The sequence below is a fragment of the Nonomuraea sp. NPDC046570 genome, assembly GCF_040645915.1.
Lineage (GTDB): Bacteria > Actinomycetota > Actinomycetes > Streptosporangiales > Streptosporangiaceae > Nonomuraea.
Genome location: NZ_JBEYZF010000007.1, coordinates 1 through 56167 on the forward strand (window position 1 = coordinate 1; position 56167 = coordinate 56167).

Sequence of the window (56167 nt, forward strand, 5' to 3'; positions counted from 1 at the left end):
TCCAACCAAAGGAATCCGTCAATTAAGACGGGGTTGTGCATCATGCACTGGCTTTTAACACACTGTTGAGTTCTCAAGAAACGGACGCGTACACCCTAGAACCACCAGGCGGCGCTCGCTTCGTTATGTCTTAATTCTTTCAGCCGTTCCGATCTCTGTCAAATTCAGTGATTTGACTTTCTTCGGTTCGAGCCGGTCCCAAACTTACCAGCCCATTCACAGTGAATGGACCAGATCGGTGTGGGATTTGCCGGGCGATCGTGACCGCCCCGCAGACAGAGACTCTAGCAGCACTCCCGGGGCACTCGGTGCCACTCAGGTAACCAGATAGTCGTTCCCGCTCCACGAGGCTGCCAAACCTTGCCGCGTGCGCAAGTGGACGGCAAGTCATCCGCAATCGGACCGGGATACGAAGTAGACACGAGCTCAGTGCACCCTGGAGGTGTCCGCAATGACCCGCTCGGAGTTCGATGACATCCGCGCCCACCTCGCCGACGCGACCACCCATGCAGGCGACCTGCTGCGGATCGCCCGTACGCTGCTCGACGACCTGGAGCAGGCGCGGATGCGTGAGGCGGCCCTGCGGACCTACTACCTGCGCCTGCTGACCGCCGCGCGCGCGACGACGGCGGCCGAGTGCGCCGGAGCGCCCGACCCCCTGGTGTTCCTCCGGCACGAGCTGGCCGAGCGCGGGCAGTTGCCCGCCGACGGCGAGGCCGTCCAGCGCATCCTGTCCGACGCCAGGACGGCGGCCGCGCTGCTGGCCTGCCTGGAGCAGCAGCAGGTGACGCCGCCCAGGCGGACCAGCCTGCGGATGCGCCGCTGCGTGGGGACCAGCCGCACCCTGCCTCGATGATGCGATGAGGATGCGGCGTATACCCCGTCTTGAAATGAAGGCTGGAACACTGCTGCTATGTGGCAGAGGTGGGGTAACTGGGCGGCAATCGCCCTGGTCGGGGGATTCGGCCTTGTATGGGTGGGCGTGGTGATCTTCGCGGTCGAGGCGACGCCCACCTGGGTACGGCTCGCCCAGACGGCCTTCGGGGTGATGCTCACCGGCTGGGCCGGCCACAAGGCCGTCGGGCTGGTCAGGGACGCCCTACGACCTCGCCGAGCTTGACCCGCGCGCCCGTACGCAGCACCGCTCGCTCGTAGATCCGCGCGCCCACGACCAGCACCCCGGCCGCCGCGGCCACCATGAGCACCCCGGCCAGACCGATCTCCCACAGCGGCACCTCGGTGGCGGCCGAGCGGACCGGCATCACCATCGACGAGAACGGCGGCACCAGCGACAGGATCCGCGCCGGGACGCCGGTGGGCTGCGCCGCCGCCAGGAACGCGACGAGATAGGTGACCATCAGCGTCATCGTCATCGGCGTCAGCACCGAGTTCAGCTCCTCCTGCCGGGAGACCAGCGAGCCGAACGCGGCGGCCATCGCGGCGAAGAACGCGTAGCCGAGCAGGAACCAGACCACCGTGCCGACCGCGATGCCCGCCATCCCCGGCGGCAGGTCGCCGGCCAGGCCCGCGGCGTACGAGGTGCCGAGTCCGGCCACGATCACCACGACCAGGTTGATCAGGCCCAGCAGGCCGAGCCCCACGATCTTGCCGCCGAGCAGCTGCCAGGGGCGTACCGAGGTGAGCAGCAGTTCGACGATTCTGCTGCCCTTCTCCTCGACCACTCCCATCGCGACGTACATCGTGGAGTAGATGAGCAGGAAGAACAGCGTCATCACCAGCAGTGAGGCGATGCCGGCCCGGACGCCCTGGTAGCGGGCGTCGGCTCCGACGGACTCCACCTGGAGCGGCTGCAGCGTGACGCCGGCGGCCTTGAGCTGCTCGGAGCGGTGCAGGTTGTCGAGGACGAGCCCGAGCTTCTGGTTCAGCTCGCCGTTGGCGATCACCTTACCGGGGCCGACCAGCGCCGCGTCGACCTTCTCGTCGAGCACCGCCTGGCGGGCCGCCGCCTCGTCGGGGTACGGGGTGACCTCCAGTTCGGCCGACTGCGGAGCCGTACCGACGACGCCGACGCTGTAGGTGTCGGGTCCGGAGAACAGCTTGGGCAGGAACGCCAGGCCGGCCACCAGGACGGCGCTCACGGCGAGGCTGATCAGGAACCCGCGGGTCCTGATCCTGACGTTGATCTCGCGCTGGGCCACCAGCCACAGGTCGCTCATGCCACGGCCTCCCTGAAGATCTCGGTGAGCGTCGGCTGCTCCCAGCCGAAGTGCTCGACCTGCCCGGCCTGTACGGCGGCGCGCAGGATGGCCTGTTCGTCGCCCTCGGACGTGATCAGCACCTGGCGGTCCCCCTCGACGGTGACCGGCAGCCCCGCCGCCCAGTCGGAGACGGCTCCCCTGACCACGACCCTGAGCGTGCGCCTGCCCTCCCGGGACCGCAGTTCGTCGACGGGCCCGCTGGCCACCATCCGGCCCGCGGAGATGATGCCGACCGAGTCGCACATCCGCTCCACGAGCTCAAGCTGGTGGCTGGAGAAGATGACCGGCACCCCGGCGTTCGAGCGTTCCTCCAGCACCTCGGCCAAGGCGTCGACGGCGAGCGGGTCCAGCCCGGAGAACGGCTCGTCGAGCACCAGCGCCGTGGGCGCGTGCACGAGCGCGACGGCGAGCTGGACGCGCTGCTGGTTGCCCAGCGACAGCGCCTCGACCGCGTCGCCCGCGCGCTCGGTCAGGCCGAGCCGCTCCACGAGATCGCCGGCGGCGCGCGCGGCGGCGGTGGCGGACAGGCCGTGCAGGCGGCCGAAGTAGACGATCTGCTCCTGGACCTTCATCTTCTGGTAGAGGCCGCGTTCCTCCGGCATGTAGCCGAACGTGCGCCGCTCCGGGAAGCCGAGCGGGGTGCCGTCCCAGGTGACGGAGCCGGAGTCGGCCTGCAGCACCCCCATGACGATCCGCATCGTGGTCGTCTTGCCCGCGCCGTTGGCGCCGACGAAACCGAACATCTCGCCCGGCCGTACGGCGAAGCTCACGCCGTCGAGGGCGGTCTTGTCGCCGTAGGTCTTGCGCAGGTCGTGTATCTCAAGCACCAGTGATCCTTCGTAGTACCTCGGTGTAGTGGTCGAAGGCGGCCCTGCCCTGGGGGGTCAGGGACAGCCAGGTCCTGGGGCGTTTGCCGGAGAATGCCTTGCGCACGTGCACGTAGCCCGCCTCCTCCAGGGTGAGCAGGTGCTTGGACAGCAGGGAGTCGCTCACCTCGATCGTCTCCTTGAGGAACTTGAAGTCGGCCTGCTCGGACGCCGCGAGCGCGGCCATGATGGACAGCCGCACGGGCGCGTGTATGACGTCGTCGAGCTCGTGTCTCGGGTGGGTCGTCATCAGCCGGCCGCGGCGATCGCGTCGGCGGCGGACAGTTCGCCTTCCGCGGTCATCGCTCCTCCTCTGCTCATGTACTCAAAAAGGTAACAAGTACTTAACTGTCATTCAAGTTAGTATTGTGGGCATATGAGCGATCAGCCGTACGAAATCAGCCGTGACATGGGTGATGACGTGCAGGAATCCTCTATCGCCATGTATCTGGACAGGCTCCCTGAGCGGCACCACATCGACGAGATCGACGACCATGTGGAGCGGGGCATCTCTCACTGGGTACGCGAAGAGGACCCGCGCGAAAGTGACACCCACGCCGACCCGCTGGAGGAACCGACCTCCTTCAACGACGAGCAGGCGTAAGGGTCAGGGCTGGAAGCGATACCCCATGCCGGGTTCGGTCAGCAGGTGGACCGGGTGTGCCGGGTCGGGTTCGAGCTTGCGGCGGAGCTGGGCCATGTACTGGCGCAGGTAGTGGGTCTCCTTCAGGTAGCCGGAGCCCCACACCTCGGTCAGCAACTGCCGCTGGCTGATCAGCTTGCCGGGGTTGCGGAGCAGGAGCTCCAGGAAGTGCCACTCGGTTGGCGTCAGCCGTACCCCGCCTGAGATGGTCTTGCTCGTCAGGTCCACCAGGTGCTCGCCCAGCCGTACCGACGCCTGCTCGGGCTCGTGTGCGGAGGCGCGGCGGGTGACCGCGCGGATGCGGGCGAGCAGTTCGTCGATGCCGAACGGCTTGGTCACGTAGTCGTCGGCGCCCGCGTCCAGCGCCTCGACCTTGTCGCCGCTGCCCGCCCGGCCGGACAGCACGATGATCGGCACCTTGGTCCAGCCGCGCAGCCCGTGGATGACGTCCACACCGTCCAGGTCGGGCAGGCCGAGGTCGAGGACGATCAGGTCGGGGTGCCAGTCGGCGGCCTGGCGCAGCGCGGAACCGCCGTCGGCGGCGGTCTCCACCTCGAACTGCCGGGCGACCAGGTTGATCCGCAGGGCGCGCAGGATCTGGGGCTCGTCGTCGACGACCAGCACGCGGGTCATGTGGCGATCCGCAGCGAGACGATCATGGTGAGTCCTCCTCCTGGGGTCTCCTCGGGAGTGAGTGTGCCGCCCATCGCCTCGGTCAGTCCTCGCGACAGCGCGAGGCCGAGGCCGACTCCGGTGTGGTTGTCGCGGTCCCCGAGTCGCTGGAACGGCATGAAGACCCGCTCGTAGTCCTCGGGCCTGATGCCGGGGCCGCGGTCGATGACGCGCACCTCGACGCGGCCGGCGTACCAGCTCGCGGTGACCAGCACGTCGCTGTACCGCACGGCGTTGCTCATCAGGTTGGCCAGCACCCGCTCCAGCAGCGCGGGGTCGGCCTCGACCTCGGGCAGGTCGACCGGGATGTCCCCGTCGACCTTGTCGCGCAGCGCGCCCAGCTCGTCGATCGCGCGCGGCACGACCTCGTCCAGCGCCACCGCCCGCATCGACAGGCCGAGCGCCCCGGCCTGCAGGCGGCTCATGTCGAGCAGGTTCACCACCAGGCGTTCCAGTGTGGTCAGCGACTCCGAAGCCGTGTCCAGCAGTTCCCGCCGGTCCTCCGCGCTCCACTCGATCTCGGTGCTGCCCAGGCTGTCGACCGCGGCCTTCGCCGAGGCGAGCGGCGAGCGGAGATCGTGGCTGACGGCGGCGAGCAGGGCCGTCCGCATCCGGTCCGCCTCGGCCAGCGGGCGGGCCCGCTCGGCCGCCTCGCGCAGCCGCTCCTGGCGCAGCGCCACCGCCGCCTCGGCGGCGAACGCCTCCAGCACCCGCCGGTCGGCGGCGTCCAGCGGCTTTCCGCGTACGGCGAGCACCAGATCCTCCTCGATCCGCACGTCGGTGTCGGCCGTGCCCGGACTCGTGCAGGGCGGCCCGCCCGCCGTGGCGGCGATCCGCCACTCGCCGTCCCTCCGCTCCAGCAGCGTCACCGAGGCCACCCCGAAGGTCTCCTTGAGCCTGGCCAGCAACGACGGCAGCGCCGACTCGCCGCGCAGCACATGCCCGGCGAGCGTGGACAGCACCTCGGCGTCCGCACTGGACCGCGCCGCCTCCCGGGTACGGCGGGCCGCCAGGTCCACCACCGCGCTCACCATCGCCGCCACCAGCACGAAGATCATCAGAGCGAGCAGGCTCTGCGGCTCGTCGATCGTCCAGGTGTGCAGCGGCGGCGTGAAGAACCAGTTGAGCAGCCCGAACGAGAGCACCGCCGCGGTGACCGCCGGCCACATCCCGCCGACCAGCGCCACCCCCACGACCAGCAGCAGGAACAGCAGGATCTCGCTGGGCAGCCTGAGCGTGCCCCGGAACGGCAGCAGGCCGAGCGCGAGCAGCGGGACCGCGAGCAGCGCCATCGCCCACCCGGCCGCCCTGCGCCGCAGGGTCAGCGCCGCCCTCGAAGCCGGTCGGCGCAGCCCCTTGCTGACGTGCTCGTGGGTGATCATGTGCACGTCGATGGAGCCCGCGTGCACGGTGGTGGTGAGGCTGACCCCACGGGAGAAGATCCGCGCGAACCGCCCGCGCCGGGAGGCGCCGAGGACGAGCTGGGTGGCGTTGACGCCGCCGGCGAAGTCGAGCAGCGCCCTGGACACGTCGTCGCCGACCACCTGGTGGTAGGTGCCGCCGAGGCTCTCCACCAGCGTGCGCTGGCGGATCAGGGCGGCGGGGTCGGCGCCGGTGGTCAGGCCGTCGGCGCTGGTGACGTGGACGGCGAGCAGGTCGGCGCCCTTGGACCTGGCGGCGATGCGGGCGGCGCGCCGTACCAGGGTGTCTCCTTCGGGGCCGCCGGTCAGGGCCACGACCACGCGTTCGCGCGCCTCCCAGGTGCCGGCGATGCCGTGCTCGGCGCGGTAGCGGTCGAGCTGCTCGTCGACCTTGCCCGCCAGCCACAGCAGCGCGAGCTCGCGCAGCGCGGTCAGATTGCCGACCCTGAAGTAGTTGGACAGCGCGGCGTCGATCTTCTCCGGCTGGTAGACGTTGCCGTGGGCCATCCGGCGGCGCAGGGCCTCGGGCGACATGTCGACGAGCTCGATCTGGTCGGCGCGCCGTACCACCTCGTCGGGGACGGTCTCGCGCTGCGGCACGCCGGTGATCTGCTCGACGACGTCGTTCAGCGACTCCAGGTGCTGGATGTTGACCGTGGACAGCACGTCGATGCCGGCGTCGAGGATCTCCTCGATGTCCTGCCATCGCTTGGCGTTGCGCGAGCCCGGCACGTTGGTGTGGGCGAGTTCGTCCACGATGGCGACCTTGGGCCGTCTGGCGATCAGCGCGTCGGTGTCGAGCTCGGTGAAGCCCACCCCCCGGTGGACCATGGTCTTGCGGGGGATGAGCTCCAGGCCCTCCAGGAGCTCGGCGGTGCGGGGACGGTCATGGGTCTCGACCAGGCCCGCGACGACGTCCGTGCCGCGTTCGAGCCTGCGCCTGCCCTCGCCGAGCATCGCGTAGGTCTTGCCCACTCCGGGCGCGGCGCCCAGGTAGACGCGCAACCTGCCCCTGCCCATGCGTCCTGTCCCTTGGAGATGTCCCGATTTACGGGTCCATCAGATCACAGCACCTCAGGGCTGGTACGGCGGGGCGACCCCCCATCCCCAGCGCGGCACCGGCGCCTTGGGCGGCGGCGTGGCGCCGGGCTGCGAGTTGGCCAGCGCCAGGCGGGTGCCCCATTCGATGTAGCCGACGAAGGCGGCCCTGAACTCGGGGTCGTCCGGCAGGCCCACCTCGTCGGCGGCGTCCAGCAGCAGGCTCACCCAGCGGCGGCGCTGCGGCTCGGTGATGCCCTTGCCGAGGTGCTGGGAGAGCATGTGCGGGTAGCCGCCGCGCTCCCTGGTGTAGCGGTCGGGCCCGCCGAAGACCTCGCCCAGCCACATCGCGACGTACGCGGGGTGGCTGGGGTCCATGTGCGCGAACAGCGGGCCGATCAGGTCGTCCTTCTTGACATGGCCGTAGAAGGTCTCGGTGAGCCGTTCCAGCGCCTCCGCGCCGCCCGCCCACTCGAACAGGGTGGGCTCCGCCTTCTCGGTCATCTGGTCGACTCCGTCCGGTATCGCATGCATTTCACAATCATGTAATGATGTAATCAGTTCTCCGGCGTCTGGCCAAGGGGCGATCGAGCGGTTACATTCCGGGAGTCCCTGGCCATCGGGAGGCTCCGTGTTACCAGATGTTGCCGAGCTGACCACCATCCCGCACCTCGACGAGGTGAACCGGTCGCTGCGCGGCCTGCACGCGGCGCACCCCGGCAGGTCCGCGTTCCGGCGGATCGGCACCTCACGCGACGGGGAGCCACTGTGGATGCTGTCCGTCGGCGCGGGCGCGGACCAGGCGCTGGTGATCGGCGGGCCGCACGCCAACGAGCCGATCGGCCTGCTGACCGTGCTGCAGCTGGCCCGCCACCTGGTCGAGACGGGCGACCTGGGTTTCACCTGGAACCTCATCCCGTGCATCGACCCCGACGGCGCCCGGCTGAACGAGGGCTGGTTCGAGGGCCCGTTCACCATCGCCCACCACTACCGCCACCTCTACCGGCCCGCGCTGCACGACCAGCCCGAATGGGCGTTCCCGACCAGCCGCTTCGACCGGCCGCTACCCGAGACGCTGGCGCTCAAGGAGACCATCGACGAGCTGCGTCCCCGGTTCCTGTACTCCCTGCACAACGCCGACTTCGGCGGCACCCACTTCCAGATCGGCGCCAACCTGCCCGGACTCGCCCCGGCGCTGGCCGGGGTGGCCACCGAGCACGGGATGCCGCTCGACCTCGCCCCCATCGACACCCTCGGCTACGAGGTGGCCGGCCCCGGCGTCTTCGTGATCCCGCCGTACGGCGAGACCTCCCACGACGTGGCCGCCCCCGCCATCCGCGCCGCGACGAGCTGGCAGTACGCCCAGCGGTACGGCACGCTCAGCCTCCTCACCGAGGTCCCACTGTGGAACATCCAGGGCAGCGACGACCCCGGCGAGACCGACACCACCCGCGCCGACCTGCTGCGCTGGGCCGCCGACCGGCTCCGCGACGACATCGGCGCGCTGGCCGGGCTGCGCGCCCGCGCCCTGCCCGCCACCACCCGGGTGACGCCGAGGTTCGCGGCCGTGGACGACACGATCCAGATCGCCTCCACGCTCATCGGGGTGATGGACGCCGCCCGCGCCGAGGCGTCGGCGACGTCGGACCGGGTGAGCGTCGCGGAGGCGATCGGGGTGCGGGGGACGGTGTGGCGGATGCCGCTGAGGCTCGCGGGCATGCTGCTCGGCCTGCTGTCGAACGAGGCTTCGGCGGGGAACCGCGATCCGGCGCTGGTGGCGACCCTGGCCGACCTGGAGGTGCTGTTCGGCGGCCTGTGCGCATCCGCGGAGCGCGAGGTCCCGCAACCGGCCACCCCGCTACGCCGCCTGGTGACGGTCCAGACCGAGGCCGCCCTGACCGCGGCCCGCCTGCTCCGATCCCGCCTTCAGTGATCTTGACAGCGGTCCGTGAATGTCACGAGTCTTGGTGACATGAAGGTGAGCGCGACAGAACCCGACTTCGTAGCATTCGCCTGGATTCTTATCGCGATGAGCGCGGTTCTGGCCGTTATGCCGGTTCGGCGGGTGGCATTTGAGGTTCAGCAGTACGGCCTCGTCGAATCGGCGATCCCTGTTCTCATCCTCTTCGGCACTCCCCTTCTCGGGGTCGCCCTCGGCAGGATCGCCATTCGCGCGCAGGGACGCGGCAACCGTCTTTTCGGGGCCGCGCTGGGCCTATTCTTCTCGGCGCTCGCCCTGATGGGGCTGCAGGCCGTGTGGGCCTACCAAGTCATCTCCAACCTTTAGCGAGCAGCGTCCGAGGGCTGGTCATCGTCGAGTTCTCCGGCGATGGACGATGCCAGAGATCTTCACCTCGGCCGAAATACGCATGAAATGCGTAAACGAGAAAGTCCCTGATCTCCGGTTACCCGGTGATCAGGGACTTCTTCAAGTAGCGGGGGCAGGATTTGAACCTGCGACCTCTGGGTTATGAGCCCAGCGAGCTACCGAACTGCTCCACCCCGCGTCGGTGTGTATCCAAAGATTATCGGAGACGCGGGGGTCTTGCAAATCAAACGGCTAAGGCCCTCCGGTGGGCGAGGTGGTCGGGGTCGGTGACGCGGGTGCGGTGGGGGCCGGTGTGGCGGTCCCCGTGGGGGTCGCGGTGGGGGCCGACGTGGGCGTGACCTGGGGCGGGGCCACCGCGGCCTTGTCCAGGACGCCCAGCGCGTCCTGCAGGCGCTTCTGCGCCTCGCCGTACTTCACCCAGTCCGGCGGGGTGGCCTTGAGCGCATCCTGGGCGTCGGTGTACGCCTTCTGAGCGTTCTTGATCGCGGTGGCCAGCTCGGAGGTCTGCTGGTTCGGCTGGGTCTTGCCCGGCTCGGTCACCGTGGTGTCCTTGCCGCTGAAGACCTGTTCGAGGGCGGCCTCCAGGGTGTTCGCCGATCCGATCTTGCTGCCGAAGGAGACGAGCACCCGCTGCAGGATCGGGTACGGCTCCTGGCCGGTGCCGGCCGCCACCTGGATGTAGACGGGCTCGATGTAGACGAGCCCTCCGGCGTACGGCAGGGTCAGCAGGTTGCCGTAGCGCACCGCGGACGCGCCCACGCCGAGCAGGTTGAGCTCACCGGCGAACTTGCTCTGGAAGGCGTTCTGCGCCTGTCCGGGGCCCGGGATCGGGGTGTTGGACGGCATGCGCAGGATGCGCAACTTGCCGTAGTCGGGGCCGGCCGTGGCGTCGACCGCCATGAAGGCCGCCAGGTTGGGGCCCTGGCGCGGGACGAACGTCGTGGTCAGCGAGAACGACGGCGTGTCACCCGGCATGGTGGTGGTCAGGTAGTACGGCGGCTGCTTGATGTCCTTGTCGCCCTGGGAGGGGTCGTTGGGGACGTTCCAGAAGTCCTGGCCGCCGTAGAAGGAGTCGGCGTCCTTGATGTGGTACTGCGACAGGACGTCACGCTGCACCTTGAACAGGTCCTCGGGGTAGCGCACGTGGTCGAGCAGGCCCTGGCTCATCGCGCTGGCCGGCTTGATGATCGTGGGGAACGCCTTCATCCACGTCTGCAGCAGCGGGTCCTTGTCGTCCCAGGCGTACAGGGTGACGGTGCCGTCGTAGGCGTCGACCGTGGCCTTGACCGAGTTGCGGATGTAGTTGATCTTGTCCCGCGGCTGCTGCGCGACCGCGCCGCGGACCGTCGCGAGATCCCTGGTCATCTCGTCGAGGCTCTTGCTCTGCGAGTACGGGTAGCCGTTCGACGTGGTGTAGCCGTCGACGATCCAGGTGACGCGGCCGTCGACGATGGCCGGGTAGGGGTTGCCGTCCATGGTGAGGAACGGCGCGACCTTCTCGATCCGGTCACGCGGGTTGCGCTCGTAGAGGATCTTCGACTTGTCGTTGATGTCACCCGAGAGCAGCAGGTTCTTCTCGCCGTACTTCGCCGAGTAGATCAGCCGGTTGAAGAACGAGCCGATGGGCACGCCGCCCTTGCCCTCGTAGGTGGTGTTCTTCTGGCCGGTGCCGCCGCTCTCCGGGTAGTCGAGCTCCTGGGTGGCCTTGTTCGGGTCGCCTCCGGCGATGACGTACTCGGCCGCGGCCGGGTGCTCACCGAAGTAGATCCGCGCCTCCTTCAGGCTTGTCGCCGTCGCCAGGGGGCCGGTGACCGGCATGTCCTTGGCGTCGAAGTTCGGCAGGCCCTCGGAGTCGACCTCGTTGCCGGGGGCGGCGACGAAGCCGTACCCGTGGGTGTAGATGAGGTGGCGGTTGATCCAGTTGTCCTGCTGGGCGGGCGGGCCGGTCAGCTCGCGCACCGCCACGACGTGGTCGCGCGGGGTGGCGCCGGTGCCGTCCTTGTAGCGGTCGACGTCGAGCTGGTCGGGGAAGTCGTAGAAGCCTCGGATGCGCTGCTTCTGCTGGTAGGTCTTGGCCACCAGGTTGGGGTCGAGCAGCCGCACGCCGGAGACGGAGGTGTCGCCGTCGGCCTTGACCTTGGTCGGGTCGGCCTCGGCGGAGTACGGGATGACCTCGCTGTCGGACACGTCGAAGGCGTCTCTGGTCGCCTCGATGTTCCGCTTGATGTACTCCTCCTCCTTGCCCTGCTGGTTGGGCTTGACCTGGAACTGCTCGACCAGCGCCGGGTAGACGCCGCCGATCAGCACGGCCGACAGGACCAGCAGGCCGAAGGCGACGCCCGGGAGCATGCCGCCCGGCCGTACGACGCCCGCGAAGAACAGCACCGCGCAGATCAGCGCGATGATGGCGAGGATGGTCTTGGCCGGGAGCACCGCGTTCACGTCGGTGTAGGACGCGCCGTCGACGAACCCTCGGTCGGAGAAGACCAGGCCGAATCGGTCGAAGTAGTAGGCGATGGCCTTGAGCAGCACGAACACGCCGAGCAGCACCGACAGGTGGGCCCGTGCGGCGCGGGAGGCGTGCACGCCGGGCGACTGCAGCCGGAATCCGCCGTACAGATAGTGCGTGATCGCGGCCATGATGATCGCCACGATCACCGCGATGAACAGGAAGTTCAGCACCATCCGGATGAACGGGTAGTCGAACATGAAGAAGGAGATGTCCAGGCCGAACTCGGCGTCCTTCTTGTTGAACGGCGTGCCGTTGACGAACTGCATCCAGGTCTTCCACTGCCCGGCGAAGGACGAGCCCGCGAACAGCGCGAGCATGCCCATGCCGACCAGGAAGATCAGTTTGCGGTGCGGGTCGAGCGCCATCCGGTAGCGGTCGGCGCCGCTGCCGCCGCCGAACATCGCCGGCCCGAACATCGGGCGCATGCGGAACGCCAGCAGCATGTTGCCGCCGACGACGCCGACCATCACCACCGCTCCCACCAGGAACAGCACGATCTCGGTCAGCAGCACGCCGGAGAAGACAGGGGTGTAGTCGACGGAGTCGAACCACAAGTAATCAGTGAATATCCCGGCGAACAGGAAGAAGAACGCCACGATCGCCACGAGGACGATCGCGACAGGGAGAAGCAGTCGCGGGCGACGAGGCAAGCGCATCGCCCGACCGGCTCCTGGGGTCCGGAAGCTCAAGGCCAACCCCTCGTCGTGAAGAACAAACGGTCCGTGTTTGAAAACCTACACCGGTGGCCCGGCGGTCGTGAGACGCCGCTCGGGCACGGTCCGGCTACGAAGGCTGCGGTACGGCTAACGGACGAGCGTGCGCGGAAGTTTCAACTCGCCGAGCAGGAAGCCAGCGAACCCTTTCCCGTACGGATGACGTCCACCGCCTTGGCGGCCTCGTGCAGGGTACCCACCTTGACCAGCCGCAGCCCGTCCGGAACCGCGCCGAGCGCCTCCGGGCAGTTCTCGGCGGGGGACAGGAAGAAGGTCGCGCCCGACTTCTGCGCCCCCACCATCTTCTGCGCGATGCCGCCGATCGGCCCCACCTTGCCCTCGGGGGTGATGGTGCCGGTCCCGGCGACCGCCTTGCCACCCGTCATCGCCCCAGGGGTGAGCTTGTCCATGATGCCGAGCGAGAACATCATGCCCGCGCTGGGCCCGCCCACGTCCCCGACATTGATCTTGACGGTGAACGGGAACTTGTACTTGGCCTGCATGGTCACCCCGACCATGGGCTTGCCGTGCGGCGAGGCGATGGTCTTCAGCGAGACGTCGATCCGCTCCTCGCCCCTGGTGATCCCGAAGTCGACGAGGTCGCCCGGCTTGTGCGCCTTGACCGTGTTGGAGACCATGTCGACGTCCGTGGCGAGCCTGCCGTCCACCGAGTTGATCTCGTCGCCCGGCTTCAGCTTGCCGTCGGCGGGCATGCCCTTCTCGGTCGCGATGACCGAGACGACGGTGCTGTAGGGGATCTTGAGCTCGGTCAGCGCCGCCGCGGTCGCGCTGTCCTGGGAGTTGGTCATCTCCGCGGTGTTCTCCTGCTCGACCTCCTCCGCGGTGCTGGTACGCGGGAAGATGGTCTCCTCCGGCACCACCGCGACGGTCGGGTCGACCCAGCCGCGCAGCGCCGTCATGAGGTCGATCCTGCTGCTCGGCCCGCCCTGGTAGGCGACCGTGACCAGGCTCAGCTTGCCGTCGGTGGGGTAGGTCTTGTGCCCGACGATGGTGATCACGGGCTTGTCGTCGACGGTGCCGATGGTGTTCTCGGTGGGCCCAGGACTCAGCACGACGTACGGCACGGGCAGCCACGCCCCCGTGACGCCGAGGGCGAGCACGAGGAAGCCCGAAACCATCAAGGTCAGTGCGCGTCGCGACATGGTCATGAGCCTAATCGCAGGCGCCGACCCACTCCGTGGACCCGTCGGCGAACTCCTGGTGTTTCCAGATGGGCACCTCGGCCTTGAGCGTGTCGATCAGCTTTCGGGAGGCCTCGAAGGCCTCTCCCCGATGTGGGCCGGCCACGGCCACGATGACCGCGATCTCCCCTAGGGCCAGCTCTCCCACCCGGTGCACGGCGGCGAGCGCGGTGATCGGGTACTCGGCGGCCACCTTCTCGGCCACCGCGCGCAGCTCGTCGGCCGCGCTCGGATGCGCCGAGTAGGCCAGACGGGTCACCGCCTTGCCCTGGTCCTGCTCGCGGACGGTGCCGACGAACAGCGTCGTGCCGCCCGCCGCATGGTCGCCCACGGCGGCGAGCACCTCCTCGACGGAGAGCGAAGTGTCGCGAATCCCCAGCAACCGGATGACGTCCACGAACAAAGCCTACAACCGGCGCTTCTTGCGGACCTGCCGCACGATGGCGGCGGTGCCGATCACCGCGACGGTGGCGCCGGCCGCGGTGAGCGTGGCGTCCTTGCCGGACAGCCGCCTGCCGACCACCGCGTGCCTGCCCTCACGCAGCTCCAGGAGCTGCTCGAAGGCCGCTTCGTTGGTCCACGCCGGCTTCCAGCCCGCCTCGCGCAGCGCCGTGCAGTCGACCACCCACGGATAGACGACGTAGTGCAGGTCGGTGGCGGGGGCGGGGGTGATGCCGAGCCGGTGCAGGCGCTGTGCCGTACCGAAGGTGAGGCCGGCGGGCAGCTCGAAGCGGCGGATGCCGGACAGCTCCTCGACCTGGTCCTGCTCCAGCCAGCCGTCGCTGCCGACGGCCGCGACGCCGGTGATCGCGCCGCGGGCGGCCAGCTCGAGGGCCGAGACCAGGTCGTCGATGTGGCAGAACTGCCAGCGCGGCGAGCAGCCTTTGACGGTGAGCAGGCGGGGGGCCTCGAAGTGCCTGGTGACCACGGTGTCCATGCCGGGACCCACCAGGGCGGCCGGGCGCAGCACGGTCACGTCCAGGCCGGGGTGGCTGCGGGCGGCTCTGCGGACCAGGGCCTCGATCTCCAGGTAGTCGCCGACCACCCCGGTGTCGGGTTCGGCGGCCACGTCGGAGTTCTCCGGGAGCGGGACCTCGTTCTCGGCGACCGCGCCGTACACCATGGCGCTGGTGACGAGCACCACGCGCCGGACGCGCGCGGCGGCGCTCGCGGTGAGGACGGTCTGGGCGGCGCGCAGGTTGTAGGCGCGGCGTTCGGCCGGATCGGAGTCGAGGGCGTAGTCACCGGCCAGGTGGACCAGCACGTCGATGTCGGAGATCCGGTTCGCCAAGAGCGGATCCCGGACGTCGATCACCCGCCAGGTGACGTCCTGGACGTCGCCGCGCTGCTCGTCGATGGCCACCACCCTGCGGAAATCCGCCGACGTGGCCAGCCTTGCGAGTAGTTCGCGGCCGATGCCCGAGGAGGCGCCGGTCACGGCGACGACTGGTTGGCGCGGTCGTTTCGAGGTAGGCACCGGGTCCTCACTTTGCACTGATCCGCCGTAGGACGACTAACGTGGCGGATGTGGACTCCTCCATCCTGCACGAGGTAGAGCGGTGACTGACCTGCCAGGTCGCGAAAACGACCCTAACGAAAACCCGTTCGCCATGTTCGGCGACCCTGAGCAGATGGCTCAGGCGATGCGCCAGTTCGCCGACATGCTGTCGGCGCCGCAGGGTTCAGGCCCTGTCAACTGGGACATGGCGAAGAACATCGCCCGGCACGCGGTGGTCGCCGAGGGCGATCCGAGCGTGATGGAGGGCGAGCGCCGACAGATAGTCGACGCGCTGCAACTGGCCGACCTCTGGCTGAACGAGGCGACCTCGCTGCCCAGCGGCGTGAACAATCCGCAGGCCTGGAGCAGGTCCGAGTGGATCGAGAACACGGTTCCGGTCTGGCGGAAACTTTGCGAGCCGATTGCCGCGCGCATGGTCGAGACCATGGGCGGCACGCTCGGCGGCGCGGGACTGCCGCCGGAGGCCCAGCAGATGGCCGGGCCGCTGATGGGCATGCTGCGGCAGATGGGCGGCATGATGGTCGGCCAGCAGATCGGCCAGGCCCTCGGTTCGCTGGCCCGTGAGGTGATGGGCACGACCGACATCGGCCTGCCGCTGTCCGACACGGCGGCGCTGCTGCCCGGCGGCATCGCCTCCTTCAGCGACGGCCTGGAGCTGCCCGCCGAGGAGATCAGGCTCTACCTGGCGCTGCGCGAGGCCGCCCATCACCGGCTGTTCCAGCACGTCCCGTGGCTGCGGGCGAACCTGCTGGGCGCGGTCGAGGAGTACGCCAAGGGCATCACGGTGGACACCTCGGCGCTCGAGGAGCAGCTGCGCGGCCTCGACATCAACAACCCGGAGGCGCTCCAGGAGGCGCTGAGCGGCGGCGCGCTGCTCAAGCCCGAGGAGACCGAGCGGCAGAAGGCCGCCCTGGCCCGCCTGGAGACCATGCTCGCGCTGGTCGAAGGCTGGGTGGCCACGGTGGTCGGAGACGCGGCCGAGGGCAAGCTGCCGTCGGCGGGCGCCCTGTCGGAGACGGTACGGCGCCGCCGCGCCACCGGCGGTCCCGCCGAGCTGACCTTCGGCACGCTCGTCGGCCTGGAGCTGCGCCCGCGCCGGCTCAGGGAGGCCGCGACGCTGTGGCAGGCCCTGAAGGCCGACCGCGGGATCGACGGGCGGGACGCGGTGTGGTCGCACCCCGACCTGATGCCGACGGCCGATGACCTGGACGCGCCCGACGCCTTCGTCAAGGGCGACACCTCGTGGGACATCTCCAAGCTCGACGCCGAGGGTCCGCAGGATTCGGAGGATGAGTGACGCTGCACGGTGACGCGGTAGCCGTACTCAAGGGGTGGGTGGCGCCGAGCGCCGAGGAAGAGGTTCTGCGCGAGGAGTTCCTGGCGCATCTGGACGGGCACGAGGACGCGATGCTGCGCGAGTGCGTGCCCGGCCACCTCACGGCCACGACCGCGGTGCTGTCGCACGACGGCGCCATGGTCCTGCTGACTTTGCATCCCAAGGCGGGGAAGTGGCTGCCGATGGGCGGGCACTGCGAGGCGTCGGACATCTCGCTCGCCGAGGTGGCGCTGCGCGAGGCCACCGAAGAGTCCGGCATCTCAGGACTTCGGCTACTGCCGGGGCCGCTGGCGCTCGACCGTCACGAGGTCTGGTGCCACCCGCCCCGATGCTGGCACTTCGACGTCGAGTACGCCGCGGTGGCGCCCGAAGGGGCGCAGGCGGTGATCAGTGACGAGTCGCTCGACCTGCGCTGGTTCCCCATCGGGGAGATCCCGCAGCCGACCGACGAGGCCACCCGCCGGCTCGCCAGGCGCGGCCATTTCGCGATGGATTCACCCGTGCTTGGCTAGCTTGGGGGGTACGTGGAGGAGAACCCGGTCGGCGGCACGATCGTGACGCCTCCGCGCCGACGCGGCCGATTCACCAAGGCGCTGCCGTGGCTGGCCGTGACACCGTTCGCGGCCTGGGCCGCCGCCCGAGTCGCGGGCCTCGAACGGGGCTCGCTGCCCACCCAGATCATGACCGTCACGCCGTACGCGGCTGCCGGTTCGCTGCTCCCCCTGCTGCTCGCCGCGCTGACGCGCAACCGCGCGGCCACCGCGCTGGCCGTGGTCACGACCGCGGCCCTCGGCCTCAGCGTCCTCCCCCGAGCCTTCGGTACGGCGGAAGCCGGCACCGGCCGGCCGCTCAAAGTGCTCACCATCAACATGCTGTTCGGCAGGGCGGACGTGTCGGCCATCATGGAACTGGTCAGGAGGTTCGATCCGGATGTGCTGAGCACCCAGGAGCTGACCCCCGGCGCGGTGATCGACCTGGACGAGGCGGGGCTGAAGGATCTGATGCCCCACCGGGTGCTGCAGGACGAGTGGAGCGCGGGTGGCAGTGGGCTGTTCGCCAAGTATCCGCTGACCGCTCTGTGGGATCTGATCCCGCCGGTCGGGCACAAGATGCCCGCGGGGGTGCTGGCGCTGCCCGGCGGCAGGCCGGTCGAGGTGGTGGACGTGCACCCGTACCCGCCGCTGGGCGCGCAGGTGCACAACTGGAACGCGGCCCTGGAGTCCTTTCCCTCCGCCTCCGGCGACACCATCCGGATCCTGGCCGGGGACTTCAACGCCAGCCTCGACCACGCCGCGATGCGCCGCCTGCTCCGCCGCGGCTACAAGGACGCCGCCGACCAGGTCGGGCAGGGGCTGACGCCGACCTGGCCGGCGAACAAGCGCATTCCGCCGATCATCACGATCGACCACGTGGTGGTCGACTCCCGGGTGGGCGTCCGGGCGGTCAGCGTGCACGACGTGCCCGGCACCGACCATCGGGCGGTCTTCGCCGAGCTCATCGTGCCGAGGTGAGGACCCTGGTGTTGTCCCAGCCTTCGAGGCCGGGGTCGAGCCTGGCCAGGTCACCGGGGGTGCGCAGCCGGTGCCAGCCGGGGCTGGTGGCGACCATGCGGCGGCCCGGCGCCTGAGCGCGCAGGGTGGCCACGAGGTCGGGGTCGTCGAGGTCGGGGTCGGCCCACTCCGGCAGGGGGAGGGCGGTGGCGAGGGCCACGGCTCCGCCGTACTCGGCGGGGCAGACCACGACCCGGGCGCGGCCGAGTTCGCGGAACATCTTGCCGATCAGCAGCGGTGGCAGGTCGGGGGCGTCGGCACCGACCACCGCGGCCTGGTCGCCGCCGAGGCGGGCGAGTATCTCTCTCAGCGTCGCCTTCTCGTCGATCTCCACGATCTCGGTGCCGGGCCAGACGAGGTCGTCCAGGCCGGGCACGCTGGTCACCAGGACCGGGGTGACGAGTTCGAGGCCCGCGACCATCTCGTAGGTGTCCTCGGCGATCGCTTCCAGGAACTCGCGCGGGTCGACGCCCTCGGGTGCCGCCGCCGACATGCTTTCGCGCACCAGGACCGCTACGATCCTGTTCAACACTCCTCCGGGGGGCTCTGCGCCGCGGAGGAGAATCCTTCGAGGAACCCGCGCGCCCGCTCCGCCTTGGGATACTGTTCGACCAGGGTCCAGAAGTCCGGGCCGTGGCTCGGCACCAGCAGGTGCACGAGCTCATGGATGATCACATAGCTGATCACCCACTCGGGCAGGCCCTTGAGACGGGTGGAGATTCGGATCGTGCCTGTGTCGGGGGTGCATGACCCCCAGCGATGCTGTTGGTTGTCGACCCAGCGGACGCTCGCGGGGCGGGCCTTGCCGTCGAGGTAGCGGGCGGAGAGCTCGTTGGCCCGGGTGAGCAGGCCCTCGTCGGTTGGTCGCCGTCGTTGTTCCTTGGCTGCCAGCCGATCGAGCATCCGGCTCACCCATTCATCCGCGTCTTCACCGCTCAACCAGGCGGGCAGGAGCACGATCGTCTTGTCACCGTCGCGGTAGGCGGAGACCGTACGCCGGCGACGAGAACTTCGACGGACCTCGACTGTCTCGGGGGGCACATATGCACGTTAGCCGAGACTGACGGAAATCCACAGGGGGTGGCCGCTGTTTTCCCTGGTCAGGATGATTAAGACCCGGTGAATCTGGGCACCCGCCTTTCCCGATGGGCGGCGAGTCCTTCCCGCATGTCAGCCGAGGCCATCGTCACCGGCTGGGCCAGTGCCTCCCAGCGGAGCGCGGCTTCGAGGTCCGTGTGATGCTGGTTCAGCGCCACTTTGGCGAGCCTGGTGGCGACCGGGGCGTTGCCCGCGACGCCTCTGGCGATCTCCATGGCCTCGTCCAGCAGCACCTGCCTGGGGAACGAGCGGGTGACCAGGCCCTGTCGTGCCGCCTCTTCGCCCAGGATCGTCCTGCCTGTGAGAATCATCTCTCTTGCCACGTTGACGCCCGCTCTGATCGGGAGCAGGTAGGTGGCGGCCATGCCGGGGTGCAGGCCCAGGGACGTGAACGGGACCAGCAGTTTGGCGTCGTCGGCGGCGTAGACGAGGTCGCAGGCCAGTGCCAGGCAGAGGCCCGCGCCCACGGCCGGGCCGTTCACGGCGGCGATCGTGGGGACCTCCAGGTCGGTGATCGCCAGCCAGGTGCGGTAGAAGGCGAGCATCCGGTCGCGGAGGGCGGGGACGGACTCCACACCTCGCTCGGCGAGCCAGGACAGGTCGCCGCCCGAGCAGAACGCGCTGCCCGCTCCGGTGACCACCACGCAGCGGACATCCTGGTCGGCCTTGAGATCGGCGATGGCCTGGCGCCATTCGGCGGTCATGGTGTCGGACATCGAGTTACGCCGGTCCGGGTTGTCGAGGGTGAGCACTACTACGCCGTCTGCTTGGTGGTCGACCAGGAGCTCGTTCATGCGGAGAGGGTAGTCCACAGGGCAGGGGCGGGGATTCGCGGTTATCCACAGCCCCGCGGGAAGCCGCTGCGGATCTTGGGTTCGCATGGAAATCTGCCCGCCATGAGACCCCGTCTGAAGCCGGCCCTGCGGCGGATCACCCGTGATGAACGGACACTGCAGTTCGGCGTGCATCCTCGGCGTGCCGTCCTGCTCACCGACCTCGCTCCCCCGGTGCGGGAGTGGGTCGGCAGCCTGGACGGGACTCGGGATCTGCGGGAGGTGATGGAGCGGGCGCGCCGGGTCGGGCTCTCCGAGCGGGCGGCGTTGTCGCTGCTCGGCGAGCTCACCGGGAGGGGGTTGCTCGACGACGCCTCCGTGCCCGCGCCCGCGTTACGAGGTCTCAGCCTGGCCGAGAGCGATCGCCTTCGGCCTGAGCTGGAGGCGCTGGAGTGCCGGGTGGCGGACCAAGGGGCCGTGCCGTCCAGCCGTGCTCTCGCGCAGCCGCTCGCCTCGGCCTTTCCCCGAAGGCAGGCGGCGCGGGTGCGGGTCTACGGCGCGGGACGGGTCGGCGCGCCGATCGTCGCGATGCTCGCCGCCTGCGGAGTCGGGGAGATCCGGGTGATCGATCCCGGCCTCGCCAGGGCGGAGGACCTCATGCCCGGCGGCCTGGGCTGGAGCGAGGTGGGCATGCCGCGCCAGGACGGTGCGGCCGTCGTGGCCCGCCGCCTGATCGGTCCGCCTCACCCGGCCACCCCGCCTCATCCGGCCGTGCCTCCCAGTCGCGCGGCCGGGTCGTCTCGGCGTCCTCGGGCCGCGGCTCTTCCCGGGCCTCGGCCGTCCTCGGTCGCCGTGGGCGGCGGAGCTCAACTGGGCGACGGTTCGCAACGCCCGGACCTCGTGATCCTCGCCCCAGTCGGCCCGCTCGACAACCTGCTGGTGAACGAACTGGTCTCGCTGCGCATCCCGCATCTGCTGGTGAGCGCGTTCGAGGGGTACGGCTCGGTGGGGCCGCTGGTCGTGCCGGGGGAGACGGCGTGCCTGCACTGCCTGGATCTCACCAGGCGCGACCGCGACCCCGACTGGCCGATCGTCACCGCGCGGCTCGGCGGCTACCCTGCGGGAGAAATAGCCTGCGACACCACTCTCGCGACACTGGTCGCGTCTCTGTCCGTCGGTCACGCGCTCGCTCATTTGGAAGGCCAGGGCACTCCTGTGACAAACGGCACAATTGACGTCATGCCTGATTGGCAGTGGAGACGCCGGTCGTGGGCGGTACATCCGCATTGTCGTTGCTTCCGAAACTTGTTTGGTGCGATAACAATGGTCACGTCAGGTTCGTGCAGCTAACGGGCTTGGAGCCCATGGGTCCGACCGCGAAGGGGGGAAAGCGGTGTCTCGGCGAGACTCCGCGTAATCATGGTGAGTGATCTTCCACGCCGTGCCGTCACGCGGTCCGCCAAACTGGCCACGCTTCCCCTCAGTTTCGCCGGGCGTACCGCTCTCGGCCTGGGCAAGCGCATCGGTGGCAAGTCCGCCGAACTCGTCGCGCAGGAGATCCAGCAGCGCACCGCCGAGCAGATCTTCAAGGTGCTCGGCGAGCTCAAGGGCGGGGCGATGAAGGTCGGCCAGGCGCTGTCCATCTTCGAGGCCGCGCTGCCCCCGGAGATCGCCGGGCCCTACCGCGCCACACTCACCAAGTTGCAGGACTCCGCTCCCCCGCTGCCCTCGGCCACCGTGCACCGTGTGCTGACCGAGCAACTGGGCGACGACTGGCGGGAAAACTTCCTGTCCTTCGAGGATCGGCCGACCGCCGCCGCCTCCATCGGCCAGGTGCACAAGGCCGTCTGGCACGACGGCAGGACCGTGGCGGTGAAGATCCAGTATCCGGGCGCGGGCAAGGCCCTGCTCGGCGACTTCAACCAGCTCTCCCGCCTGAGCAAGCTGTTCGGGGCGCTGCTGCCGGGCCTCGACATGAAGGCAGTGCTCGCCGAGCTGCGCGAGCGCATCGCCGAAGAGCTCGACTACCTCCGGGAGGCCGAGGCGCAGCACGCCTTCGCCCTGGAGTTCCAGGACGACCCCGACTTCCACATCCCCGGCGTCATCGCGGCCAACGAGCAGGTGCTGGTCACCGAGTGGATGGACGGCACCCCGCTGTCCCGCATCATCACCGAGGGCTCCCAGGAGGAGCGTGACCGGGCCGGGCTGCTGCTCGTCCGCTTCTTGTTCTGCTCCCCCGCCCGGGTGGCCATGCTGCACGCCGACCCACACCCCGGCAACTTCCGCATGCTGGCGGACGGGCGGCTCGGGGTGCTCGACTTCGGCGCGGTCAACCGGCTGCCGGACGGGTACCCGAAGGCCTTCGGCATCCTGACCAGGATCTTCAACCAGGGTGACATGGGGACCGTGGTCGAGGGGCTGCGGAAGGAAGGGTTCATCCAGCCGCACATCGAGATCGATCCTGACGCGCTGCGTGGATTCCTGGCGCCCTATGTGGAGCCGACCGCCGTGGAGGAGTTCACCTTCACCCGCGAATGGCTCCAGGCCCAGGCCGCCAGCGTCGCCGACCTCCGCCCCACGAACGTGGTGCGCCAGCTCAATCTTCCGGTCACCTACGTGCTCATCCACCGGGTGCACGCGGCAGGCGTAGGCGTCCTGTGCCAGCTCGGGGCCACGGCTCGTTTTCGCGACGAGGTCATCCGCTGGGTCCCCGGCTTCGCCGACGACGAGCCCCTCCCCGTTCCCTGACGCAGCTCTGGCCTGAGGGTGGGCGGCTTGCACCCACAGGGCCGGCCTGGCGGTGAGGTCAGGAGGCGGTTTGAGCCGCCGGTGGGGCGGCGAGGGTGGACCGGGTGCCCCAGGAGGTGAAGCGGATGTCGCTGGTCTTCTTGCTGGGGCCGAGGGCGCCGTCGTCGGTCCAGGCGGTGACCAGGCGGGTGGGCAGACCGTTCTTGGCGGTCCACAGCTTCCACGACACCTTGACCGCCGCGGTTTTGGCGCTCAGGGCCTTGAAGTTGGCGGCCCGGTAGGCGGGTGAGACCTTGAACAGGGCGCCGAGGGTGATGGCTCCCTTGCGTACGCCGGCGGCCGTACCGCTCGTGGTGGAGAGGACGGCCTTGAGGGTCGCGGGCTCCAGGATGAAGACGGGGGTGAAGAACGGGCTTCTGGCGCCGGGCTTGCTCGGGAGCCTGAGCCACTTCATGCCCTTGGGCAGGGCTTCGGCGATCGCGCCGCCGGACTGGTAGGTGTACGGGCCGATGGAGAGGGTGCGGATGGGTTTGTCCATGAGGTTCGTGCTCATGGAGTAGTCGAAGCCGGTGACGCCGTCTGGGGCGAACTGGACGACTCCTCTGCGCTTGCCCTTGTTGAACTGCTCGCCGCCGGTGGGCTGGGATCTGGCGTGCCTGCGCAGGACCAGCCGACTTGATGGGCGGCAGGCGCTGAGGGAGTACGGCGTGGACCCGGACGATCCCGGTCTCAAGGTCATGGCGGAGGCGCGGGATCTGCAGGCCACGTTGTGGATGATGGCGAAGGCGATCCGATTCCCCGATCACCTGGCCCGGGCGGAAGCCGTACTGGATGACTGGCTTGGGGGCGCGTGAGGTCGGGGCGGGGTGGGTAAGCGGAAGGCCGGGTGCGCGTGGGGCACCCGGCCTTGGGGGTTCACCCGGGGGTGAGGTCCTGCGCCGGCGGCAGGACCTCACCAGGCGGGTGGTGGCGCTCCGCTCATGCCTGGGCTAGCAGGGCGCGGCGCAGGCGGTCGGTCGCCTTCTGGACGTCGCGGCGGGCGCGCTCGAGGCGCAGCACGCGGGACGCCAGGCGATACTCCTCCGCCTCGCGGTGAAGGGTATGTATTCGGTCGTTGATCAGTTCTTGGTGCAGATACGACATTTCAAAGCTCCTACCAGCGATGCTGTTCATGTGAGGGGTTCCGTTCTTGCTCTCGAAGGGGCGGGTGGATCAGGCGGCTACGGGGGTCTTGCGAGGACGGCCGCGGGGCCTCTTGCGGGGAACGACGGTCCCGCGCAGGATGAGCTCGCCGCCCCAGACGCCCCACGGCTCCTCGCGCTCGAGCGCGCGGGCCAGGCAGGCCTGCTGGATCGGACAGCCACCGCAGAGCGTCTTGGCGAACTCGACGTCTTCCGGCGATTCGGCGAACCACAGGTCGGGGTCGGTACGGCAGGGGATCTTGGCTTCGTCGATCAGGTCCATGATCGTCTTGGCCCCCATCTGCTTCTCCTTCTTGTTGATCTTGTTCGTTTACCTCAAGTGGTGGTAGGGGGATCACGGACAAACAAAGAGGCCGCGGATCCTGTCTGCGGATCCGCGGCCTGGAGGCTGATGTTGCCGGTCAGGTTATGACCGGTTCATCCCTCCAGGGATGCGGACCGCGCAGTCCACCGTTGGTGATCTGCTGGGTCGGCGCTGCTGCAGCGCTTGCGTGGAAGCCAAAGGCGCCGAAGTAGGCGGACTTCTGGCTCGGGGCAAACTGCTCCTGGCGGAGCTTGGCCGGGCCATCGGCGAGCCTGATGACGACGGCGACGTCAGGGCATGCGAAGGCGACCCGCGTGGTCGACAGGTTCATGCTGATCACAATGGTCACCTCCACTCTCTGGATCGTCGGACAGGACCGTCCGACTCGCTTGTCCATGACCCTAAACCGGGAAGCCGGGAAGGGGCAACATATTTTCTACCTGCAGATTTACGGGTTCGTCACGCGGATCATGCACTCCTGCACCACGGACACCGCGAGGTCTCCGGAGGGCGTGAACATCTGTCCGCGCGCGAGCCCGCGCGCTCCCCCTGCCCAGGGGGACTCCTGAGCATAGAGCAACCACTCGTCGGCCCTGAACGGGCGGTGGAACCACATCGCGTGATCCAGCGAGGCGCCCATGATGTTGGAGGCTCCCCAGGCCAGCCCGTTGGCCAGCAGAACCGTGTCGACCAGCGTGTAGTCGGAGGCGTAGGCGGCCAGCACCACGTGCAGCAGCCGGTCGTCGGGCAGCTCGCCCGCGCAGCGGAACCACACGTTGGTCTCGGCGCTGCGCAGCGCCGGGTCCCGCTCCGCCTCCCAGGTGAGCGGCGAGACGTAGCGCAGGTCGACCGGCCTGGGCTTGGCCAGCCAGTCCTGCCACGCCGGGTCCTCGCCGAGGAGCGGCTGCATGCGCTCGGCATACGTCGGCACGGAGTCGGGGCCGGGGACCTCGGGCATCGCCGCCGCCTGGTGGTGCACCCCCTCCTCGTGGATGTGGAAGGAGGCCGACATGGTGAAGATGGCCTTGCCGTGCTGCACCGCCACGACTCTGCGGGTGGTGAAGGAGCGCCCGTCCCGCAGCCGCTCGACGTTGTACACGATCGGGATCGACGGGTCGCCGGGGCGGATGAAGTAGGCGTGCAGCGAGTGCACGTCACGATCGGACGGCACGGTACGGCCGGCCGCCACGAGTGCCTGGGCCGCCACCTGGCCGCCGAACACCCGCTGGTGGCGCTCCTCGGGGCTGCGTCCCCGGAAGATGTCCAGCTCGATCTGCTCCAGGTCGAGCAGGTCGAGCAACTCCTTGAGCGCTTCGTTCACGCCGGTTCTCCTCCGCGGCAGATGGTCAGCACGGCGTCGCCGTACTTGTCCAGTTTGACGCGGCCGATGCCGGTGATGGACAGCAGGTCCTGCTCGGTCGTGGGCGCTCGTTCGGCGATGGCCTGGAGGGTGACGTCGGTGAAGATCACGTACGGCGGGACCTTGGCCTCCTTGGCGGTGGCGGTGCGCCAGGCCTTGAGGCTCTCCAGCATGGACTCGTCGTAGTCGGCGGGGCAGGTCGAGCAGCGGCCGAGCTTCTGCTCGGCGGCGATCACCAGCGTCCTGCCGCACACCCGGCAGTGCACGGGGGCGGCCACGGCCCGGCGCTCCCGGGGCGCGGCGGAGCGGATGGCGGCCGCCGGGCGGCCGGTGAGGCCGTCGAGGAAGCGGGAGGGGCGCCTGCCCTTGCGCCCGCCGGGAGCGCGGGCCAGCGCCCACGACAGGCCGAGGTGCGCGCGGGCGCGGGTGATGCCGACGTAGAGCAGCCGGCGCTCCTCCTCGATCTGCTCGGGCGTCTCGGCGTAGACGATCGGCATCATCCCGTCGGTGAGCCCGACCAGGAAGACGGCGTCCCACTCCAGGCCCTTGGCGGCGTGCAGCGAGGCCAGGGTCACGCCCTCGACGGGCGGCGCGTGCTGCTCGGCGGCGCGGCGCTCCAGTTCGACGATGAAGTCGGGCAGCGCGGCGCCCTCGGCGGCCATGTCCTCGGCCAGGTCGGCGAGCGCCTTCAGCGACTCCCACTTCTCGCGGGCCTTGCCCCCGCCGGGCGGCTGCGGGGTGAGGCCGACGCCGGCCAGGATGTGGTGGACCTCGGAGGCCATCGGCTCGCCGGAGGCGGAGCGGGCGGCGCCGCGCAGCAGCACCACCGCCTGCCGTACCTCGGGGCGTTCGAAGAAGCGCTCGGCGCCGCGCAGGACGTAGGGGATCTCGGCCTTGGTGAAGGCCTCCTCGTACGCCTCCGACTGGGCGTTGACGCGGAACAGCACGGCGATCTCGCGGCTGGACACGCCCTGGTCGATGAGCTTGCGGATGGCGCGGGCGACGCCGGCCGCCTCGGCGGGCTCGTCGTCGTACTCGGTGAAGGCGGGGGCGGGCCCGTCGGGGCGCTGGGCGATCAGCTCCAGGCGGTGCGGGCTGCGGCCCTTGGCCAGCGTCATGTTGGCCAGGTTCACCACCTGGGGGGTCGAGCGGTAGTCGCGGACCAGCTTGATCACCGCGGCCTTGGGGTACTCGACGGCGAAGCCGGTCAGGTAGCGCGGGGTGGCGCCGGTGAAGGAGTAGATGGTCTGGTTGGGGTCGCCGACCACGCACAGGTCGTCCCGGCCGCCGAGCCAGGTGTCGAGCAGCAGCTTCTGCAGCGGGTTGACGTCCTGGAACTCGTCGACGACGAAGTAGCGGTACTGCTGGCGGATCTGCGCGGCCACCTCGCGGTGCTCGGTCATCACCGCGGCGGTCAGCTCCAGGATGGTCTCGAAGTCGACCAGGTGCCGCTCACGGCGGATCCGCTCGTACGCGTCGTAGAGCCTGGCCACCTCCTCGGCGGGCACCGGGGGCGTGCGGTGCGCCTTGGCCGCGGCGGCGACGTAGTCCTCGGGGCCGACCTGGGTGACCTTGGCCCATTCGACCTCGGCGGCGATGTCCCTCAGCTCCGACCGCTCCGGGTTGCGCCTGATCGACCGGCAGGCTTCGACGATCAGCGGCAGCTTGGACTCGATGACGGCCGGCGCCGAGCCACCGATCACCCTCGGCCAGAAGTAGGTGAGCTGGCGCAGCGCCGCCGCGTGGAAGGTGCGCGCCTGCACGCCGGGCGCGCCGAGAGCGCGTAGCCGCTGCCGCAGCTCTCCGGCGGCGCGGGTGGTGAACGTCACGGCCAGCACGCCGGAGGGCTCGACGACTCCGCTGCGCACGGCGTGCGCGATGCGGTGGGTGATCGCTCTGGTCTTGCCCGTGCCCGCCCCGGCCAGCACGCAGACCGGGCCGCGTACGGCCTCAGCCACCTCGCGCTGTTCGGGATCGAGCCCGGCCAGAACATCGTCGACCTCCACGCGGCCCTCCTCTCGTAGGCGAACATCTTCGCAGCAGGTGGCGGGGACCGCTCCATTCTGGCAACATGCCGCCGTCACCTTGTTTCATCCTCGCCGAGATGCGAGAAGTAGGTCATTTCCCCCACAATGGGGCCCGACCGTACTCCGGGGGAAGGGAAGGCCTGTGCGACCAGCGGTAATCGTGAGTGCTCTCGCGCTCGCTGCCGTAGCGCTCACACCTGTGACGGCGCACGCGACCAAGGACCCGACCCCGTCCCCCACCCCCACGCACATGTTCAACGAGAACGGCGTCGGCGGCATCCCGGTCGAGACCGTCTCCTACGGCCCGCACAACCGCCAGACCATGGACGTGTGGTGGACCGCCGACGGCATGGAACGCCCCGGTGTCTTCCTCGTCCACGGCGGCTGGTGGTCCAGCGGCGACAAGAAGTACATGGCCGAGATCACCCGCGGCTACGCCGAACTCGGCTACACGGTCTTCAACCTCAACTACCGCCTGTCCACCGACGCGGCCTGGCCGGCGCAGCGCACCGACGTGCTCGACGCCATCGCCACCGCGCGCAGGCACGCCGCCCGCTGGTCCTTCGACCCGAAGAACTACGTCGTCGTCGGCTTCTCCGCCGGAGGCCACCTGGCCGCGTCGGTCGGCACGTACGGCAACGGCCTGCAGGGCCTCAAGGGCGTCGTGGGCGTCTCCCCCGTGACCTCGCCGCTGCGCGCCTACCACGACGGCGCGAACACGACCGACGTGGCCAAGCGCAGGCTGCGCGAGTCGGCGATCACGCTGGCCGGCGGCTGCGAGCCCAAGGGCAAGTGCTCGCGGATCTGGGCGAGCATGGAGGTGTCCTGGCACGCCAGCCGCAAGGACGCGCCGATGCTGGCGGTCCACTCGAAGGACGAGTTCGTGCCGCCCGCGCAGAGCCAGGTGCTGAAAGAGATGCTGGGCCAGGTCGGCGTCCCGGTGACGATCTTCACCTCGCCCGGCATCCAGCACAGCTCGGCCCTGTACCGCGAGCCCGGCGTGGCCGAGCGCGTCCAGAACTGGGTCGCCGACCGGACCCAGTGACGCGGGCGCCGATCGTCGCCTCGCCATCACCGTCCCTTCACCCAGGGATTACGAACGCCTCTCACGTTGTTGCACCGAGCGCCTGTTCCTGATCCCGGAGGGAAGACTCATATGGCGCTCACGATCTACACCACCACCTGGTGTGGTCCTTGCAAGCGGCTCAAGAGCCAGCTCAGCCGCGAAGGCATCACCTACAAGGAGATCGACATCAACGCGAACCCCGGTGCGGCGGAGTTCGTGATGAGCGTCAACAACGGTAACCAGACGGTGCCCACGGTCGTCGTGGAATCCCCGAACGGCCGTGTCGTCCGCACGAACCCCTCCGTGATCGAGGTCAAGGCCCTGCTCGCCCGAGTCAGCGCCTAGACGGCGAACACAGGAGCCCCGGCACCACGAGGTGGCCGGGGCTCCCGTTCGCCTGGGTTCACCAGTCGCCGGTCAGGTGGTCGCCGTACCACGTCTCGATGAGGCGGCGGGCGATCGAGACCGGGGGCGGGAGTCGCACCTCGCCGGTTTCGAGGGCGTTCAGGAGCTCGGCGCGGGAGAACCAGCGGGCCTCGGCGATCTCGTCGAGGTCGAGGGTGAGCTCGGTGGTCAGGGAGCGGGCGAAGAAGCCCAGCATCAGACTGCGCGGGAACGGCCAGGGCTGGCTGCCGAGATAGCGGGGGCTGACCACATGCAGACCCACCTCCTCGGCCACCTCGCGCACCACGGCGTGCTCCAGCGACTCCCCCGGCTCTACGAACCCGGCAAGGATGGACAGCCGCCCCTCGGGCCACTGGGGGCCGCGGGCGAGCAGACAGCGGTCGTCCTCGTCGCGGACGAGCATGATGACCGCGGGGTCGACGCGCGGGAAGTGCTGGCTGGCGTCCCGCGGGCAGACCCGGATGTGCCCCCCGGCCCGCACGTCGGTACGGCTGCCGCAGCGCGGGCAGAACTCGTGCGTGCTGTGCCAGGCCTCCAGGGCCACCGCGTACACCAGGAGCCCCGCGTCGCGATCGCCCAGCAGTGCGCCCACCTGGCGCAGCCCGGCGGAGAACTCCTCGCCCTCGGCGGTCTCGTCGAGCCGCATCGGCGCCACGGTCCGGCCGTTGAGGTCGGCCAGGGCGGTGCCGGGCAGCGGGGCGGCGACGGCGAAGTAGGGGACGTCGTCCTCCACGCCGAGCAGGTAGCGCTCGCCCTTGGGGGCGTCGCGGGTGGCGAAGAGCACCACCTCGACCTCGTCACCCACCCGTCTGACCAGGGTGCGGCCCTCGTCGATGAGCAGGACCCTGGCGGCCGGGTCGGCCCAGGAGCGCTCCAGCCACGCGTTGTTGCCGCGCAGCATCGACGAGCGGTCGATCGTGCCACGTGCGAGAAGCAGGGGGCCCAGCAGTTGTTCTTCGGCCGTTGTCTCCACGCGCCATGTCCTCCCCGGATTTCCTGTGACATCCTATGCCCGCTGCGTGACGGCGGAGAGCCGTCTCCACCGTCACGCAGCGCGCTGGTGTCAGCGGGCGAAGACCACGATGTTGTCCCGGTAGCTGCGCCGCCGGGTGTCGAAGGTGCCGCCGCAGGTGATCAGCCGCAGCTCGGCGTCGGGGGTCGGGCCGTACACCTGCCTGTCCGGGAGCTGTCGCTTCGGGTAGCGGGCGATCTTGGAGACCCGGAAGGCGATCGTGCTGCCGTCGGCCCTGTCCACCAGGATCCGGGCGCCCTCGCCGAGGCGGCGCAGGTCTGGCGGGTCATGACTCCCACTTTAGAATCGCTTGCGGGAGACCCCGGTGAGAGCAGGATGAGAAGGCTCTCATTTATCGGTCGATTACTCCGTCCCGGCAACGTGATGATCTCTATCAAGCTAGGATCCGGTGAGTTAGGTTAGCCTTACCTGATTCGGGGGTGTCCACGCGTTGCGGCTCTACCTGACCGCGCTCAAACCGACTGACTCGGTGACCGACGGGTTCCTTCCCGCCGCCCGCGCCCTGGGCTGCGAGGTGACCGTCCTCACCGACCGGCCCGAGCGGCATCCCGGCGCGGTCGGCTGCGACGTGCGCGACCCCCGGGCGCTGATCGACGCCATCGCCTCCCTGGGCCGCCCGGACGCGATCTTCTCCAACTCCGACCACCTGCAGGCCGAGACCGCGCTGGCCGCCGACTACTTCGGGCTGCCCGGCAAGGACTGGCGGGCCTGCCTGGCGGCCAAGAACAAGTACCTGATGCGCGAGCGGCTGGCCGAGGCGGGAGTGGAGCGGGTCGCCTCGGTCCGGCTCGCGCCGGGTGACCCGGTGCCGGAGGGCCTGCCGTACCCGCTGGTCGTGAAGCCCCGGGAGGGGGTGGCCAGTGAGGATGTGGTGCTGGTCGAGAAGGATCTGGCGGGGGCTGTCGCGGCGGTGCGGAGGCGGCGGCCGGGGGCGGCGCTGGTGGTGGAGGAGTACCTCGAAGGGCCGTTGCGCACGCTGGAGACGCTCGGCGACGGGGAGACGACGCGGGTGCTCGGCGGGTTCAGCACGACGCTCGGGCCGCTGCCGTACTTCGTCGAGGAGCGGCTCGACTGGGCGCCCGACGGGCCGCACGAGCATGTGCTGGCCGCGCTCGGCGCGCTCGGCGCCGGGTTCGGCGCCTGCCACACGGAGTACGTGGTGACGCCTTCGGGGCCGAGGATCGTCGAGGTCAACTACCGGGTGATCGGCGACCACTGCGACTTCCTGCTGGCCGACGTGCTCGGGGTGCCGCTGTTCGAGCTGATCCTCCGGGTCCACCTGGGCGAGCGGCTGCCCGACCTGCCCTCGCCCACCCGGTACGGCAGCGCCGTCAGCATCGTCGCCGACCGGTCCGGGACGATCACCGCCGGGCCCGGGGTGAGCGAGGTGTCGCACGGGGATCTCACGCTGTGGCATCGCCCCCTGCGCGCGGTGGGCGACCGGGTCGAGCGGACGCACACCAACCGCGACTACCTGGGCGTGGTGCGCGCGGTCGGGCCCGACCGGAGGAGCGTCGACGCGGTCATCGCCACGTTCCGCGCCGAGCGGCCGTGGGTGATCGCGTGAGCGGGTCCCCGGTGTGGCGTACGGCCGGCTCGCGCGAGCCGTACCTCGCCGCCAGGGTGCTGGACGCGCTGCTGCGCGAGAACTACGGCGGCCTGGCCGCCCAGGTGAGCCGGAGCCGCCAGGGGGTGGCGCTGGAGCTGGCCGACGGGCGGTCGGTGCGTCTGGTGCCCGGCACGCTGTTCCAGGACTTCGTCGTCGCCCCCGAGGAGCGGCTGGGCCTGGAACAGGTCCTCGGCACGCTGGCGGAGATCGCCGACCCGGCCGACACCGACGGGGTGCGCGCCTTCTTCGAGGAGTGCGTGCAGGCGCTGCACGCGCTGGAGCTGCACGACGCCCACCGGGAGGCGGTGCTGGCCAGGCTGGCGGGCGAGCGGACGCTGATCGCCTACGAGTCGCTGGCGGCCTTCGGCGACCATCCCGTGTACCCGACCGCCCGCGCCAGGGCGGGGCTGACGGAGGCCGAGCTGCTCGCCTACGCGCCCGAGTTCGCCCCCTCCTTCGAGCTGCGCTGGGCGCTGGTGCCCGGCACGTTCGAGACGCCGCCGTGGTGGCCGTCCTTCGAGCGGGTGGGGCTGGAGGAGCGGCCGGGGGTGACGCTGTTCCCGGTGCATCCGCTGACCGTGGGACGGCTGGAGGTGCCGGTCGCGCCCCTGCCGTACCTGACGGTCCGGCCCACGCTGTCGATGCGGACCGTCGAGGTCGCCCCGCGCACCCATCTCAAGCTGCCGCTGCCGACCAGCACGCTGGGACGGCTCAACCGGCGCTCGATCAAGCCCTCGACGCTGGAGGACGGCGCCAGGGCCGAGCTGCTGCTGCGCCGCCTGGCCGGGCCCCGGGTGCTGGTCGCCGGGGAGCAGCTCTTCGGGCACGCCGGGGACGAGTACCTCGGCTGGCTGGTCCGCGAGCTGCCCGAGGGCGAGATCGTGCCGGTGGCCGCGCTGCCGATGCTCCTGGACCGGCTGCCCCCGGGAACGCTGGAGGACTACCTCCGGCTGCTGCTGGAATGGAACGTCACCCTCTTCGTCCGCTACGGCGTCGCGCTGGAGGCCCACCAGCAGAACCTCTCCGTCGTCCTCTCCGACGACGGCCTCAAGCTGCTGGTCAAGGACAACGACGGCCTGCTCGCCTCCCCCGTGAGGCTGGCGGCGGCCGGGATCGAGGCGCCCGCGTTCGCCGACGCGCGGATGCTCACCGACGACCCGCACGCGCTGGCCGACCTGTTCGTCACGGTCACCCTGCACCTGGCCGCCGCCGCGATCGTCTTCGGCGCGCTGCCCAGAGCCGAGGCGGCCGAGCTGCTGCGCGACACCCTCGCGACCGCGCTGGCCGAGCACGGCGACGACCCGATGGCCAGGCTGCTGCGCGCGCGCACGCTCGACGCGGCCCGGCTGACCGGCAAGTCGATGATCACCGCGGGGACGCTCATGGCCAAGGAACGGTCCGGCGCGCGCGACGTCAACAAGTTCTACGGCACCAGCGGCCCCAACTACCTGCGACGTTGAGGAGAACTCGATCATGGAAAGCCTGGTCCTCGACTCGCCCGCGGCGATCGCCGAGGAAGCCACCCTGGCGGCGCTGCTGCGGTGCTGCGTGCGCGAGGTGGCGGGGCCGCGCGGCCATGTGTGGCCGGCCTCGCCGTACCTGCTGCTGCGGGTGGCCGGCACCCTGATCAGGGTGCGCACGGGCGGCGGCGCCGCGCTGCGCTTCGAGGGCGCGCCCGAGCGGCTGGAGCAGGGCGCGTGGCGCCCGCTGACCAGCGCCGAACTGGTACGGCTGGCCGAGACCGAGCTCACCTACGGCACCGACCTGGATCGCGCCAACCCCGAGTTCGCCGGGCAGGTCGCCGCCAGCCGGGACGCGATCGAGCTGATCGTCAAGGCCCGGACCGAGGCCGAACCGCCCGCCGACCCGTGGCTGGCCTCGGAACAGGCGCTGGTCTTCGGCCACCCCTTCCACCCGAGCCCCAAGGCGCGCGGCGGGGCGGGCTGGCTGCGCTACGCCCCGGAGGCGCACGCCGCCTTCCCGCTGCGCCTGCTGGCCGTCCGGGAGGACGCGCTGGCGCAGGAGGGCGACACCTCGGCGCTCGACCACCTCGGCCAGGCCCCGCCCGGCTACACACTGCTGCCCGCCCACCCATGGCAGCTCGACCTGCTACGCCCCGCGCTGGACGACCGCCTGATCGACCTCGGCGACAGCGCCTGGCCGGTCGCGCCCACCTCGTCGGTGCGCACGGTGTACGACCCGGTCGGCGGGATCTGCCTGAAGTTCAGCCTGGACGTCCGGATCACCAACTGCGTCCGCAAGAACGCCTGGTACGAGCTGTCCGGCGCGGTCGCGCTGAACTCCAGGCTGGCCCCGGTCTTCGCGGACCTGGCGAGCCGCTTCCCCGGCACCCGCTGGCTGCCCGAGCCCGGCTACCGCTCGGCCGCCCTCGGCGGACGCCTGCTCGAAGGGCTGGGCGTGATCGTCCGGTCGGGGCCGTGGTCGGTCGTCTCCCCGGGGGTGACCCCGGTGCTGGCGGGCGCGCTCGCCACCTCGGCGCGGGCCGCCGACCCGCACGCCTGGTGGGCGGCGTACGTCTCGGCGGTCGCGCCCCCGGTCCTGGACGCCTACCTGCGGCACGGCGTCGTGCTGGAGGCGCACCTGCAGAACGTGCTCGTCGGCCTCGACGCCGCGGGCATGCCGGTGGAGGCGGTCTTCCGCGACCTGGAGGGCACCAAGCTGATCGCCGGGCGGCACGACCTGTCCGAGCTGCCGGCCAAGGTGGGCGAGGCGCTGACCTACGACGCCGAACGCGGCTGGGCGCGGGTCGTGTACTGCCTGATGGTCAACCACCTCACCGAGATCGCCGCCACGCTCGCGCCGGGCGAGCCGGAGCAGCGGGCGCTGTGGGCGGTCGCCAGGCAGGTGCTGGCCGGGTACGCCGAGCGGGCGGGCTCGCCGCTGCCGCTGTCGGACCTGCTGGCCGGCGCGCCGCTGCCGGCCAAGGCGAACCTGGGCGTGCGCTGGTCCAGGAGCGCCGACCGGCACGCCGGGTACGTCCCGATCGGCAACCCGTTCGCCTGATCAGGGCGCCTCGGGCACCGACTCCACCAGCGCGACCAGGCCGTCGGCGTCGAGCAGGTCCACCGGCCTGACGGTCTGGTTGCCGCGCACGTAGTGGAAGGCCGCGGTCACCCGCTCGACCGGCACGCCCGCCAGGTGCGCCCAGGCCAGCCGGTAGGCGGCGAGCTGCACCGAGGCGGCCCGCGCCGCCTTGCCGGTGGGCGGCAGGCCGGTCTTCCAGTCGACGACCTCGTAGGAGCCGTCGGGCAGCTCGAAGACGGCGTCCATCCGGCCGCGCACCAGCCGGTCGGCGATCATCGTCTCGAACGGCACCTCCAGGTCGAGCGGCTCGCGGGCGGCCCACTCGCTCTCCTCGAACCGCTCCTGCAGCTCGGCCAGCCGTACGTCGGCCTCCTCCGGCTCGTCGTAGGCGCCGGGCAGCTCGAAGTCGTCGATCAGCCGCTGCTGGCCCCAGCGCGACTCCAGCCACCGGTGGAAGGACGTGCCGCGGCGGGCCAGCGGCGCGGGCTTGACCGGGACCGGGCGGCGGATCCTGCGGGCCAGGTCCTTGGCGTCGGCGGCCAGCGTGACCAGCGACGAGACGGTCAGCTTGGACGGCAGGTCGACAGTGCGCGCGTTCGGCCCGCGCTGCGTGGCCCGCTCGCGCAGCAGCAGGTCGGTGTCGCGCTCCCAGGCCCGCATGCGCTCCTCCTCGAACGGGCGGACCGCCCCCTCGGCCGGTTCGAGCAGACCGGCCAGCGCCTCCTTGACCAGGCGGGAGCCCTCCTCCACCGACTCCTGGCGCAGCCCCTCGGGCGTCACCGGCCAGACGGCAGCGGCGGGCTCGGCCAGCAGCGGGTTGGTCGCCCCCTCCTCCGGTTCCGGCGCCCAGGTCGCGACCCGCCCGCAGGTGTCGCGGATCTCCAGCAGGAAGTCGGACGGCTCCAGCGGCTTGGCCGCGGTGCCCCAGCGGTAGCCGGAGGCGATGAGCTGGTAGTGGGCGCGGGTGACGGCCACATAGGCCAGGCGCCGCTCCTCCATCAGGTCGCGCTCGCGGCAACGATCGTCGAAGTCGGCCAGCTCGTCCTTCGCCAGCCCGGCCAGCCTGGGCAGGTCGGCGACGTCGCCGCGCAGCGGGTACGGCAGCTTGCGCGGGTTGTCGGTCCACCGGCTGTTGGCCACCGGCGTGGCCGGGAAGACGCTGCCCTTGGCCAGCCCGCTCCTGCCGACGACCTGCGACAGCCCCGGCACGACCACGATCGGCCACTCCAGCCCCTTGGAGGCGTGCACGGTCATCAGCTTCACGCTGTTGCTCTCGCCCACCCGCCCGGCCTCCAGGCCGAACTCCTCGCTCTCGGCGGCCTTCAGGTACGCCAGGAACGCGCCCAGCGTCGGGTCCTCGGCGTCGCCCGCGAACCGGGAGGCCGCGTCGATGAACGCGTCGAGGTCGGCGCGGGCGGCGAACGCGCTCACCGTGCCGCCCCGCGCGGCCACCTCGATGTCGAGCCCCAGCCGGCGCTCCACCTCGGTGATCAGGTCGGGCAGAGGCTGCCCGGTGTGCGCCCGCAGCAGCCGCAGCTCCTGCGCCAGCGCCACCAGCCTGGTCCTGGCCAGCGGCGAGAACGACTCCAGCCACTCCTCGCGGTCGGGCAGCTCGTCCAGCGCGTCCACCAGGCTGCCGCGCTCCTCGGCCAGGTCGGCCACCACCTGGTCGAGCGGGTCGGGCGCCCGCCTGGCCCCCTGGCGGGCCTCGCGGGTCAGCTCCCTGGCGTACTCTCCCAGCACCCGCAGGTCGGCGGCCCCGAGCCGCCAGCGCGGCCCGCCCAGCAGCCTGGCCAGCGCGTCACCGGCGGTCGGGTCGTACAGGACTCTGAGCGTGGCCACGATGTCGCTGACCTCGGGCACGGTCAGCAGCCCGCCCAGGCCGACCACCTCGACGGGGATGTCGCGCTCTTCGAGCGCCCTGCGCAACGCCGGGAACTGCGACCGCTTCCGCGCCAGGATCGCGACATCCTGCGGCTGTACGGCCAGCGTCTTCTTCCGCTCCCGCTCCCCCCACGGCATCCCGTCCGGGGCCTCCTCCCGGCCCAGCACCTTGCTCAGGCCGTCGGCGATCCAGCGGGCCTCGTCCTCGGCGGTCTCGTGCCAGGCGCAGGTGACCCGCCCCCGGTCGACCCGGTTGGGGCCGGGGACCAGGACGGGCACCTCGCGGGCCTCCATGCGGAGCGGGAGCTGGATGCGGGCGGCCACGTCGAGGACCCGGTCGCCGTTGCGGAAGCTGACCGAGAGCTGACGCACGGGGGCCGGGTCGCCCTTGGCCGTGGGGAAGTCGGTGACGAACCTGCGCAGGTTGCCGGAGGAGGCGCCGCGCCAGCCGTAGATGGACTGGCAGGGGTCGCCGACGGCGGTGACGGGGTGGCCGCCGCCGTACAGGCTGCGCAGCAGGACGAGCTGGGCGTGGCTGGTGTCCTGGTACTCGTCGAGGAGGACCACCGAGAAGCGGGAGCGTTCGATCTCGCCGACCTCGGGGTGGCGGGAGGCGATGCGCGCGGCCAGCGACATCTGGTCGCCGTAGTCGATCACTTCGCGGCCGCGTTTGAGTCGTTCGTAGGCTTCGACGAGGGGGAGGAGCTGTTCGCGTGCCTCCTGGACGGACAGCGGCCTCTTCTGGGCGAGCGTGGTCCTGCCGGTCAGCTCGCCGTACTCGCGGCGCAGCCATTCGCCCGTCCGCCGGACGTCGCCGGCCGAGCGCAGGTGCTCGGACAGCTCTCCGGCCAGGTCCAGCACGGCCGCGGTCACCGAGGGCGGGCCCAGCTCGATCCGGTCCATCGGCCCGTCGTACATGCCGACCACCCGCGAGGCGAGCTGCCAGGACACCGCGGGGGTGACCAGCCGCATGGTCGGCTCCAGCGCCTCGCGTACGGCGTGGTCGGTGACCAGGCGGGCGGCGTAGGCGTGGTAGGTGGACACGGTCGGCTCGTTGTCGAGCACCTCGGGCTCCACCAGGCCGGCCTCGGCCAGGCCCGCCAGCCGCTCGCGCACGCGTACGGCCAGCTCGGCGGCGGCCTTGCGGGTGAAGGTCAGGCCCAGCACCCGTTCCGGCCTGACGAAGCCGTTGGCCACCAGCCAGACCACCCGCCCGGCCATCGTCTCGCTCTTGCCCGAGCCCGCTCCGGCCATGACCACCATCGGTTCGAGAGGCGCCTCGATCACCGTGGCCTGTTCGGAGGTGGGCGGCAGGATGCCGAGCTTCTCGGCCAGCTCGACCGGGTTCAGCACACCTGCCCCCCGCCGTCGTTGACCGGGCAGCTGCCCTTGGCCGCGCAGGTGCGGCAGCCGTCGTTCACCCTGGCCTGGAAGGTCGCCTGGGACATGCCGGTCGCCACGGTGCCGACCAGGTCGTGCGCCCACGCCGGGTCGGGGTCGTCCGCCAGCGCCCGCTGGCCCTGCTCCTTGGCCTCCTTCCCGGCCGCCTTGCCCACCTGGACCAGCGCGGCGCCGCCGGGCTCGGCCATGCCGTGCCGGGCGAAGGCGCCGAGCAGCACGGCGAGCTGGTAGACGCCGAGCTGCGGGTGCCGGTCGAGGTCGCCGGGTGACGGCTTGGTGCCGCCGGTCTTGAGGTCGATGATCACCGCTCGGCCCTGTTCGTCTCGTTCGACCCGGTCGACCTGGCCCTTGATCTGCACCTCGGCGGAGAAGTTCGCCACGAACGCCTCCTCCAGGCTGACCAGTTCGCGCGGGTTGTCCTGCTGCCAGCGCAGGAATCTGCCGATCATCTGCTCGGCGACCTTGCGCTGCTTGCGGTTGAACCACACGCCGCCGAAGTCGAGCTCGCCCCAGATCTCGTCCAGGCGCTTGCTCAGCGTCTCCTCCGACGGCAGGTCCTGGGCGGCGAGGACGGCGAGCGCGTGGATGACCGTGCCCAGACCCTGCGCCGAGCTGGTGCCCGCGGCCCCGACGGCCGTCTCCAGCAGCCAGCGCAGGCCGCACTTGGTGAAGCTCTCCACCGCGCTCGGGGAGATCCGGACGACGCCGTCGGGCCAGCTCAGGGGGCGGTCGTCGGAGATGGGGGTGAGGGCGTACCAGTCGTTGGGGTGCGCCCCTTGAACGCCCGCGGCGGCCAGCCTGGCCAACTGCTCCGCCGCCTTTTGCCGCATTTTTCCCGATTTAGTGGGATCGGTGACTGCGCTTCTGAGGTCGGCGACCAGGGCGGACATGTTCAGCCAGCGGGCCCGGTCGTCCCCGCCCGCCTCCTCGACCGCGCCGGGCAGCAGCTCGGTGAGGAACCTGGAGGGGCGCTCGTCGGTGTCCTCGCCGCCCACCGCCGTGACGACCAGCCGCTTCCTCGCCCTGGTGGCCGCCACGTAGAACAGGCGGCGCTCCTCGGCCAGCAGTTTGGCGGCCAGGGTCGCGGCGGTCGCCGCCGTGGAGTCCAGCGGCGTCCCGTGGGCCAGCTCGACCAGGTCCTCGACGCCGAGCATGGACCCGCGCAGCCGCAGATCCGGCCAGACGCCCTCCTGCACGCCCGCGACGACCACGACGTCCCACTCCAGGCCCTTGGCCCGATGGGCGGTCAGCAGCCTGACCGCGTCGCCGTCGGGGGCCCGCTCGGCCAGCGTGTCGCCGGGGATCTCCTGGGAGGCCAGATCGTCGAGGAACACCTCGGGCCCCGCCTTCGGCATCCGGTCCACGAACCTGGCCGCGTAGTCGAACAGCGCCACCACGGCGTCGAGATCCCGGTCGGCCTGCGCCCCCCGGGCCCCGCCCGCCAGGCTCACCTCGGTCCACCGCTCGGCCAGCCCCGCGGCATGCCACACGGCCCAGATGACCTCCTCGGCGGTGCCTCCCTCGCGCACCGCCTCCCGCGCGATGGCCAGCAGCCTGGCCACCCGCTCAGCGGGCACGGCCACATGCGGCTCGATCCGCACCAACTCCCGCGCGTCCCCGAGCGCCGCCACCAGCAACTCCCCCGAGGTCCGGGGCGCGGACAACTCCCGCTCCCCCTCGTCGAGCAGGGCGTCGTCACGTTCGAGGCCATCCGCAGGCCCGCGTGGCCCGGAGGTGAGGGTCTCGTCTCCGATGGCCTGGACGGCCTCGTTCTCGGCGATCTTGAGGGCTCGGCGGAGGCGGCGGACGCCGATCATGTCGGTGCCGCCGAACGGGCCGGTCAGCAGTTCCTCGGCGACGCCCTCGTCCAGCGCGCCGGGATCCAGGGCCACCCCCAGGACCGTGAGCAGCGGCCTGACCCCGGGCTCCTGGGCCAGGGGCACCTCGTCGCCCGCCACCATGATCGGCACGCCCGCGCTTACCAGCGCCCGGCGCAGCAACGGCACCTGCCGGGCGGCCGAGCGCACCAGCACCGCCATCCGGTGCCAGGGCACCCCGTCCACGAGGTGCGCCCTGCGCAGCGTGTCGGCGACCACCGCCGCCTCCTGGCTGGTGCTGTCGGCCAGCAGCACCCGGACCTCGCCGGACTCCGCGTCGGCCACGGGCAGCAGCTCGCGATGCCCCTTGGCCCGGCCCGAGGGCGCGGCGGGCAGGCGGGCGGCCAGCCGCCGGGACGCACCCAGCAGCTCCGGCCCGCTCCTGCGGCACACCCGCAGCGCCACCACGGGGGCCTCCCGGCCCTCACGGTCGCGGAAGCGCTCCGGGAACTTCATGATCCCGTCCACGTCGGCGCCGCGGAAGCCGTAGATCGACTGGTCGGGGTCGCCCACCGCGATCAGGTCCCGGCCGTCTCCGGCGAGCTGCTGGAGCAGCAGTTCCTGGGCCGGGTCGGTGTCCTGGTACTCGTCGACGAACACGACGTCGTAGGCGGCCCGTTCGCGCCGCCTGACCTCCGGGTCGCCCAGCAGCGCCGCCGCCGCCCTGATCAGCTCGGCGTAGTCGAGGGAGGGCTCGGGGTCGAGGTCGAAGCGGGCCTGGTAGCGGTCGGAGAAGCGGCCCGCGGCGGCCCAGTCGGCTCTGCCGTACTGGCGGCCGAGGGCGACCAGTCGCTCCCCGTCCAGCCCGCGCTCGCCCGCGCGGGACAGGAAGTCGCGCAGCTCCTCGGCGAACCCTCGCGTCTTGAGCGCCTCGCGCAGCGCCAACGGCCAGTCGAGCGCGCCGTCCTGCAGCTCGCCGTGCAGCAGCCGCCGGATCTCCAGCAGTTGCTCGGGCCCGGTGAGCAGGCGCGGCGGCACCCGCCCCGCCAGCACGGCCTCACGGCGCAGCAGGGCGTAGGCATAACTGTGGAAGGTGAGCGCCAGCGGCGTCCGGGTGGTACGGCGCAGCCGCCCGGTGATCCGCTCGCGCAACTCGCCCGCGGCCTTGCGGCTGAACGTCAGCACCAGGACGCGTTCGGGATCCACCCCGCGCCGCTGGATCCGGTCCACGACGGTCTCGACGATCGTCGTGGTCTTGCCGGTGCCGGGTCCCGCCAGGACGAGTAGCGGGCCGCCTGGATGCTCCACCACGGCACGCTGGTGCTCGTCGAGCACAGGGGCCGCACCCGGTCCCCCGATCCCACGTCGTACCAACCGCCAGGTCTGAGCACTCACAACCCTTGATTCCACCAGATCACACGGGTAGATCGTGCCGGGTTGACCCGTCTCCCCGGCAATCCGCCCACGCTAGCGGGAGAAATCCCCCCAATCCCGGCGACACACCGCAGAACAGCGGGCTCCCGCCCGCCGCGCCTTCGAGGCAGCGGGGGGCGGGAAACGGCTACGAGAAGACGTGGTCCACGACGCGGGCCGTGGCCTTGCCGTCGTCGCGGGGGGCGAAGGTGGCGCGGAAGGCCTCGTAGCGGTCGGCGTGCTCGGCGGCGACCGCGTCGATCGAGCGGAGCGCCTTCACGACCTCCTTCGACGTGGACAGGACCGGCCCGGGGGCCTGCTCCCGCAGGTCGAGGTAGAGGCCGCGCTTGGCGGTGTACTTGTCGAGGTCGTGGGCGAAGAAGACGATCGGCCGCCCGGTGGCCACGAAGTCGAACATCGACGACGAGTAGTCGGTGACCAGCACATCCGCAACCAGCAACAAATCCGCCATATCCGGATAAGTCGTGACGTCGTGTGCCAGGTCGGGGACCAGCGGCATCGACTGCATCGGATGCGCCCGCACCAGCAGCTCGTGGTCGGCGCCCAGCTCGGCACGGGCCAGCCCGAGGTCGAGCTTCACGGCGCTGTTCTTACGGTCGTAGTCCCGCCACGTCGGCGCGTACAGCACCACCCGCTTGCCCTCGACCAGGCCGAGCCTGCGCCTGATCTCGGCGGCGAGCTCCTCCCGGTCCGGCGAGCTGAGCACGTCGTTGCGCGGCAGCCCGCTCTCCAGGATCTCCCCCTGGTAGCCGAACGCCTTGCGCAGGACCGGCGTCGCCCACGGGCTCTGCGACAGCAGCACGTCCCAACCGCGCACCTCGGCCGCCTGGCGGTGGTACACCGGCGGTCGCGGGTCGCGCGACATGTGCGGCAGGTCGTTGCCGATCCGCTTGGCGGGCGTGCCGTGCCAGGCCTGCACGACGACCTGGTCCTCACGGGCGCGGAACCAGGCGGGCAGGAAGGAGTTGGTCACGATGTAGCGGGACCTGGCCAGGGCGGCGTGGTGCTCGCGGCTGCCCGCGCGCACGGCGGTGGCCCCGTCGGGCGGCGTGAACGCGCCGTCCTTGACGATCCAGATGTGCTCGCGCTCGTCGCCCCGCCGCACCCGCTCCTGGTAGACGGCGCGGACGCTGTCGGAGAACTGGCGGCCGTCGTTGACCACGTACACGGTCGCGTCGGTGAGCGGCTCCGAACGCTGGGCGGGGTAGAAGACCCGGCGCAGCACGTGCGTGCCCGCCACGCCCTTCTCGTCGGCGGGCCGTACCTCTTCGACCATCAGCACGGGCACGTCGTACCTGGTCGAGACCAGGCGGTAGTCGCGGCCCGCCGCGGTGCGGACATCCTCGTCGAGGCCGGGCAGCGCGGCGTGGTCCACCCGCACGGGCACGATCTCGCCCGTGGTGTGCCGGACCGTCAGGTTCCAGCTTCCGGCGGCCAGCGGTACGGCCTCGCCGAACCGGTCCATCCGCGAGGGCACCAGCCTGGCGGTGAAGTCGTCCCCGGACCGCTCCATGGCGACGGAGTACATGAGGCCGGTGCGGTGCCGCAGCGACAGCGTGCGCGCCCCCGCGGTGTCGGGGTAGCGCCCGCGCAGGACCAGCTCGTCGCCCTCCCAGGCGACCGAGGTGATCACCGGGCGGATCCGGTGCGCGGAGACGACGACGCGGTCCCGCCGGTCGGCGAGCACGGTGATCTCCCGGTCGCCCACCGGCGTCCGGGTCTCCTCGGCGGAGCCGAGCATGACGGAGGCCGCCGGGTCGCCCTTCGGCTCCACCCAGAGCCGCCGCCCGTCCTTCTCCTGCAGCAACGCCGGTACGGCCAGGCCCACGGTGACACTGCTGCCACCCTCGACCGGCACGAAGTCGGCCGCCATCCGATGCCCGCCGAGCCGCGCGTGCCCCTTGGTCACGCTCCGCCCCGGCAGGAAGACCGTCAGCTCCAGCCGTTCCCCGTCGAGGCGCACCCCGGTCAGCTCGGCCCGGTTGGGCTGCAGCACGACCTGCAGCGCCCGGTCGGAGGTCCAGACCGGACGCACCCACCACCCGGGACGGATCTTCAACCCCACCGGCCGCTCGGTGCGCCCGACGGCCGCGCCGCGCAGCAGCCCGGTGGCCCTGGCGCCGCGGCTCCAGAACACGATCTCGGCGCGCCACGTGGTGGTGTCGCGCACGGCGGGCCTGCGGCGCAGCAGCCGGCGCCCGCCCCTGGCCAGCGCCCGCACGGCGGAACGCCAGCGCAGCGCCCACGGGCTCAGCTCGGCGCTGAAGCCCGACCAGTCGTAGTTGCACCCGGGCTCGCGCGCGCCGTGCGTCGCCTCGGGGGCCAGCACCCTGCGGGTGCGCATGCGCACCGGCGGCAGCCAGCGCGGCCCGCGCAGCACCACGGTCGCCGTGTTGAAGCGGCGGCTGCGCACCGAGAGCCCGGCCAGGTAGGCGTGGCCGCTGATCCGCAGCCGCCCGCCGGTCCAGGAGATGTCGTCGATCTGGGTGACCGGCACCAGGTCGGACCTGCGCAGGCGGTAGAGGTCGTGAGGCAGCTCGTCGGCGAAGGGCAGGTCGGCGTACCAGCGCAGGCCCTTGCGCAGGCGCTTGGACGGCTCGGCCGCGGCGGTGACGACCTTGGTCAGGGCGTCGCCTTCGACGAGTTCCCCGACGTCGCGGTGCTCGATGAGGTGGTAGGCCAGCCGCCTGGCGACCGGCAGGTCACGCTTGACCGCCGGATCGACGGTGGCGAGGTAGGGGCGGAACTCGGCGACGAGCTCGCGTCTGCGGGCGACGCCGCGTTTGACCGCCTGGTCCATGCGCAGGCCCAGGGGGCCCGCCAGCGCTTCGGCGTCGAGCGTTCGACGCTGCTGCGGGGTGAGACCGTCCGACCGGACGGTCCGCATGATCGAGTCGAGCGGTTCCCCCCGATCGCAGAGGTCCTGAACAGCCCTCAGTCGTTCGGCGACGGGGTCGCCGGTCAAGCTCGGGGCTGTGGTGCCGGTGGCCATGGAGGAGGCACCGCCTTTCGGACCCGGATCGCGCATCCACTGTCCCTCGCTATGGTAATGCGAATCACATGGCCCGAATTCGCATGAAGCGGGTCATGCCTGCTCAGCCTGATTCCTGAAAGTTCGCTGAAGGAGATCCTCCGTCCCAGCGGGCGAGCCGCATGTCGACGCGCTCTCCGCGCAGCGGCGTGCCCTCGTCGTGCCAGTGCGCCAGGCTGCGCCGCTCGTGGCCCGGAGCCGGGGTGCCGTCGGCGTGCACCACCCGCCACCACGGCACGCCACCGCCCCAGGTGGACATGACCCGGCCGACCTGCCGGGGGCCGCCCTCGCCGAGATAGTCGGCGATGTCGCCGTAGGCCATCACCCGGCCCGGCGGAATCCGCTCGACCAGGTCGAGAACCCGTTCGGCGTACGGGCTCACCGGCTCCATGCGGCCGGCCCCGCCTGGATGATCTCGTCGAACTTCCCGATGACCATCGCGTCACCGCCGCTGACCAGCTCGATCACACCGTCGCGCAGGGTGTAGAGCTCGCCGTCCTCACCCATCAGGCGCCCGCCGAGCACCGCCGAGAGACGCACCAGCTGCGCCACCTCCCAGTCGGACCCTGGCTCGCCGACCACCCGGTCGCGCCAGTTCGCCACCGGACGCGCGCCGTCCACATGGCGCGCCACGATCTCGCCCGTGTCGCGCAGCTCGAAGCCGGCGGGCGTGATGGCCTTCGCGACCTCGGCGAAAGCCAGCGGCGACTCGCGCTCCACGCGCAGCTCGTACCCCATGACGCGCGACCATAGCGAACCTTTGCCGAGACTCGTGCGGGCATTGCCCGGCAGCCTTCCGAACAGTGCTGAATCGCGGCGAAATCGATCCCGCCGCGTGATCAACTTCTCCGGTCGCGGCGGCTGAGCACGGCGACCGAGCCGCCGAACGCGGCGAGCCCGGCCAGCGCGCCCGCGGTGTACACCCACAGCTTCCACGGCTCGGGGCCCGGCCGCGAGGGCTGGGGCGAGTCCTCGCCCGCGCCGAAGTGCCTGCCCTCGGGCACGTCCACCTGTCGGCCCACCCCCTCCAGCGTCTCGGCCTTGTTCAGCGCCGCCGCGGCGTCGACCACGCCGAACCCGATCTGGTCGTCGTAGCCCGCCGCGGGCCTGCCCCGGGCACTGGCGGACAGCGCCAGCGCGACCTCGTCGGGCGCGAGAGCGGGATGGCGCGCCTTGATCAGCGCGGCCACGCCCGCGACCAGGGCCGCGGCGCCGCTGGTGCCCTCGGCGAGGGCGTACCCGCCGCCCATCCTGGCCACCGGCACGTCCACGCCGGGCGCGGCCACCTGGACCGAGAGGTTGTCACTGCTGAATGGGGCCCGCTTGCCGCGCCGGTCCACGGCCGAGACGCCGATGACGCCCGAGTACCCGGCGGGGAAGCTCCAGTAGGAGGTGTCCTTCTCCTTGGCGTACTTGGTCTGGCCGTCGTTGCCCACGGCGGCGACCAGCACGACGCCGCGTTCGAGCGCGTAGGCGACGGCCTCGCGCTCCGACAGGTGCGGGCCGTAGGTGCCGATCGACATGCTGATGACCTTGGCGCCGTGGTTGGCGGCGTACCGGATGGCCCTGGCCAGGGGGCTGTCGCGGCTGGTCAGCAGGTCCTCCTCCGGGGCGACCATGTTGCGGCCGGGCTCCTGCTCCACGGCCACCGGCACGGACAGGACGCGGGCTTCGGGCGCCACGCCGATCAGGCCCTGGTCCGCGCCGGAGCCCGCGATGAGCGAGGCCATGGCGGTGCCGTGGGCGCCCGGGGTGACGCCGTCACGGTCGAACAGCGCCGTGGACATGTCCGGCGCCACGGTCACCTTGTTCCGCAGTTCGGGCGTCCTGGTGTCGACGGCGCTGTCGATGACGGCGACGATGACGCCCTTGCCCTTGCTCACGGTCCAGGCCTGTTCGGCGTTGATCGCGTTGAGCACCCATTGCTGCCGGTCCCTGATGGGGGGCGCGGTCGGGCCGTACAGCAGGAGGGAGGCTGAGGCGGCGGTCGCGGCCAGGGTCCGCAGGGCGCTCAGCACACGTTCCCCTGGGTGCAGCGCGGGACCTTGGGCGGCTCGGCGAGGAAGTAGGCGATCTGTCCGCCGACCGACCTGGCCGCCGGCCACAGCTCGCTGTGCAGGATCTCCTCAGGCGGTACGGCGGCGCGGGTGCGCCCGTCGGCGTAACCCGCGGTGGAGAAGACGATGTACGGCCCGGCGCCCACCCAACTGTTGCGCTGCCGCTGCTCCGGCCCGAACCGCTCGGCCACGGTGCCGGGGAAGGCCACGGGGTGCACGCCGACCCTGTCGTCGACGGAGAGCTGTTCGGCCGCCGACACCCGCGACTCCTCGTCCTTCAGCACCGCGACGCCCACGGTGATGACGAAGGTGGCCGTCTGGTCGATGTAGGTGGCGCGCAGCATGGTGACGCAGCCGTGCTCCTCCAGGACTCCGCCCACGGCGGTGTCGGCCGCCTGCCCGCACCTGGTCTCGGGGGCGATGCCGACCCTTCTGGCGTACTGCTGGGCGCGGTCGAGGCCGACGTACTGCACCTCTTCGGGGAAGACGGTGGCGGCGGGCCAGGCCTGCCAGCGGCGGGCGATCTCCTCCTGCTTGTAGCGCTGCTGCTCGGCCGGGGTGAGCGGGCGCGACCGGGACTCGGCGAGCAGCCCGACGGTGCCCAGCAGGGCGACGACGGCGGAGACAGCGACGATGACGCAGAGCAGGGCGAGGAAGTGGGTGCGCCTGCGCACGCCCTGGGCGAGGGCGGCCTGCTCGGCGCGCTCGGCGGCGAGGAGCGCGGTGCGGCCCTGGCGGGTGGCGGCGGGCCAGGCGCGCACGGGTGTCCGGCGGCGGACGGCCGACCCGAGAGGCAGCTCCCGTCGCTTCGCTTCGTCTCCCACGTGCTCGGCGCGCGGCGGTCCGGAGATCGGACGGCGACGGGCCCTGCCTGGCTTGTCGCTCACCACTCCTCGCTAGGTTCGCGTCTGATGTCTATTTCGTCCCCCTCTGGGGACGGATCATGCGTCCTGCGGGGTCTCGGTCCGCCGTACCCGCCTGACCAGGGCCGCCAGGAGGCCCACGGTGGCGAGCGCGGCCAGTGCCGCGGCGATGGCGATCGCGCTGTAGACGGTGATGCGCCGCTCGTCGCGGTGGATCACCTGGATGGGCTCCGCGGGGGTGCCCAGCGGGCGGTCGGGGTCGTGGACGCCCGCGCCCGCGGCGGTGTGCGTGTGCCGGGCCAGCCTGCCCGCCTCGGCGAGCGCGCCCGCGGCGTTGACGACGCCGAACCCGGTGCCGGTGTTGTAACCGCCGGTGGGCCGCCGGGTGGCCCCCGCGGTGAGCGCCTGCACGACCAACGCAGGCGACATATCCGGATATTTGGCTTTAATGAGGGCGGCTACTCCGGACACCAGCGCGGTGGCCTGCGAGGTGCCCCTGCCGACCCAGTACGCGTTGCCCGGACCCGCGCCCGGGATGTCGACGCCGGGCGCGGCGACCATCACCGACGGGTTCCAGTTGGAGAACGACGCCCGCCGCAGCCCCCGGTCGATCGCGGCCACCGAGACCACCCCGGGGAAGGCCGCCGGGTAGGAGTAGGGCGCGAAACCGCTGGCGTCGGGCTTGCGGGCGCCGTCGTTGCCCGCCGCCGCGACCAGCACGACCCCCTTGGAGATCGCGTAGCGGATCGCCGCCCGCTCCTCCCGCGTGGCCAGTTCCTTGGAGATCGACATGTTGATGACCGTCGCGCCCCTGTCGACCGCGTGCCGGATGCCCTTGGCGACGACGGCCTCGTACTTCTCCGCCGAGCTGAACTGCTTGAAGCCCGGCTCCTCGTCCTCCAGGATCACCCGGACCGACAGCACCCTGGCCTTCGGCGCCACCCCGATGACCCCCATGTGGCCCCCGGGCCCGTGGCCGTGGCCGACGATGAGCGAGGCCATGTAGGTGCCGTGCAACCGGCTCGGCGGCACGCCCGGCGGGTTGGCGCCCTCGGTGAAGTCCTTGCCCTCGACCACCGACCCGGCCAGGTCGCGGTGCCCCGGGTCGACGCCCGAGTCCAGCACCGCCACGGTCACCCCCGCGCCCCGGCTGACCTGCCACGCCTTGGACAGTTGCAGCGTCTCCAGCACGACCCGCTGACTGCCCCGCACGTCGTCGGCGTACCCGGGCGCGCACGGCAGCAGGATCGCCGCGGCCACCGGCGCGATCAGCGCCCGCCTCAGCACCGCCACTCCTTGGCGGCGCAGTCGGGCAGCCGCGGCGTGCTCAGCTCGGCGAGCACCCGGTCGGCCAGGTCGGCGGTGAAGGAGAAGATCGAGGGCCGCTGCTCGCCGACCGCGCGCGCCGGACGCCCGTCGACCTGCCCCGCGGTGGTCAGCACCAGGTACGGCCCGCTCTGCCGCACCGAACCGGCCTGCCTGACCCCGGCGGTGAAGCGCTCGGAGACCGTGCCGGCGAACGCCAGCGGGCGCAGCCCCGGCACCGGCCCGCCGGCCAGCGGGAAGGACCGCTTGGCGCGCAGGGCCCGGAACTCGTCGGGCAGCGCCACCACGCCGATCGTGACGACCACCCCTTGCAGGGCGTCGATGTAGGTGGCCCGCAGCACCGCCTGGCAGCCCGCCTTGCGCAGCGCCTTGACCACCTTCGCGTCCACCGCGGCCGAGCAGCCGGTCTTCGGCGAGATACCGACCCGGCGGGCCTTCTCCTCGCCGCCCTGCTCGGCGGAGTAGCCCAGCGTGGCGGGGAACAGCCTGCCCGCCGGCCAGGTGCGCCAGCGCTGGGCGATCTCCTGCCTGGCCGCCTGTTCGAGCTCGGTCCGGTTCGGTCCCCTGGTGAGCTCGGAGCCCGCCGTACTGGCCGCGACGCCCGCCGTCACCGCGCACAGCAGCGTCAGCGCGGAGGTCACCACCAGGGCCGGCCACGCGCGCGACGGCCTGCGGCAGGACTCGCTCACGCCATCGACCTTAATGCGGGGCACCGACCGGCGTACGACGAAGCGGGCGCACGGCCATGCCGTACGCCCGCCTGGTCATCTCAGTAGCTGGGCAGGCTGGGGTCGACGGTCTTGACCCAGCTCAGCACGCCGCCGCCGACGTGCACGGCGTCGTTGAACCCGGCGTTCTTCACCACGGCCAGGGCCTCGGCCGAGCGGGCTCCGGACTTGCAGTGCAGCACGATGCGCTTGTCCTGGGGCAGCTTCTCCAGGGCCGAGCCGTTCAGGAACTCGCCCTTGGGGATCAGCGTGGCGCCCGGGATCGACACGATCTCGTACTCGTTCGGCTCGCGGACGTCGATGAGGAAGATGTCCTCTCCGGAGTCCTGCATCGCCTTGAGCTCCCGGGCGGTGATCGTCGAGCCGGTGACCGCCTCGGCCGCCTCGTCGGAGATCGCGCCGCAGAACGCCTCGTAGTCCTCCAGGAGCTGGGTGACCGTCGGGTTCTTGCCGCACAGCACGCACTCGGGGTCCTTGCGGACCTTGAGGTCGCGGTACTTCATCTCCAGGGCGTCATAGATCATCAGCCGCCCGACCAGCGGGTCGCCGATGCCCGTGAGCAGCTTGATGGCCTCGTTGACCTGGATGGAGCCGATCGAGGCGCACAGCACGCCGAGCACGCCGCCCTCGGCGCACGAGGGCACCATGCCGGGCGGCGGGGGCTCGGGGTAGAGGCAGCGGTAGCAGGGCCCGTGCTCGGCCCAGAACACACTCGCCTGCCCGTCGAAGCGGTAGATCGAGCCCCAGATGTACGGCTTGCCGAGCAGCACCGCGGCGTCGTTCACCATGTAGCGGGTGGCGAAGTTGTCGGTGCCGTCGACGATGAGGTCGTAGCCCGAGAAGATCTCCATCACGTTCTCGGTGGTCAGCGTGGTGTTGTGCACGATCACGTCGACCAGCGGGTTGATCTCGCGGACCGTCGCGGCCGCGCTCTCGGCCTTCGGACGGCCGATGTCGGACTGACCATGGATGATCTGGCGCTGCAGGTTGGACTCGTCGACCACGTCGAAGTCGATGATGCCCAGCGTGCCGACGCCCGCCGCGGCCAGGTACATCAGTCCGGGCGAGCCGAGACCGCCGGCGCCCACACAGAGCACCTTGGCGTTCTTGAGCCGCTTCTGCCCGGCCATCCCGACGTCCGGAATGATCAGGTGCCGCGAGTAGCGGCGCACTTCTTCTACGGTCAGCTCAGCAGCCGGCTCTACCAGCGGTGGCAACGACACTTTTCTACGCTCCCGTTTCAGGGGGTCTTCTCTCAGTGTGAAACCTAGCCCGGCAGTGGGGCATTCCCCAATCGCGTCTCAAGGATGAGACGGCGCGCCTCGGCGGCCACGACGCGCGGCAGCTCCATCTGCGCCACATGCCCGGCGTTGGCCAGCAGCACCAGCCTGACCTGCGGGAACGTACGGCCCGCCTTGATCGCCAGCGCGGGCCGGACCAGCCGGTCGCGCCGGCCGTGCACGATCAGGGTGGGCGCGGTCACCAGGGCCGCCTGCCGCCAGAGGTTCTCCTGCCCCCTGCGGAAGTACTCTGCGACGATCCCCCGCGCCGACCCGATCAATGCCCTCCCCGCGTACGGCAGGCCGTCGCGGCGGCGCAGTTCCTCCACCGCGTCGCGGATCCTGTCCGGGTGCACGCAGCCCACGTCGGCGTAGCACATGCCGAGCGAGGCGTTGATGCGCTGTTCGGCGGGCAGCAGGCGGAGCCGTTCGGCCACCCACTCCCCCGCCCAGGGGGTCGCGGCGGCGGCCACCCGGGCCGGGCCGTACCTCGGCATCAGGTCGGGCAGGGCCGGGGAGATGAGGGTGAGCGAGAGGACCAGGTCGGGGCGGGTCGCGGCGACCCGGACCGAGACGGCGCCGCCGAGGGAGTTGCCGAACAGGTGGGCGGGGCCGGTCTCCTCCAGCAGGCCGATGACGGCGCGGGCGTGCGCGGGGATCGTGTAGTCGCCGTCGGGCGGCATGGGCGAGTAGCCGGCGCCCGGGAGGTCGACGGCGTGCCCGGTGACCTGGTCGCGCAGCTCGTCCATGAGGTCGGTCCAGTTGGTGGCCGAGCCGGCCAGGCCGTGCACGAAGACAGCCTGCTCGGGCGCGTCGCCGGGCGTCGACCGCACGTACACGGGACCCACCATGCGTCCTGGCCAGTGCGGGATGGGCATGTCCGCCATGCGTCCTCCTCCTGCTGCTCGCTCGGTTCGCTCGACGATAACCCGACCCGCCCGTATCCCCCGAACCCGCCTCCAGACCCCCACCCCCCGACCCTCTAAATCGGACATATCCCTACATAGCAGCCTTTTTCGCTCTATAAGTTTCTAAGCGGCGCAATATCATCCTCATCTTGATGCAAAAGCGACGACTCGCCGTTTATAGGACCCAATGATCGGAAATCAACCAAACCAGGATGGACCTACAACGGACCATCTAGGGCGTTCTACTCCTAGGTCCCGTCGGGCCACCTAGGGAAACAAAATGCCTTAAATGCCAATAGGCGAATCACGGGGGAAACATGTTCAAGCTCAAGACCACGCTCGCCGCAGTAGCGATGAGCACCGCCCTGGCGGGTGGCGTTGTCGGCCTTGGCGCGGCGACCACCACCGCCACCGCGTCCGCCGCCTCTGTCAGCGCCGCCCCCCAGGGCGTTCAGGCCGGCTTCGGGGGAAGCGACCTCTGCAAGTTCCGCTTCCGGACCGGTCCCTGGCACCACCGCACCCGCATCGGGGAGCGCATCAGCCGGTTCAAGATCCGCGTCAACCAGCGCACTGGACGGGTGCGCTACCACCAGGAGCGCGGCTGCCTCCGGATCAGGAACAGCGGCACCCCGTAAATCGGAAGAAACACGACACTCAACCGATGACCGGTATCCATCCGCTCTAGCGGTCTGAGAAACGGTCAAGGCGGGGGCTCCGAAATCGGAGCCCCCGCCCTATGCTGCGAATTATATGAATAGCACGGAAATCAGGCTGACTTACGCGTCTTACGCTTGGGTGCGGCCTTCTCCTCGTCCTTCTTTCCGGCCGCCGCCGCGCCTTTCTTAGCCGCCGCCTTCTCGGGCTTCGCGCCGCGTTCCTTCTTCGCCGCCGCCACGCTGGCCCGCAGGGCCGCCATCAGGTCGACCGCGGGACCGGCCTCCTCCTCGCCGGCGGGCGGTGCGATGACCTCCTTGCCCGCCACCTTGGCCTCGATGACCTCCTGCAGCGCCTCGCGGTAGCTGTCGCGATACGCCGTCGGGTCGAAGTCGGCCACCATCGTGTTGATCAGCGACTCGGCCATCGTCAGCTCCTGCGCCCGCACCTCGACGTCCTCCTCCAGGAAGCCGAAGTCGGGCGTGCGGATCTCGTCGGGCCAGAGCATCGTCTCCAGCACGAACACCCCGTCGCGCACCCGCAGCGTGGCCAGCGACTCGCGCTGCCGCAGCGCCACCTTGACGACGGCGACCTGCCCCGAACTCTCCAGCGCGTCCCGCAGCAGCACGTACGGCTTACCGCCCTGCCCGTCGGGCTCCAGGTAGTAGGACTTGGCGAAGTAGATCGGGTCGATCTGGTCGGCGGGGCTGAACTGCAGCACGTCGATCCTGCGCGAGGTGGTCAGCGGCAGGCCCTCGAAGTCCTCGTCGGTGAGCACCACGATCTCGCCGCCGGCCAGCTCGTAGCCCTTGGCGATGTCGGAGTAGGCCACCTCCTCGCCGTCGGCCGTGCACACGCGCTTGTAGCGGATCCGCCCGCCGTCCTGGCGATGCACCTGGTGGAAGGTGACGTCCTTCTGCTCGGTGGCCGAGTAGAGCTTCACCGGGATCGTCACCAGCCCGAAGGAGATCGCACCCTTCCAGATGCTGCGCATGAGCACTCCCAATCACTAGCGGGCTCACCACAGGGGCACATACCCGTCAAGGCCGGATCCGATGCCATACCCGGACGAAGCGCTGCCTGCCGTACCAGGAGGGATTAGACCCGATCTCGTCGGGGAGGTGGCCTACACGATGTGGAGGGCGGGGAGAGGTGGCGCTGTGAAGGTTCAGGTCCGGGTGGACGGGCGTGCGCTGACGCTGAGCAATCTCGACAAGGTCCTCTATCCGGAGGTGGGATTCGCCAAGGCCGAGGTCATCGACTACTACACCCGCGTCGCCCCCGTGCTGCTGCCGCACCTGCGCGGCCGGCCGCTGACGGTCAAGCGCTACCCGAACGGCGTGGACGGCACGTTCTTCTTCGAGAAGAACGCCCCCCGGCACACCCCCGACTGGATGCGCAGGGTGAACCTCCCCGTCCCGGGCAGCACCAAGGACCGCGACAGCATCGACTTCGCCGTCATCGAGGACCTGCCGGGGCTGGTCTACTACGCCAACCTGGCCGCGCTGGAACTACACGTCCCCATGTGGCGGGTCACTGCGAAGGGCGAGGCGCGGCGGCCCGACACGCTGGTCTTCGACCTCGACCCCGGCCCGCCCGCCACGATCGTCGACTGCTGCGAGGTCGCCTGCCTGCTCCGCGACGAGCTCGCCGCCGACGGCCTCACCGCCCGCCCGAAGACGAGCGGCAGCAAGGGCATGCAGCTGTACGCCGCGTGGAACCGCGGCCCCGACACCTCGGCGTACGCCAAGGAGCTGGCCCAACGCCTGGAGAAGGAGCATCCCAAGCTCGTCGTCAGTGTGATGACCAGGTCGGCCAGGCCCGGCAAGGTGTTCATCGACTGGAGCCAGAACAACCCGGCCAAGACCACGATCGCCCCCTACTCCCTGCGGGCCCGGCAGCGCCCCACCGTCTCCACCCCGCTGCTGTGGACGGAGGTCGAGGGGTGCCGCAGACCGGACGAACTGGTGTTCACCGCCCCCGACGTACTGGCCCGAGTGGATGAACACGGCGACCTGTTCGCCCAGGCGTAGTGTGGGGATCGTCCACAAGGGGAGGGGACCCAGATGTCGGAGATGGACACGCGTGGGGACGAGCGTCCGTTCGAGGACGACGAGCTGTCGATCGAGGCGCCGGAGGCCGACGCGGCCGAGCAGCACCGCCTGCTGCGCGAGGAGGGCCTGCTGCGGCAGGAGCTGCCCATCGAGGTCGACCCGGCCGATGCCGCTGACCAGGATCGAACGGTGGAGTTCGGCGACGACGACGACTATCGCTGACTATCGTCGGGCGTGGTTACCCGCACGTAGGATGGCTCACCCGACCCGACCCGCTGTCTAGGAGACCCGCGTGACCGCTACCCCGGACGCCAAGCCCCGGGGCACCCGGCTGCCCCGGCTGGCCCGCCGCCGCCAGCTACTGAGCGCGGCGCAGGAAGTGTTCGTGGAGAACGGTTACCACGCGGCCGCGATGGACGAGATCGCGGACCGGGCCGGTGTCAGCAAGCCGGTGCTGTACCAGCACTTCCCCGGCAAGCTGGAGCTCTATCTGGCGCTGCTCGACCTGCACGTCGACGACATGGTCAACCGCTGCCGGGAGGCGCTGGCCTCCACCCACGAGAACAAGCTCCGCGTGCAGGCCACCTTCCGGGCCTTCTTCGACTTCGTCTCCAGCCAGGGCGAGGCGTTCCGCCTGGTCTTCGAGTCCGACCTGCGGAACGTGGCGCCCGTCCGGCAGCGGGTCGAGCGCTCCCTGCAGGAGTGCGCCGAGATGGTCAGCGCGGTCATCCAGGAGGACACCGGCTGCTCCAGCGAGGAGGCGCACCTGCTCGGCGTCGGCCTGGTCGGCATGGCCGAGGTCAGTGCCCGCTACTGGAACACCACGCACGGTTCGATCCCCAAGGACGCGGCCGAGCAACTCATGGCCAGGCTCGCCTGGCGGGGCATCAGCGGATTCCCGCGCACAAGCTGAGAGCGGAATGCTGTTCGCTTGGCGCGATCACCCCGGCTTCCGGGGCTCTGGGCAGCGACGATGGGGTGAGCAACCCGTCGAAGAGGGAGCACGATGGAAATCAAGATCGGCGTGCGGTCCGTACACCGTGAGCTCATTGTCGAGACCGACCTGTCGGCCGAGCAGGTCGAGGAAGAGATCAGAAACGCGCTGGCCGTCGATCGAGGCGTCTTCTCCGTGACCGACACGAAGGGCAGGCGCGTGCTGGTGCCGGTCTCCTCGCTCGGCTTCGTGGAGATCGGCGAGGACGAGGCTCGGCCCGTGGGCTTCGGCGGCACTCTCTGACCTGACATTCCGGGTACGGCTCGCGTCGCGTGCCGTACCCGAGTCGTCTGCGGGGCGCTGTGCCCGCGGTCAGATGCCGAGGGCCACCATCCGCTTGCCGTGCTCCTCGGTCAGCCTGGCGAACATCCGCGAGATCTCCGCCTGGTCGTCGGCCACCGCCTCCACCAGCAGGCGGGCCAGCTCCGGACGGGCCGCCGCGACCCGCTGCCCCTGGCTCAGCGCCTCCCCGACCAGCCGCCGCGCCCACAGCGCCAGCCGCCCGCTCACCGCCGGATCGGCCTTCACCGCCGCCCGCACCCGCTCCACCGCGAACTGCGAGCGCCCCTCGTCCACCAGCACCTCGTCCACCAGGTCGGCGATCGACGGGTCCAGGTGGCGGGCCGCCTCCCGGTAGAAGTCGAGTGCGATCCCCGTACCCACATACGCCTTGACCAGCGCCTCCAGCCAGTCACCCGGCCTGGTCTGGGCGTGCCAGGCGTCCAGCGCCTCGACGAACGGCTCCATCGCCCGCTCGGGATCGGCGCCGAGCGCGGCCAGCCGCTCGCCCAGCAGGCTGAAGTGGGCGTACTCCGCGACCGCCAGCTCGCCGAGCGCCGCCCGGTCGGTGAGGGTGGGCGCGAGCTCGGCGGCGTCCTCCGCCAACTGGAGAAAAGCGGAGAGCTCGGCGTAGGCCAGAACGCCCAGAAGGTCGACTACTCCGGGCTCGGAAGGGGAATCACTCATGCAGGAAGAGTACGAGAACTCCCTCGAAGAACTCGGAAGGAACAAACAGACATCGGCTCGCCGTTGTGCTATCGAGTACA

Annotated in this window: 55 protein-coding genes and 1 tRNA gene; 21 read left to right on the forward strand and 35 right to left on the reverse strand. The window is 70.8% G+C overall.

Translation table 11 applies throughout. From position 1 onward, the window contains the following. The first annotated feature begins 451 nt into the window (after positions 1 to 451). Together ABZ911_RS13535 and ABZ911_RS13540 are read left to right on the forward strand one after the other, a co-directional pair. A complete protein-coding gene (locus ABZ911_RS13535) occupies positions 452 to 856 on the forward strand; it encodes a hypothetical protein (protein ID WP_358054841.1) in 405 nt (134 codons plus the stop codon). A 57-nt stretch (positions 857 to 913) separates the two neighbouring features. Continuing rightward, positions 914 to 1120: a hypothetical protein gene (locus ABZ911_RS13540; protein ID WP_358054842.1), complete on the forward strand. Its 207-nt coding sequence runs from the start codon at positions 914 to 916 to the stop codon at positions 1118 to 1120. Here the strand turns inward: ABZ911_RS13540 and ABZ911_RS13545 are convergent. Genes ABZ911_RS13545 through ABZ911_RS13555 form a run of 3 tightly spaced genes read right to left on the reverse strand, consistent with a single transcriptional unit; the run spans position 1089 to position 3287 of the window. Further along, positions 1089 to 2177 (reverse strand): ABC transporter permease, encoded by a 1089-nt coding sequence (locus tag ABZ911_RS13545; RefSeq protein WP_358054843.1) that lies wholly within the window; start codon positions 2175 to 2177, stop codon positions 1089 to 1091. The two genes, ABZ911_RS13540 and ABZ911_RS13545, sit on opposite strands and share 32 nt — an antisense overlap. Next, positions 2174 to 3046 (reverse strand): ATP-binding cassette domain-containing protein, encoded by an 873-nt coding sequence (locus ABZ911_RS13550; RefSeq protein ID WP_358054844.1) that lies wholly within the window; start codon positions 3044 to 3046, stop codon positions 2174 to 2176. The genes ABZ911_RS13545 and ABZ911_RS13550 overlap by 4 nt, the downstream gene beginning before the upstream one ends. Further along, positions 3039 to 3287: a transcriptional regulator gene (locus tag ABZ911_RS13555; protein ID WP_358054845.1), complete on the reverse strand. Its 249-nt coding sequence runs from the start codon at positions 3285 to 3287 to the stop codon at positions 3039 to 3041. The genes ABZ911_RS13550 and ABZ911_RS13555 overlap by 8 nt, the downstream gene beginning before the upstream one ends. Positions 3288 to 3461: 174 nt before the next feature. On the opposite strand from ABZ911_RS13555, the gene ABZ911_RS13560 reads away from it, so the two are divergent. After that, positions 3462 to 3689 (forward strand): hypothetical protein, encoded by a 228-nt coding sequence (locus tag ABZ911_RS13560; RefSeq protein ID WP_358054846.1) that lies wholly within the window; start codon positions 3462 to 3464, stop codon positions 3687 to 3689. Positions 3690 to 3692: 3 nt separating this feature from the next. On the opposite strand, the gene ABZ911_RS13565 is transcribed toward ABZ911_RS13560, so the two are convergent. From ABZ911_RS13565 to ABZ911_RS13575, 3 genes are read right to left on the reverse strand one after another with little or no spacing between them, the layout of a single operon-like run. Further along, positions 3693 to 4361 (reverse strand): response regulator, encoded by a 669-nt coding sequence (locus tag ABZ911_RS13565; protein ID WP_358054847.1) that lies wholly within the window; start codon positions 4359 to 4361, stop codon positions 3693 to 3695. Then, on the reverse strand, positions 4358 to 6841 hold the full coding sequence (locus ABZ911_RS13570) for a DUF4118 domain-containing protein (RefSeq protein ID WP_358054848.1): 2484 nt from the start codon (positions 6839 to 6841) through the stop codon (positions 4358 to 4360). Before ABZ911_RS13570 ends, ABZ911_RS13565 begins: the two co-directional genes overlap by 4 nt. A gap of 54 nt (positions 6842 to 6895) precedes the next feature. Continuing rightward, a complete protein-coding gene (locus tag ABZ911_RS13575; protein ID WP_358054849.1) occupies positions 6896 to 7363 on the reverse strand; it encodes a group II truncated hemoglobin in 468 nt (155 codons plus the stop codon). 127 nt (positions 7364 to 7490) lie between these two features. Between ABZ911_RS13575 and ABZ911_RS13580 the strand changes: the two genes are divergently transcribed. Together ABZ911_RS13580 and ABZ911_RS13585 are read left to right on the forward strand one after the other, a co-directional pair. After that, positions 7491 to 8792 carry a M14 family zinc carboxypeptidase gene (locus tag ABZ911_RS13580; protein ID WP_358054850.1) on the forward strand — a complete coding sequence of 434 codons (1302 nt, stop codon included), beginning with the start codon at positions 7491 to 7493 and terminating at the stop codon, positions 8790 to 8792. 39 nt (positions 8793 to 8831) lie between these two features. Continuing rightward, positions 8832 to 9146 carry a hypothetical protein gene (locus tag ABZ911_RS13585; protein WP_358054851.1) on the forward strand — a complete coding sequence of 105 codons (315 nt, stop codon included), beginning with the start codon at positions 8832 to 8834 and terminating at the stop codon, positions 9144 to 9146. A 146-nt stretch (positions 9147 to 9292) separates the two neighbouring features. Here the strand turns inward: ABZ911_RS13585 and ABZ911_RS13590 are convergent. From ABZ911_RS13590 to ABZ911_RS13610, 5 genes are all read right to left on the reverse strand, one after another. Continuing rightward, positions 9293 to 9366 (reverse strand) — tRNA-Met (locus tag ABZ911_RS13590). Positions 9367 to 9419: 53 nt separating this feature from the next. After that, positions 9420 to 12356 carry a UPF0182 family protein gene (locus ABZ911_RS13595; RefSeq protein WP_358054852.1) on the reverse strand — a complete coding sequence of 979 codons (2937 nt, stop codon included), beginning with the start codon at positions 12354 to 12356 and terminating at the stop codon, positions 9420 to 9422. Positions 12357 to 12529: 173 nt separating this feature from the next. Next, positions 12530 to 13576 carry a S16 family serine protease gene (locus tag ABZ911_RS13600; protein ID WP_358054853.1) on the reverse strand — a complete coding sequence of 349 codons (1047 nt, stop codon included), beginning with the start codon at positions 13574 to 13576 and terminating at the stop codon, positions 12530 to 12532. A gap of 10 nt (positions 13577 to 13586) precedes the next feature. Beyond that, the gene (locus ABZ911_RS13605) at positions 13587 to 14012 is read right to left on the reverse strand and encodes a molybdenum cofactor biosynthesis protein MoaE (RefSeq protein ID WP_358054854.1); all 426 of its coding nucleotides are present in this window, start codon (positions 14010 to 14012) and stop codon (positions 13587 to 13589) included. A 9-nt stretch (positions 14013 to 14021) separates the two neighbouring features. Further along, on the reverse strand, positions 14022 to 15092 hold the full coding sequence (locus ABZ911_RS13610) for an NAD-dependent epimerase/dehydratase family protein (RefSeq protein WP_358054855.1): 1071 nt from the start codon (positions 15090 to 15092) through the stop codon (positions 14022 to 14024). Positions 15093 to 15225: 133 nt separating this feature from the next. Between ABZ911_RS13610 and ABZ911_RS13615 the strand changes: the two genes are divergently transcribed. From ABZ911_RS13615 to ABZ911_RS13625, 3 genes are read left to right on the forward strand one after another with little or no spacing between them, the layout of a single operon-like run. Further along, positions 15226 to 16431: a zinc-dependent metalloprotease gene (locus ABZ911_RS13615; protein ID WP_358054856.1), complete on the forward strand. Its 1206-nt coding sequence runs from the start codon at positions 15226 to 15228 to the stop codon at positions 16429 to 16431. Beyond that, complete coding sequence (locus tag ABZ911_RS13620; protein WP_358054857.1) at positions 16428 to 16982, forward strand: NUDIX hydrolase; 555 nt, start codon at positions 16428 to 16430, stop codon at positions 16980 to 16982. The genes ABZ911_RS13615 and ABZ911_RS13620 overlap by 4 nt, the downstream gene beginning before the upstream one ends. A 12-nt stretch (positions 16983 to 16994) precedes the next feature. Beyond that, a complete protein-coding gene (locus ABZ911_RS13625; protein ID WP_358054858.1) occupies positions 16995 to 17981 on the forward strand; it encodes an endonuclease/exonuclease/phosphatase family protein in 987 nt (328 codons plus the stop codon). On the opposite strand, the gene ABZ911_RS13630 is transcribed toward ABZ911_RS13625, so the two are convergent. The 3 genes from ABZ911_RS13630 to ABZ911_RS13640 all read right to left on the reverse strand — a co-directional run bounded on the left by ABZ911_RS13630 (position 17965) and on the right by ABZ911_RS13640 (position 19912). Next, entirely contained in the window at positions 17965 to 18549 is a 585-nt protein-coding gene (locus ABZ911_RS13630) for a DUF2064 domain-containing protein (RefSeq protein ID WP_358054859.1), read from the reverse strand. The two genes, ABZ911_RS13625 and ABZ911_RS13630, sit on opposite strands and share 17 nt — an antisense overlap. Continuing rightward, positions 18546 to 19061, reverse strand: coding sequence for a M48 family metallopeptidase (locus ABZ911_RS13635; RefSeq protein WP_358054860.1), 516 nt, complete (start codon positions 19059 to 19061; stop codon positions 18546 to 18548). Before ABZ911_RS13635 ends, ABZ911_RS13630 begins: the two co-directional genes overlap by 4 nt. 68 nt (positions 19062 to 19129) lie before the next feature. Further along, positions 19130 to 19912: an enoyl-CoA hydratase-related protein gene (locus ABZ911_RS13640; RefSeq protein WP_358054861.1), complete on the reverse strand. Its 783-nt coding sequence runs from the start codon at positions 19910 to 19912 to the stop codon at positions 19130 to 19132. A 102-nt stretch (positions 19913 to 20014) separates the two neighbouring features. Between ABZ911_RS13640 and ABZ911_RS13645 the strand changes: the two genes are divergently transcribed. Together ABZ911_RS13645 and ABZ911_RS13650 are read left to right on the forward strand one after the other, a co-directional pair. Further along, the gene (locus tag ABZ911_RS13645; RefSeq protein WP_358054862.1) at positions 20015 to 21241 is read left to right on the forward strand and encodes a ThiF family adenylyltransferase; all 1227 of its coding nucleotides are present in this window, start codon (positions 20015 to 20017) and stop codon (positions 21239 to 21241) included. Positions 21242 to 21313: 72 nt separating this feature from the next. Then, complete coding sequence (locus ABZ911_RS13650) at positions 21314 to 22639, forward strand: AarF/UbiB family protein (protein ID WP_358055348.1); 1326 nt, start codon at positions 21314 to 21316, stop codon at positions 22637 to 22639. A 58-nt stretch (positions 22640 to 22697) separates the two neighbouring features. On the opposite strand, the gene ABZ911_RS13655 is transcribed toward ABZ911_RS13650, so the two are convergent. Next, positions 22698 to 23372 (reverse strand): hypothetical protein, encoded by a 675-nt coding sequence (locus ABZ911_RS13655; RefSeq protein ID WP_358054863.1) that lies wholly within the window; start codon positions 23370 to 23372, stop codon positions 22698 to 22700. Here ABZ911_RS13655 and ABZ911_RS13660 point away from each other — a divergent pair. Continuing rightward, entirely contained in the window at positions 23347 to 23493 is a 147-nt protein-coding gene (locus ABZ911_RS13660) for a hypothetical protein (RefSeq protein ID WP_358054864.1), read from the forward strand. The two genes, ABZ911_RS13655 and ABZ911_RS13660, sit on opposite strands and share 26 nt — an antisense overlap. A 124-nt stretch (positions 23494 to 23617) precedes the next feature. On the opposite strand, the gene ABZ911_RS13665 is transcribed toward ABZ911_RS13660, so the two are convergent. The 5 genes from ABZ911_RS13665 to ABZ911_RS13685 all read right to left on the reverse strand — a co-directional run bounded on the left by ABZ911_RS13665 (position 23618) and on the right by ABZ911_RS13685 (position 27511). Beyond that, positions 23618 to 23812 carry a hypothetical protein gene (locus ABZ911_RS13665; RefSeq protein WP_358054865.1) on the reverse strand — a complete coding sequence of 65 codons (195 nt, stop codon included), beginning with the start codon at positions 23810 to 23812 and terminating at the stop codon, positions 23618 to 23620. 39 nt (positions 23813 to 23851) lie between these two features. Continuing rightward, positions 23852 to 24121 carry a WhiB family transcriptional regulator gene (locus ABZ911_RS13670; protein ID WP_358054866.1) on the reverse strand — a complete coding sequence of 90 codons (270 nt, stop codon included), beginning with the start codon at positions 24119 to 24121 and terminating at the stop codon, positions 23852 to 23854. 121 nt (positions 24122 to 24242) lie between these two features. Then, the gene (locus tag ABZ911_RS13675; RefSeq protein WP_358054867.1) at positions 24243 to 24500 is read right to left on the reverse strand and encodes a hypothetical protein; all 258 of its coding nucleotides are present in this window, start codon (positions 24498 to 24500) and stop codon (positions 24243 to 24245) included. 93 nt (positions 24501 to 24593) lie between these two features. Beyond that, positions 24594 to 25466, reverse strand: coding sequence for an acyl-CoA thioesterase II (locus ABZ911_RS13680; RefSeq protein WP_358054868.1), 873 nt, complete (start codon positions 25464 to 25466; stop codon positions 24594 to 24596). After that, positions 25463 to 27511, reverse strand: coding sequence for an ATP-dependent DNA helicase UvrD2 (locus ABZ911_RS13685; protein ID WP_358054869.1), 2049 nt, complete (start codon positions 27509 to 27511; stop codon positions 25463 to 25465). Before ABZ911_RS13685 ends, ABZ911_RS13680 begins: the two co-directional genes overlap by 4 nt. A 220-nt stretch (positions 27512 to 27731) precedes the next feature. Here ABZ911_RS13685 and ABZ911_RS13690 point away from each other — a divergent pair, with 220 nt between their 5' ends. Next, complete coding sequence (locus tag ABZ911_RS13690) at positions 27732 to 28577, forward strand: alpha/beta hydrolase (RefSeq protein ID WP_358054870.1); 846 nt, start codon at positions 27732 to 27734, stop codon at positions 28575 to 28577. A 111-nt stretch (positions 28578 to 28688) separates the two neighbouring features. After that, positions 28689 to 28943: a mycoredoxin gene (locus ABZ911_RS13695; RefSeq protein WP_358054871.1), complete on the forward strand. Its 255-nt coding sequence runs from the start codon at positions 28689 to 28691 to the stop codon at positions 28941 to 28943. A 58-nt stretch (positions 28944 to 29001) separates the two neighbouring features. On the opposite strand, the gene nudC is transcribed toward ABZ911_RS13695, so the two are convergent. Both nudC and ABZ911_RS13705 read right to left on the reverse strand, forming a co-directional pair. After that, positions 29002 to 29976: an NAD(+) diphosphatase gene (gene nudC, locus ABZ911_RS13700; RefSeq protein ID WP_358054872.1), complete on the reverse strand. Its 975-nt coding sequence runs from the start codon at positions 29974 to 29976 to the stop codon at positions 29002 to 29004. A 90-nt stretch (positions 29977 to 30066) separates the two neighbouring features. Continuing rightward, positions 30067 to 30291 (reverse strand): sortase, encoded by a 225-nt coding sequence (locus tag ABZ911_RS13705; protein WP_358055351.1) that lies wholly within the window; start codon positions 30289 to 30291, stop codon positions 30067 to 30069. 175 nt (positions 30292 to 30466) lie between these two features. Here ABZ911_RS13705 and ABZ911_RS13710 point away from each other — a divergent pair, with 175 nt between their 5' ends. The 3 genes from ABZ911_RS13710 to ABZ911_RS13720 are packed head-to-tail and all read left to right on the forward strand — an operon-like array spanning position 30467 to position 34669. After that, positions 30467 to 31603: a siderophore biosynthesis protein gene (locus ABZ911_RS13710; protein WP_358054873.1), complete on the forward strand. Its 1137-nt coding sequence runs from the start codon at positions 30467 to 30469 to the stop codon at positions 31601 to 31603. Next, complete coding sequence (locus ABZ911_RS13715) at positions 31600 to 33105, forward strand: IucA/IucC family protein (RefSeq protein ID WP_358054874.1); 1506 nt, start codon at positions 31600 to 31602, stop codon at positions 33103 to 33105. The genes ABZ911_RS13710 and ABZ911_RS13715 overlap by 4 nt, the downstream gene beginning before the upstream one ends. Before the next feature lie 13 nt (positions 33106 to 33118). Continuing rightward, positions 33119 to 34669: an IucA/IucC family protein gene (locus ABZ911_RS13720; RefSeq protein ID WP_358054875.1), complete on the forward strand. Its 1551-nt coding sequence runs from the start codon at positions 33119 to 33121 to the stop codon at positions 34667 to 34669. Here the strand turns inward: ABZ911_RS13720 and ABZ911_RS13725 are convergent, their stop codons facing one another. The 11 genes from ABZ911_RS13725 to ABZ911_RS13775 all read right to left on the reverse strand — a co-directional run bounded on the left by ABZ911_RS13725 (position 34670) and on the right by ABZ911_RS13775 (position 51398). Further along, a complete protein-coding gene (locus ABZ911_RS13725) occupies positions 34670 to 37927 on the reverse strand; it encodes a UvrD-helicase domain-containing protein (protein WP_358054876.1) in 3258 nt (1085 codons plus the stop codon). Beyond that, the gene (locus tag ABZ911_RS13730) at positions 37921 to 41127 is read right to left on the reverse strand and encodes an ATP-dependent DNA helicase (RefSeq protein ID WP_358054877.1); all 3207 of its coding nucleotides are present in this window, start codon (positions 41125 to 41127) and stop codon (positions 37921 to 37923) included. Before ABZ911_RS13730 ends, ABZ911_RS13725 begins: the two co-directional genes overlap by 7 nt. A 226-nt stretch (positions 41128 to 41353) precedes the next feature. Then, a complete protein-coding gene (locus ABZ911_RS13735; RefSeq protein ID WP_358054878.1) occupies positions 41354 to 44254 on the reverse strand; it encodes a CDP-glycerol glycerophosphotransferase family protein in 2901 nt (966 codons plus the stop codon). Between the two features lie 67 nt (positions 44255 to 44321). Then, the gene (locus ABZ911_RS13740; protein WP_358054879.1) at positions 44322 to 44648 is read right to left on the reverse strand and encodes an MGMT family protein; all 327 of its coding nucleotides are present in this window, start codon (positions 44646 to 44648) and stop codon (positions 44322 to 44324) included. Next, positions 44636 to 44995, reverse strand: coding sequence for a hypothetical protein (locus tag ABZ911_RS13745; RefSeq protein ID WP_358054880.1), 360 nt, complete (start codon positions 44993 to 44995; stop codon positions 44636 to 44638). Before ABZ911_RS13745 ends, ABZ911_RS13740 begins: the two co-directional genes overlap by 13 nt. A gap of 101 nt (positions 44996 to 45096) precedes the next feature. Then, entirely contained in the window at positions 45097 to 46275 is a 1179-nt protein-coding gene (locus ABZ911_RS13750; protein ID WP_358054881.1) for a S8 family serine peptidase, read from the reverse strand. Then, positions 46269 to 47201 carry a hypothetical protein gene (locus tag ABZ911_RS13755; protein WP_358054882.1) on the reverse strand — a complete coding sequence of 311 codons (933 nt, stop codon included), beginning with the start codon at positions 47199 to 47201 and terminating at the stop codon, positions 46269 to 46271. The genes ABZ911_RS13750 and ABZ911_RS13755 overlap by 7 nt, the downstream gene beginning before the upstream one ends. A gap of 54 nt (positions 47202 to 47255) precedes the next feature. Next, on the reverse strand, positions 47256 to 48464 hold the full coding sequence (locus ABZ911_RS13760; protein ID WP_358054883.1) for a S8 family serine peptidase: 1209 nt from the start codon (positions 48462 to 48464) through the stop codon (positions 47256 to 47258). Beyond that, positions 48458 to 49192 (reverse strand): hypothetical protein, encoded by a 735-nt coding sequence (locus ABZ911_RS13765; RefSeq protein WP_358054884.1) that lies wholly within the window; start codon positions 49190 to 49192, stop codon positions 48458 to 48460. Before ABZ911_RS13765 ends, ABZ911_RS13760 begins: the two co-directional genes overlap by 7 nt. An 80-nt stretch (positions 49193 to 49272) precedes the next feature. Continuing rightward, complete coding sequence (gene moeZ / locus ABZ911_RS13770) at positions 49273 to 50454, reverse strand: adenylyltransferase/sulfurtransferase MoeZ (RefSeq protein WP_358054885.1); 1182 nt, start codon at positions 50452 to 50454, stop codon at positions 49273 to 49275. 44 nt (positions 50455 to 50498) lie between these two features. Beyond that, positions 50499 to 51398 (reverse strand): alpha/beta hydrolase, encoded by a 900-nt coding sequence (locus ABZ911_RS13775; RefSeq protein WP_358054886.1) that lies wholly within the window; start codon positions 51396 to 51398, stop codon positions 50499 to 50501. 338 nt (positions 51399 to 51736) lie between these two features. On the opposite strand from ABZ911_RS13775, the gene ABZ911_RS13780 reads away from it, so the two are divergent. Further along, complete coding sequence (locus ABZ911_RS13780; RefSeq protein ID WP_358054887.1) at positions 51737 to 52054, forward strand: hypothetical protein; 318 nt, start codon at positions 51737 to 51739, stop codon at positions 52052 to 52054. 131 nt (positions 52055 to 52185) lie between these two features. Here the strand turns inward: ABZ911_RS13780 and ABZ911_RS13785 are convergent, their stop codons facing one another. Beyond that, positions 52186 to 53067 (reverse strand): Ku protein, encoded by an 882-nt coding sequence (locus ABZ911_RS13785; protein WP_358054888.1) that lies wholly within the window; start codon positions 53065 to 53067, stop codon positions 52186 to 52188. 166 nt (positions 53068 to 53233) lie between these two features. Here ABZ911_RS13785 and ligD point away from each other — a divergent pair, with 166 nt between their 5' ends. The 4 genes from ligD to ABZ911_RS13805 all read left to right on the forward strand — a co-directional run bounded on the left by ligD (position 53234) and on the right by ABZ911_RS13805 (position 55364). After that, positions 53234 to 54106, forward strand: a complete 873-nt coding sequence (gene ligD / locus ABZ911_RS13790) for a non-homologous end-joining DNA ligase (RefSeq protein ID WP_358054889.1) — start codon at positions 53234 to 53236, stop codon at positions 54104 to 54106. A gap of 33 nt (positions 54107 to 54139) precedes the next feature. Beyond that, positions 54140 to 54349, forward strand: a complete 210-nt coding sequence (locus ABZ911_RS13795) for a hypothetical protein (protein ID WP_358054890.1) — start codon at positions 54140 to 54142, stop codon at positions 54347 to 54349. A gap of 70 nt (positions 54350 to 54419) precedes the next feature. Next, positions 54420 to 55040, forward strand: a complete 621-nt coding sequence (locus tag ABZ911_RS13800; RefSeq protein ID WP_358054891.1) for a TetR/AcrR family transcriptional regulator — start codon at positions 54420 to 54422, stop codon at positions 55038 to 55040. A 93-nt stretch (positions 55041 to 55133) separates the two neighbouring features. Beyond that, positions 55134 to 55364 carry a DUF3107 domain-containing protein gene (locus tag ABZ911_RS13805; protein ID WP_358054892.1) on the forward strand — a complete coding sequence of 77 codons (231 nt, stop codon included), beginning with the start codon at positions 55134 to 55136 and terminating at the stop codon, positions 55362 to 55364. Positions 55365 to 55433: 69 nt separating this feature from the next. Here ABZ911_RS13805 and ABZ911_RS13810 read toward each other — a convergent pair whose 3' ends face one another. Further along, complete coding sequence (locus ABZ911_RS13810) at positions 55434 to 56087, reverse strand: ferritin-like fold-containing protein (protein ID WP_358054893.1); 654 nt, start codon at positions 56085 to 56087, stop codon at positions 55434 to 55436. Positions 56088 to 56167: the final 80 nt, after the last annotated feature.

Excerpts from the sequence above, each read along its gene's own strand:
- ABZ911_RS13740 (WP_358054879.1), bottom strand. The coding sequence starts at position 44,648 with ATGGAGCCGGTGAGCCCGTACGCCGAACGGGTTCTCGACCTGGTCGAG.
- ABZ911_RS13645 (WP_358054862.1), top strand. The coding sequence starts at position 20,015 with ATGAGACCCCGTCTGAAGCCGGCCCTGCGGCGGATCACCCGTGATGAA.
- ABZ911_RS13795 (WP_358054890.1), top strand. The coding sequence starts at position 54,140 with ATGTCGGAGATGGACACGCGTGGGGACGAGCGTCCGTTCGAGGACGAC.
- ABZ911_RS13805 (WP_358054892.1), top strand. The coding sequence starts at position 55,134 with ATGGAAATCAAGATCGGCGTGCGGTCCGTACACCGTGAGCTCATTGTC.
- ABZ911_RS13780 (WP_358054887.1), top strand. The coding sequence starts at position 51,737 with ATGTTCAAGCTCAAGACCACGCTCGCCGCAGTAGCGATGAGCACCGCC.
- ABZ911_RS13735 (WP_358054878.1), bottom strand. The coding sequence starts at position 44,254 with ATGCGCGATCCGGGTCCGAAAGGCGGTGCCTCCTCCATGGCCACCGGC.
- ABZ911_RS13565 (WP_358054847.1), bottom strand. The coding sequence starts at position 4,361 with ATGACCCGCGTGCTGGTCGTCGACGACGAGCCCCAGATCCTGCGCGCC.
- ABZ911_RS13720 (WP_358054875.1), top strand. The coding sequence starts at position 33,119 with ATGGAAAGCCTGGTCCTCGACTCGCCCGCGGCGATCGCCGAGGAAGCC.
- ABZ911_RS13575 (WP_358054849.1), bottom strand. The coding sequence starts at position 7,363 with ATGACCGAGAAGGCGGAGCCCACCCTGTTCGAGTGGGCGGGCGGCGCG.
- ABZ911_RS13545 (WP_358054843.1), bottom strand. The coding sequence starts at position 2,177 with ATGAGCGACCTGTGGCTGGTGGCCCAGCGCGAGATCAACGTCAGGATC.
- ABZ911_RS13535 (WP_358054841.1), top strand. The coding sequence starts at position 452 with ATGACCCGCTCGGAGTTCGATGACATCCGCGCCCACCTCGCCGACGCG.
- ABZ911_RS13595 (WP_358054852.1), bottom strand. The coding sequence starts at position 12,356 with ATGCGCTTGCCTCGTCGCCCGCGACTGCTTCTCCCTGTCGCGATCGTC.
- ABZ911_RS13670 (WP_358054866.1), bottom strand. The coding sequence starts at position 24,121 with ATGGGGGCCAAGACGATCATGGACCTGATCGACGAAGCCAAGATCCCC.
- ABZ911_RS13640 (WP_358054861.1), bottom strand. The coding sequence starts at position 19,912 with ATGAACGAGCTCCTGGTCGACCACCAAGCAGACGGCGTAGTAGTGCTC.
- ABZ911_RS13560 (WP_358054846.1), top strand. The coding sequence starts at position 3,462 with ATGAGCGATCAGCCGTACGAAATCAGCCGTGACATGGGTGATGACGTG.
- ABZ911_RS13785 (WP_358054888.1), bottom strand. The coding sequence starts at position 53,067 with ATGCGCAGCATCTGGAAGGGTGCGATCTCCTTCGGGCTGGTGACGATC.
- ABZ911_RS13585 (WP_358054851.1), top strand. The coding sequence starts at position 8,832 with ATGAAGGTGAGCGCGACAGAACCCGACTTCGTAGCATTCGCCTGGATT.
- ABZ911_RS13695 (WP_358054871.1), top strand. The coding sequence starts at position 28,689 with ATGGCGCTCACGATCTACACCACCACCTGGTGTGGTCCTTGCAAGCGG.
- ABZ911_RS13810 (WP_358054893.1), bottom strand. The coding sequence starts at position 56,087 with ATGAGTGATTCCCCTTCCGAGCCCGGAGTAGTCGACCTTCTGGGCGTT.
- ABZ911_RS13615 (WP_358054856.1), top strand. The coding sequence starts at position 15,226 with ATGTTCGGCGACCCTGAGCAGATGGCTCAGGCGATGCGCCAGTTCGCC.
- ABZ911_RS13600 (WP_358054853.1), bottom strand. The coding sequence starts at position 13,576 with ATGTCGCGACGCGCACTGACCTTGATGGTTTCGGGCTTCCTCGTGCTC.
- ABZ911_RS13540 (WP_358054842.1), top strand. The coding sequence starts at position 914 with ATGTGGCAGAGGTGGGGTAACTGGGCGGCAATCGCCCTGGTCGGGGGA.
- ABZ911_RS13570 (WP_358054848.1), bottom strand. The coding sequence starts at position 6,841 with ATGGGCAGGGGCAGGTTGCGCGTCTACCTGGGCGCCGCGCCCGGAGTG.
- ABZ911_RS13745 (WP_358054880.1), bottom strand. The coding sequence starts at position 44,995 with ATGGGGTACGAGCTGCGCGTGGAGCGCGAGTCGCCGCTGGCTTTCGCC.
- ABZ911_RS13665 (WP_358054865.1), bottom strand. The coding sequence starts at position 23,812 with ATGAACAGCATCGCTGGTAGGAGCTTTGAAATGTCGTATCTGCACCAA.
- ABZ911_RS13775 (WP_358054886.1), bottom strand. The coding sequence starts at position 51,398 with ATGGCGGACATGCCCATCCCGCACTGGCCAGGACGCATGGTGGGTCCC.